Below are 57,671 nucleotides of genomic sequence, written 5' to 3' on the forward strand. Positions count from 1 at the left end.
ACAGGAAGCTGTTGTTGAGATTGACCACGCCGCCGCCGCCGATGCCGCCGAAGCCGCTGATAAACACTGCGTTCGTGACCGTTGCGTTGGTGAGAACGCCCCCGAGAAGAGTAACCGTGCCGTTGTTGACCCACGCCTGCGCCGCGTTGAGCGTCGCGCCGTTGACTACCGTGATCGAGCCATTCTGCGTCGGGGCGACGAGGAGCGCGAGCACGCCGCTATTGACGTTGACGCTGCCTTTGTTAGCGAGCACGCCGCTGATCGTGCCGCTACCATTGAGGATGACGTCACCGGAGTTGACCAACGTGTTACTGACTGCGCCCAGGAACGCGAACGTGCCGGTGTTGGTGACCGGACCGTTGAAGAAGGTGTTGGCGGTGACGCCTACCGTCGCGGCGTTACTCAAGCCGCCGTTGAAGGTCGCGCCGGTAATGGCGTTGGTCAGCACGCCGGTGCCGCTGAGCACCATCAAGCCGTTGGAGTAGGTGCCGCCGTTGAGGTCAAACAACCCGCCGTTAACGCTGGCCGTCTGTGCGATGGTCGCGCTGCCGCTTACCGTGTTCGTGCCGGATGTCTGGATGAAATTGTTGCTGATCGTGCCGCCGAAAACCATGCGACCGCGATTGACGACCAGCGAATTGATGAAGCCCGAACCGTTGATCGTGCCGGTGTTCGTGAGTGTGCCGCCACTGATCGCGCCGGTCGCCGCGTTGCTGAGGACACCGCCGTTGGTCCAGGCGGGAAGAACATTCAAAGCGCTGGCGTTGGCGACGATGGCCGTACCGTTGTTGACGGGAGCGAGGACGAGCGTCAATGTGCCGCCAGTGGCGGTCATCGTGCCGTTGTTCACGATGAGATTGGAAACGGTGCCGAACCCGCTGAAGCCTTTGCCGGAAAGGTTCGTGACGGCGCCACCCGTCAGAGTTCCGCCGTTGATCTGGAGCGAGCCGCCGTTGGCCCAATCGGGAATTACTGTCAGCTTGCTGGAAGCGACGTTGATCGTGCCGCTGTTGACCGGAGCGGCGGTGAGCGTCGCGTTGTTGTTCAGGTTGAAACTGCCACTGTTGACCAGCGTATTGCTGATGGCGCCCTGGTAGAACATCACCCCCGTGTTCGTGAGCGCGCCGTTGAAGAAAGTATCGGCCGTGACTGCGATGGTGGCGGCGTTGCTAACGCTTCCATTGACCGTCCCTCCCGCGCCGTTGTTCGTGAACACGCCGGTGCCGCTGACCACCAGCGAGCCGTTGGTCAGGGTCTTGCCGTTGAGGTTAAAGGTGCCGCCGTTGACGAGCGTGTTGCCCGTAATCGTCACCGTGTTGTTCAGCGTCACGGTCCCCGCGACGGCGTTGACGAAGCTGTTGCTGATCGCGCCCTGGAAGAAGAACGCCCCGGTGTTCGTGACCGGGCCGTTGAAGAACGTATCGGCGGTGATGCCCACGACGTCCGCATTGCTCAGGCCGCCGTTGAACGTAGCGCCCGCAACGGCATCGGTGAGCACGCCGGTGCCGCCGAGAATCATCAGCCCGTTGGAGTACGTGCCGCCATTGAGATCGAAGAGCCCACCGGTGACCGTTGCGATGCCGGTGATCGTGCCCTTGCCGCTGATCGTGTTGGTGCCGCTGGTTTGCTGGTAATTGTTGCTAATCGTGCCGCCGAGCACGACGCGGCCCTGGTTCACCAACAGCGTGTTGACCGTGCCGAAGTTGGTCACGGTACCGCTGGCCAGGTTTGTCAGGTTTCCGCCGGTGGTTGCCCCGCCGGCGGCGATGCTGATGGTGCCGTTGTTCGTCCATGCCGGCGTGACGCTCAGGATGCCGCTGCCGGCGACATTGACGATCGCGTTTTGGACCGGGCCGGTGGCCAGAACCAACGTCCCATTGACGGCGGTTATCGTGCCGAGGTTGACTACGAGGTTCGAGATTGTGCCGAAGCCGGTGAGATTGCCGTTGGACAGGTTGGTGATGGTGCCGCTGCGCAATGTGCCGCCGGTCATGGAGATCGTGCCGAAGTTGGTGACGATGGCGTTTCCGAGGCTCAAGCTGCCACCGCCAAACGTCAGCGTCGCTCCGCTGCCGGCGCCGATGGTGCCCGCATTGCCGAAGGTGTTCGCATTGGTGAACTGCAATTCCACGGCGCTGCTGGTGGCGAAGATGTTGCCGAGGTTGACGATTTGCGACGCGTCCTGGACGATGCCGCCGCCGGTGATGGTGCCGCCCGCGAGGTTGGTGATGGCGGCGGTGCCGAGGTTGAGGATGGCGTTGTTGCCCGCGGCGCCTGCCAGGCTGATCGTGCCGAAATTTGTCAACGCCCCGAGGCCCGTAGTCGTGAGCGTGCCGCCGGGGCCAATGAAGACCGTGCCGCCCTGCGCGAAGAGGTTGCTGATCGTCAGTGTGCCGGCGACCGCCTGGATGCTGCCGAGGTTGTAGACGAGCGCTGCATTGAGCGTGCCGTTGCCAACGTTGGTGATCACCTCACCGACCGCGTTGGTGAAGTTCGCAGCGCTCTGGTACGTGCCGCCGGCCAATGTGAGAGTGCCCTGATTGACGAACACGCTCGTATTGGTCAGCACGTTCTCCAAGCGGATCGTCGCATTCGTGTTGAACAACGAGCTGATCGAGCCGCCGCCGGCGAACGTCAACGTGGCCGGCCCGACGCCCGCTACAGCCCGATATGCACCCGCGCCGCTGACCGCGCCCAGCAGGCGCAGTTCTCCGTTGGTGGCAGTGAGCAGGCCGCTGCTGACGGTGGTGCCGCTGAGAGTACCAAAGCCTGAGATGCTGCCGGCGTTGGTAATCGCGCCCGCGAACAGATTGCCGCCGCTCATCACGATGGTGGCGGCGTTGGAGACGGAGCCGGCGCTCGCCGTCAGCGTGGCGGAGTTGGTGATGACGCCAAAGTTGAAGATGTTGGAGGTCACGGTAAGGGTCCCGTTGGTTGCGAGGATGAAGCCGCTTGCGCCGTTGATGACGCTATTGGAGATCAACCCTCCCGAAACCGAAACGATCAGGCCGGCGTTGGTGAGCGACGCTTGAACGAGGGCGCCACCAAAGAGATTGATCGTACCGCTGTTTGTGACAACCAGATCGCCCGCAAGCCCGAACTTGTTGGTGCCCCCGTTGCGGACGTTCATCGTGCCCAGCAGCACAGGGTTTTTCACCAGCACCAAGGTGCCGTTGGTCGTATCGAGTATGCCACTGGCGGTATTGACCAGCAGATTTGTCACCACGCCGCCGCCCGTGACCGCCAGGAAGCTACCCGCATTGGTGATAACACCGTTACCGCCGATTGAACCACCGCCGAGGATGATGGTACCGGTGTTGTCGAGGTGATTGGAGATAGCCAGGCCAGTGCCCACGGTCGTCAGCCCGAGAATCGTGCCGGCGTTGGTGCCATTGCGGAAAGAGGCGGACAAGCCATTGAGGTCCAGCGTACCGCCGCCAAACACGCTCAGGTTGGTCGCCACGAGTTGCTCGGTGCCGCCCGCATTGTTGACCACGCTGTCTACAAGCCGTACGAAGCCAGTCTCGCCGAGGCTGTCGCCAACTTGAAACGTGCCGAAGACATAGTTATTCGCGCCGAAGCCGGCCACGCTGGCGACTTCGGCGGTTTGAATAATCGAGCCACCGCCATTGAACGTGAACGTGCCCGTATCGGCCTGAAACCCCGCTTTGTTGGCGCTCAGTGTGATGTTGCTGAAGGCTCCGCCGATCCGGATTTCGCCATTGTTGAGGTCAAGAGAATCGGTGATGAAATTGTTGCGAACAGTGACCACAGTTGCGGTGCTGCCACCGGCCACGACCAGGTAGGGCGTGGCGCCCGAGCCGGAAACGATCAGGTTCGATACGGTTACGGTGGGTGCGTTGAGTGCCAGTGTGTTTTGTGGACCCGATGCGACTGCCGAACCACCGGACAAACTTAACGTGCCCAGCACCGTCAGATTGCTGTTCACGATCACCTGGTTGATGGCAGCGGCATTGCCAGAGTTGCCGGTGATCTGGAAATTGTTGGAAACCGTGGTCAGGGCATTCACGTTAATCGTGTTCTGGCCGACGCCTCCCAGGAAGGTAAAATTTGACCCGATCGTGGTCACGCCAAGAATGTTCAACACAGTGGTCTCTTTGTTGGCGGCGACGGGGGCCTCGGTCGTCGCGTCAAAAGTCAGATTGGACTTGATGGATGTCGTACCCGCGAAGTTAAGCGTGAGCGTGCCAGCCTTGCTGAAGGATAGCATGCCGTCCAAGGTCGCGTTCAGCGCGGAGAAGGAGTTGCTGAACGTCGCGGTCAGGGTGTACGTACTCACGTCGACGGTGGCTGCCAGCAGAAAGTTGCTCGACAATGTCACCGGGCCGTTGAAGGTGATCGAATCGTTCGGAGTGGCAATGGAGCGACTGTCCGTGTTGGTGATGGTCAGGTTCTGGACGGAAAGTGCGTTGCCGACAGCGTTCGTTAACGAGGCCGGCCCGGTTTTGTTGGTCAATATGATCGCCATATCGTCGGTTGTGCCGGGCACAGCCCCACCCGTCCAATTGCTGCCCACCGCCAGGTTATTGCTGGAGCCACTGACCTGGTTGACGCCGACGCCGGTCCAGAAGATCGTCGCGGAGAAACCCGATATCGCGGTGAACATCACGGCGAAAAGGAAAAGCGTCACGAACGCGACGGTAGCGCGCGGCGCGATGATAGACGCGTGGCGTTGTCGAGAATTAATCATGAACTACGTTATTGACCCAGGCTCCCTTTGATCCCGAGGTGTGCGAGTCGCCCGATCTGCTCACGTCTTGGTGAGCTAAACTGCTTCTCCAAATTGTGGAGCAGAGATTACCAAATTAGCGTATGCCCTTGCAAGCCTTATGTTTAATAACCTACAGGGCGATTGCCTGGGGTGACACCAGATAAATTTCTAGACATGAAGAGATGTCAATCGGTCTCTCCGAGAGCACCCCAAAAGCTCCCTTTCGGGGAAATGTAGGATTTCTCGGGAGAATTAACGACGCGCGCCTCACAGAGGCGCGGCTACACCCGGAACGGCCCACGCTCCGAAGGCTTTCTGAGCGCGGCTACACCCGGAGAAATCATTTGGGCAACAAAAAAGCCGCCCGACCAGTGGATCGGGCGGCTCTCGCTGTGAAATCTGTCTGATTACTACTTGCGGCGACGGATAGCCAGCAGTCCCAGCAAGCCCACGCCCACCAGAGCGTACGACGTCGGCTCCGGAACGTTGACTTCGGCACCCGAGTGAAGGATCAGATCGAGGGTAGTGGCGCTGGTGGAAAGGGCGCCAATGACCCGCCCTTCATAACCGGTGTTATCATCGGCGGTTCCGGGGATACCGTCAGGCCCCACGCTAACGCCTTGCGCCGAACCGGTTCCCAGTCCGTCGATTGTGATATTGCGGCTCACCGCGAGAACCGTCCCAAAGAAGAGCGAATTGTCACCACTGACGGTCACAGTCGTACCGCCGCCGGTAATGTTGAAAAGCACGTTGGCCGACGTAATGCCGCCCTGGAGTACGATAAAGCTCTTGGTGAAGCTGAAGTCGCCGCTGACGTTTAGGACGAGAGTGGAGTTCGCCGCGCCGGTGATCGTCAGGATCGCGCCGCTGTTTTCAAGGAAGCTCGTGGCGGAATAAACTCCCGCTGTCAACGTCATGTTGGCCGAATTCAGGTTGATGGCGCCCAGCGACGTGCCGGTCAAGCCGGCGTAAAACGCGGATCGGTCGACGGCATTCTGCACGGCGGGCGAAAGATTAAAAGTGCCCGTCCCAACGCTATCCGGGTTGTTGCCCGGGTTGGCTGGCGTACTTCCAAATACGGTGCCGGAAACCGTGAAGTTCTTGTTGACGATGTCATAGGATGCGGGCGTGACCGGGCCGTCCACATACAGGTTGCCCTGGATGAATCCTTTTTGAAAGGTGCCGTTGCCGCTGGCGGTGAGATTTGTCGTATCCGCGCCCACGGCCACATCACCGTAGACTTCGGCTGTGTTGAGGGTCGAAGAGTCTGCGGCACCGACGGACATCGTTGAGCCAAGCCCAAAGACCGCATAGTTACCGGCAGCGCCGAGATCGATTTGAGCGGAGGCACTGGAAGCAACAAGAACCATCGGCAGCACAAGTGCTGCGCTAACAAGAAGTCCGCGAACTGACGAAACTCGCATATACCAGCCCTTTCCCACGTTAACCGACATTCCCGACCAACATGCGCACGTCTTGGTGTGCCGCTCGCTTCTCCAAAATCGTAAAAGTTACTTCTTGCGACGACGGAGGCCCAGCAATCCCAGCAAGCCCACGCCCACCAGCGCGTACGATGACGGCTCGGGAACCACGACGCCCCCATTGGAAGTGATCTGCATGTCGGAGCTGTCGCCACCAAACAGATGGCCGTGAATCGTCACACTGTTGATAGTGATGGTGCCATTCGGATCCAAATAGGTAACAAATTGATCCGCATTGTTCGCGGCTGTCAGCAAGGTGTCGCCGGCCATGAGGTTTGCACCGTTGAATATGTTGATCAATACGTGGTCGGGTGTGATCCCACCGGAAAGCGTGATCGCGCCGCTAAAGTGGGTGTTTACGCCAGCGCCATAGTTCAGGACCACGAAATCACTCGCACTACCGCTGATCTGAAGCGTGGAGCCCGCAACGAAACTCATCGAGCTAATGGTGAAGACATCATTGCCGCTTCCATCGAGAGTGCCACTTGAGGCGTTGACAGTCTGGGTGGCATTGTTCCCAATGCTGATCGCCAGAGCTGTTCCGGCCTCGGCGCCCAGGGTGGCGGAGAGAGCGTTGAGGTTGATGAGATCCGTGTTCACTTGGGAAACGTTGGCGTTGGTCGAACCAGTATTGTGTCCCGTGCCACTGTTCGCCAAGCTGATCGCCCCTGCAAAATTCAGATTGCCGGCAACCGTCACTGCATTGTTCAAATGCACCGTCGCAGTACCATTGCTCAAGTTGCCAATGCCAACGTTGCCCTGAATCACAGGATCCAGGTTTGCGCTGGAATTAACAGTAAAATTATGATTACCGGCACCCTCGAACAACACGGCGTAATTGCTTGCATCGCCGAGGCTGAATCCAGCGTTCGCCCGGATCGGCAGAAAAACGAAAACGCAGACCACGGAAGCCGAAACTACAAGTCCACGGCGGAAAAAACTGAAGTGCTTAATATTCATAACTCGCATGCCTTCCACAATCAGACCCATTTAACAGCACCCTACGTTAAAATTCCCTAACTACTCACGTCGTGGTGAGAAAATCGCTTCTCCAAACAGGCGAAGGTTACCAGACCGCCTCATTTGGTTGCAAGCTTTATTTTGAAAGGATTTGGGGGCATAATTACGGGTCGGTACTTAGGGAATGTCCCTACCCCGTACTAGGAAAAAAATCTTGCCAAAAACCCGTGTCACAACGCGATGGAAATGAGAGGCTATTTTGTCGCAATACGTTACAGGTTATGGACTTGCTGTGTCCAGCAAACTGTCCAAAAGGTAGTGTCTCGATTTGGATGGCCACGCTCCATCCTGGCCACCCGGAATCGTTGAAGGCCACGGACGCGACGGAGCGCGTCCCTCCAGACTGACGGCCAAGCCGTAAACAACAAGGCCGCCCGACCAGCCGGTCGAGCGGCTCTCTTTGTGAAATCAAACTGATTACTTCTTGCGACGTACAGCGAGTAATCCTACCAAGCCCACGCCCACCAACGCGTAGGATGACGGCTCGGGGACGGTGACTGTTCCGCCGGAGACGATCTGCATGTCACTGGAGTCTCCACCGAAGACGTGACCCGTCAGATTTACACTGTTCATTGTGATCGTGCCATTCGGATCCAGAAATGTGCCGGATTGACTCACGCCGTTCGCGGCAAATTGCAGGGTGTCGCCGCCCGTAAGGTTCGCCCCGCCGATCAGGTTGAACAAGACCTGGTCGGGAGTGATTCCACCGGTGAGTTTGATGGCCCCGGAAAAATGGGAATTGAAGTTGAAGTTAAGAACCACGAACTGGCTCGCACTACCATTGACGATGAGCGTGGCTCCGTTAACGAAACTCATCGAGCCAACGGTGAACACGTCGTTGCCGCTTCCATCGAGAGTGCCGCTGGCGGCGTTGACAGTCTGGGTGGCATTGTTCGCAATGCTGATGTTCAGGGCTGTTCCGGCCTCGGCGCCCAGTGTGGCGGAGAGGGCATTGAGGTTGATGAGGTCCGTGTTCACCTGGGAAACATGCGCGTTGGTCGTGCCATTAATAACAGCGTTAGCGCTAATACTGATGTTCGATGAGAAATTAATGTTGCCATTAATTACCGCCGGATTGTTGAATTGTGCCGTCGGAAAACCGTTAGATAAGCTCCCAAGACCGATATCGCCGAAGATCGTGCTGCCGTTGACCGGACTGCTATTGATCTGCAAATTATGGGCGCCAGCTCCCTCGTAGAGCACTGCATAGTGAGAGGCATCGCCGAGAGAGAACCCGGCATCACATTTACCCGGTAGAAAAATCGAGGCGCACAACAAGACAACAAGTGCTGCAAAACCGCCCCGACAAAAAAAGTGCTCAATACCCATGTGCGAGTTACCTTTCTATAACCACACCGCGTTAACTGCGACCTACGCCACCATCTAGAACTCGCGTACTTCAGGGTATGAAGCACTCTCCCCAGATCGTGTGAAGGTTACCACTCGTCTGATGGACTTGCAAGCCATATTTTCAAAGGGACGCGTAGGATATAGAGGAAGGGGGACATGGGACTTCTTCCTACCCCCTAGAACAGAATTCTTGCCAGAAATACGCCTCCCCACGGATCGTACAGCGGGAAGCGTTCGTCGCCCAGAGCCAGTTGATGGTCGAAGACCTTGGGTACGTGAGGGATCGAACTACGGCCACGATCATCAGCGGAGTGGCCAGCCGTTGGCGAATTCAAGTGACGGTCATACCCAGACCCGGCCAAGCGGGGACTTCGGCTGGTCTATTCGTACAGGTACACGCCCGACGGGCCGGCTGACCCCGAATTGATCAAAAGGGACGAGCCCGAAAGCTTCACGGTGTAGCCGAGCAAGTTACCTTGGAGCGAAGCGTTCGACGAGCCCGACATGTTAATTCCGGAGTTCGGGGCGTAGATGATGCCAGTCCACGAAGAACCGCTGCCGGAAACGTTCAGCGCTATATGGCCGGGGGCCGACGCGTCGGAAATGGCAGAGTAGTAAAGCAGCCCCTGAGCGTACGGTGTCCAAGTGGAACTGCCGCTGCTGATGATAATGGAGCCCGTTGCCACAATCGTCACATTCGCGGTGACGGAGGGGGTGGCGAAATTCACATTCCCGGCCACATAATAGATGCCGGGATCCATTACGCCGCTGTGCACGTACGTTGACAGGCTGCTGTTGCCGACAATGCTATGATAATAAGTGGCTCCGGCCGCCACGGCTTGTGAGCCTCCGGGCGCGTAGTCGGCGATGTTGAACGTCACCGGATACGGCTGGCAAGAAGTATCCGTGGTGAACGAACTGGAAGGGGTTGTTGCTTTCCCCGCCAGCCCGGCTGGACTCACCCCTCCGCTTCCCGTCGAAATTGTCGAGTTTGAGATGGTGTTATTTGAGCCGGACATGTTGAGATCGCTGTTCGAACGGATGTCCCCTATAACCAGATAGGTGCCGCCACTCCAGTCGATGACCTTGCTGTTGCTGGGCTGGCCGCACTTGTTAGCAAAGATCGCCGGGATCCCTTTGGAGCATTTGGCGGCGCCAACAGCGGCCGGCTGGAACGCTGCAAAGCCAACAACCCTCCCGAAGTATGCCGGAGTCGTGCTTCTGGTGCTTACCTCCACCCCCGTTGCGTCCGAAGGAACGGATCCGTTCGGAAGCGTGCCACCGGTATGCGCGCCGCTGGCGGTTGTATAGTAGGCGGTCACCGTAATGGCGCTCAAGTGATTTGAATTGGAGTTCACATAGTTTTGGACCTCCGACCAGATCGCAGAGTCGGATCCGCTGGCGCACACGAGTCGGGCGCCTGCCAGGGCCGCCGCATCCGCGGCATTTTGTAGTTGCCGGCGTTGCGTATAGGCATGCCCGACGTCGATCGCCAGGGCCGCGAATCCAATAAGAGCCACCAACGCGATAACGACCAGCACCAGCACCTGGCCCGAGCGATCTGCGGCCCGGCTGTGGCGAGGGTTCACCACACACCCGTCCCTTCTGAAAGGGTGCAAACTCATGAAGACGGGCGACAGTGTGAGCCTCCGGAGCAGGCTCATGACTGCCTCTCAATCCGCATGGTGGAACTGTTGGTAATGGAATGTGACCCGAACAATGGCATAAACGACGGTATCGTGTACTGGAGTGTCACCGTGATTCGGCTGTCCGCATTGGTGTTGCCGTCGGGACGCGTTATATCGATATGAACCTGCGAATTGTTCGCGAAGGAGAGGTGTTTCACGACGTTGGTCTTAATCAGGCTGTCATCGCTGGGGTGTATCGAACCGTATCGAGCGCCATCGCGGGCGGCATTGTTCAGGTCATTGATTGCGAAATAGATGAACCCGATTTGAAATACACTGAGCGTCAGGAGGATCACAATCGACGCGACCAGGCCGAACTCCACGAGCACCGCCCCGCGTTGGGATCGCTGACCGTCGGGTCTCCTTTTGTGGCGCGTCTCAGTTATGTTTCTCACAAGCTCCTTCGCGGGATCAGCCCAGGTTAAAAGATGACCATCGTGCAGTCGCGAGTAAACGTGACTACGTTTGTGCCGACAATGCCGTTTGCCTGCAACAGAGGGAGCAAGATCGGTGAAAAGCTGAACGCTATCCTAACCGTGATCGGAGCACCCGAGGTGGTCCCCAAAGACGTGGTGACGGTGATCTTGTTCGAATCGATCGTTACACCCGAACCAACAGCTTCTTCCAGGACACGGGCCTTTATTCCACTGACATCGGTTGGCTGAGTTGCGCCATATCGCGCCCCTTGTCGCGCGGCGTTTTCGATGACGTCAACTTTGCTGAATGCACTCCCAAAAGTGAGGGCCCCGCCGATCAAAACAACGCAAAGAGGCAGGCTGAGCGCCATCTCGACCAACGCGGAACCATTTGACCGATCTCGCCTTTGTGGCGGTGTCACACACTTTTTCCATGGGGAAGCCGATGGGCTGAAGGCACTTAGGCCAACGAGAGAAATGGCATGGCGGAGTGTCTCAGACACAACCGTCAAGAATAAAGCTACAGCCGAGCAGTCCATAGGAGCATAACCAGCATCCTCCGCGCCAAAACGCCCCGAAATATGGCCCCAGGTGAGCGTGTTGTAGAGCGCTCCCGGTTATCGTGTCCGATGAGCGGTTACACGGCCAACCGTAGCCGTTTCGTGAGGTCGGCGATCTGCCCATAAACAAAAGAGCCACCCGACCCGTAGATCGAGTGGCACTCGTTGTGAAAGTAAACTGATTATTTTTTGCGCCGACGGATGACGAGCAAGCCGACCAAGCCCGCACCCACCAACGCCATGCTGCTGGGTTCGGGAACGAGAGTTCCCGGCAGGTTTGGCTCACTTAGTGCCGTGCCGTACTGGAAGTTCACGTTGGTGATGGCGCCCAGGCTGCCGCTCCAGCCGCTGAGGACAAAGACCATGGAAGGCTGTATGTATGTCTTACTGCCCAACCCGCCCAGATCCGAACCGGCATAGCCCGTCGACAGTATCCCATAAGCCGAGCCATCCAGCATGTCACCGGGGCTGGCGAAATTCCCGACATCAAAATTATTATTGTAGCCCGAGCTAGCGATGCCCGCGGTCGCCCCACTTGGGTTATGAGGACCGCTCGCATACTTCCATTCCTCTCCAAGAACGCTTGGACCCGGGGCCAGGGAAGACGTTGTTCCGATCCATTCGACGCTTCCCGCGCCAGCCGTGGCAGAGACTGGCGTCAAACCGTCAGCGCCGGAAAAGAAAAGGCCGGTTAATACATGGGCCTGATCGGGCGTGTCTCCCGTGTACGTGTTCACGAGGGTTATTGTCAACAGGCTTCCACTGTTGGAAAATGTCGCAATCGCACTCAGCATCTGGACTGCATTCGAGCCGCCGAATGTTATGGTGGCTTTCGCCGGGATCGCTGCGAAAACGCAGGCGGCCAATGTCAAAGCGATGAAGAATCTGAGAAAGGAAACCTGAATGTGTGTGGAAGTTGTCCTTGTCCTCATAAGTGTACTTGCCATCGTCTTCCCTTTGTTAATTGCGACTCCCTACGGCGGCCACATCACGGTAGGCACGCTGCTGCTCCAGGCTGAGGAAGTGTAACAGATCACATAGTTCGCCTGCAAGCCTTGTTTTACAAGGGATGCATAGGATGCGTGGTAGTTTGTGATATCGGAAAAGTTCCTATCTAAAATTATTACTTAGACCCAAAAATCCGTGGCAAAATAAACTACTTTGGCGGCAGGGTGGAGATAGCCACATGCGCCGCGGCGGATCGCTGTAATAAGTTACAGGTTATAGCTGTGCTGCTTGGTCATCAGCGAGGTTACCAGTGGGTCGGCAGTGTTGATGTGATGGTTGGTCGTCTAACCGCGGGCAAAAACCCGCGACTACAGGGACAACGGAAGCCGTTTCGTGGGGTCGACGGCCAGCCAGCAGAGGGCGGCCAGGACGTAACAGGCGGCGACGGTCATTAATGACAGGTTCCACGCGCCGTGGCGTTGGAGCCATTCGCCGATCACCAGCGGACTGATCGCACCGCCGAGATTCCCGAGCATGTTCATCATGCCGCTGACCACGCCGGAGTGGATGCCGCCGATTTCAAGGCAGACGGCCCAGCCCGGAGCGACGGCCAAGGCCGCGAGCAGTGCAGCCAGCGCGAGCAGCCATGCGGCGGCGATGGGGTTGGACGTGTACACGGCGGCGAACATCGTGATTGCGGCCAGGGGCAGGCCGACGATGCCCGGTAGGCGTCGGCCGATCTTCAGACCGAGACGGCGGACGAGCACGTCGCTGACGAGACCGCCGCAGAGGACGCCGGTGGCGATGCCAATCAGCGGGAGTGATGATAGCCAGCCCGCGTGTTGTAGATCAAATCCGCGCGCGCGCATCAGGTACGTTGGCAACCATGTGAGGAAAAAGTACCAGCCATAGATCACGCCGAAATACATAAAGCACACGGCCCAGACGCTGGGGTTGGCCAACAGACTCCGCCACGGCACGCGCTCGTGAGGCGTCGGCGGCTGACAGCCGATCGCCCGCAGTTCCGCTTCGTTCACCGCGGCGTGGCGGTGCGGATCGTCACGGAACCACCAGTACCACGCGAGCGCCCAGACCATACCCACACAGCCGAAGATGGGGAAGGTGTGCCGCCAGTGCATTCGATTCAGCATCCAAACGACCAGCGGCTGAGTGATTGCGCCGCCGAGCGCGCCGGTCATTACCGCCAAGCCGAACGCACGTCCATGTTCGCGGGCGGGAAGCCAGCGCGCGAACGCCCGGGCCATGGAGGGAAAACAGCCCGCTTCACCGACGCCAAACAGCATACGAATCAGGAACAGGGAGACGAATCCCGTCGCCAAACCTGTCACGGCGGTCATTACAGACCACCAAACTACGATGCGCGTCAGCATCAGCCGCGGGCCGAATCGATCCGCCAGCCATCCGCTCGGTATCTCCATCAGCGCATAGGCGAACGTGAAGGCGCTGAAGACGCGACCCATCTGCGCGTCGTTGAGGCCCAGGTCGGTCTTCATGGCGGGCGCAGCGGTGGAAATGCAAACGCGGTCGAGATAGGCGATGGCGGTGAGTACCAGCATGAAACCCAGCACGCCGTAGCGGATGCGAGTGGGATGAGGCGAATCGTTGCGGGGGCGATCCACGGGCCTGTTTATAGCGTGCCTCGTGCGTATTGGGCGACGTTTATTTGCATGAGGCGCAAAATGGCGTAAATTTATTGTAGATAGGAGGCAGACATGAAAGCGATCAGGGTAGTGGTTTTGGCGGTGACGTTTGGAGTTCCCTGGCTTATGTCGCACGATGTTAGGGCGGCGGATGTCTCGGTCGGGGTTGAAATCAATTCGCCCAACGACTTTTACGAGCCATTATCGGCGCAAGGCTATTGGGTGGAAGTTGGGTCGTACGGGCGATGCTGGCATCCCTATGCTGTCGATGTGTCGTGGCGTCCCTACTGCGAAGGTACATGGGTGTGGACGGACGACGGCTGGTATTGGCAGAGCGATGAACCGTGGGGTTGGGCGTGCTACCATTACGGACGCTGGTGGAATGATCCGTACTACGGTTGGGTTTGGGTGCCTGACACTGTGTGGGGGCCGTCGTGGGTTTGCTTCCGCGAGGGCGGTGGCTACTGCGGTTGGGCGCCATTGCCGCCGGGAGTTGCTTTCGGCTTCAGCGGCGAGCTGGTGATTGGCGCCATACCATCGCCCTGGTTCGTGTTCGTCGGCGAACGCCATTTCGGCGAGCGTATCCGGGCGCGGACTGTGATTATCAACAACACGACGATCATTAACCAGACGAGGATCAACACGACGATCCGGAAGGTAAATAACCGGGTGGTCAATGAAGGCCCGCGCGTGCAGGACCTGCAGCGGGTGAACCACGAGCGGATCCAGACTTCAACCGTCCAGGCAATGCGCCAACGCGAGAAGATCCCTCCCGCTGTCCACCGTACGGCGCCGCAACAGCCGGGGATTCAGCGCCAGAATGAACGGCCTGGCGAGCGGCCCGCCACCGAACCGCAGCGCGAAAATCAGCGGAACAATCCGCCGGAGATAATTCGCGGGACGCAGCCAGGGGAGAGACCGCAGCGTAATGAGCCACCTCCGGCGGAGCGACAACAACGGAACCAGACGCTGCCAGCAGAGAGACCAACACGCAATGAGCCGCCTCCTGTTGAACGGCAACAACGGACTGAGCCGCCGCCAGCGGAGAGACCGCAGGGCAACGGTCCGCCAGTCGAGCGGCGGGGTCCCCCCGAACAGCGCCCGAGCGAACCGCCTCATGGCGAGAAGGTAGCTCCACCACCTGCTCCGCACGAAAAACCTCCGCCTCAAGAACAGCGGGGCGAGCAGCACCAAGAGCCCGGTCCGGAAAGGGGCAACGAACAGCCGGACAAAGGGCGTTAGCCGACTCGAAATCCTGGAATGGCAGACATGGCAATGAGTGGTGCTCATTGCCATGTCTGCTGTAGTTGATGATTTTTCTTGCCGACGCGCGGTTGCGCCCTACGATGCGCGGCGAAGGCAATCTTACGACCGCTGAAGCCATGCCACATCTATTTGAACCATTTACATTGCGCGGGTTGACACTCAAACATCGCATCGTCGTCTCACCGATGTGCATGTATTCGAGCCGGGATGGATTCGCCAACGATTGGCATCTTGTGCATTTGGGGAGTCGCGCCTGCGGCGGGGCGGCGCTGGTGTTTACCGAGGCGACATCAGTGGAGGCCGAAGGGCGCATTTCACCCGACGATCTGGGGTTGTGGAAGGACGAGCACATTGAGTTTCTGAGGCGCATCACGACGTTCATTAAGTCGCAAAGCAGCGCGCCGGGCATTCAATTGGCGCACGCGGGTCGCAAGGCCAGCACGCTTTCGCCGCAGGAAGGGAAGCGCGGCATCGTCTCGAAAGAAAATGGCGGCTGGATGCCGCTCGCGCCAAGCCCGATTCCTTTCAATCCCGGCGATCCCTCGCCGGAGGAACTGACCGTCGAAGGTATCCAGCGGATCGTGCGGAAGTTTCGGGAGGCCGCTGCGCGAGCGTTAGCCGCCGGGTTCGAAGTCGTCGAAATGCATTCGGCGCATGGTTATCTACTCAACGAATTCCTCTCGCCACTCGCGAACCATCGAAAGGATGCGTACGGCGGTTCCTTTGACAATCGTACCCGAATCGTGCGGGAAGTCACGGCGGCGGTTCGTGAGGTGTGGCCGGAGAGCAAGCCGCTTTTCCTGCGCATCTCCGCGACCGACTGGAAAGAGCCGGAAGGTTGGACCATTGAGCAGTCGGTGGAATTGGCGAAGATGGTGAGAGGGCTGGGCGTGGACTTGATTGATTGTTCTTCTGGCGGACTGGTACCTGACGCCAAGATTCCCGCTGCGCCCGGTTACCAAATCCCCTTCGCCGAGAGAATTCGTCGCGAAGCCGGTATCGCCACCGGGGCGGTCGGGCTCATTACCACGACTGCCCAAGCTGATGAGATTATTCGCGCTGGCAAAGCGGATCTGGTCCTGATGGCGCGCGGATTCCTGCGCGATCCGTATTTCCCGTTACGTGCCGCCGCCGAGCTTGGCCATGACATAGAGTGGCCAAAACAGTATTTGCGGGCGAAGGGAAAGTAACGCGAAGTTTGAATGCGCAACGCGTCCTCACTGGTTGGGGGGGAGTACCCAACCAGTGAAGCCTCTCTGGCTGATGGCCAGGAGAGGTGCGAGACGTGCTTGAACCAGGACGGAATTATTACTTGCGTGATCGAAAGCGCAATCGGCGGCAGCCAATTCCGAAGGCGGCAGCGACTATTCCGAATCCGACGAGGGCAATCGAAGAGGGTTCAGGAACGGCGGTGACCTGTTGCGCGAGTAAGCTCGTGCTATCTCCTCCCTCGATACTTTGACTATAGAGGAACGTGGTCAGTTCCGGGTAATAGCCGAAAACTGAATCGTTTCCCGCCAATTCGTTCGACGTGACGGTGCTGGTGAAACTGAATTGCAGTTGGCCGTTCGGGTTCAATGGCGCGGTCGTCGTCGTATAGCGGACGGAATAGCCGCCATAATAGCCAGTCTCCACGAAGGTATCCCATCCGGTCGGGGCCGTCTCAGCCGTGGGACTGACGCTCATGAAATCGAGGCCCGGGATCCAGCTAAACCAGAGCGTTTCGATCGGGCTGGTCGAGGTGGAGTGATTGTTCAACGTGAGCGTATAATTGAATGCACCCCCGCCCGCATCCTGGCTGCTGATGGTGACCGCAGCATCAATGGTCGCACGGGCATCGCGCGTCGTGACGCATATGAGCAGCCCAACCACGCAAATTGAGATGACAGATGACCTGAATACGTGTGCCATAATGCCCCCTTTTGAGGTCGTAGCCCCCCACTTCCTCATCGAATCCTGTTCCAAGATTAAACCGAAAAACATACCCTATTGGTAGTGAGAGGAACGGGCGGAAGATTTGTTCCGGGGGTGGGCTATACAGCGGTAGGCGGGCCGCTCACCCTACAATTTCAAGGGAAAGTCATCACTCCTCATCTGCTCTTAGCTTGGCGATGACGTTTAGGTCTTCCAGCGTAGTGGTATCGCCTTTGACTTCGCCGCCGGCGGCGATTTCTTTCAGGAGGCGGCGCATGATTTTGCCGCTGCGGGTTTTGGGGAGGGCGTCGGTGAAACGGATATCGTCGGGCTTGGCGATGGGGCCGATTTGGGTGGCGACGTGGGCGCGGAGTTCTTCCTTGAGCGAGGGCGAGACGTTGACGTCGCTGCGGGCGGTGACGAAGGCGACGAGGGCCTGGCCTTTCAGCGCGTCGGGGCGGCCGACGACGGCGGCCTCGGCGACTTTCGGGTGCGAGACGAGGGCGCTTTCGACCTCGGCGGTGCCGATGCGGTGGCCGGCGACGTTGAGTACGTCGTCGATGCGACCGACGATCCAGAAATAACCGTCCTTGTCGCGGCGGCAACCGTCGCCGGTGAAATAGACGTGCGGAATCTCACTCCAGTATTGGCGCTGAAAGCGTTCGGGGTCGCCGTAGATGGTGCGGAGCATCGACGGCCAGGGACGGCGGATCACCAAGTAGCCGCCCACGTTTGCAGGAAGTTCCTTGCCTTCCTTGTTGACCACGGCGGCATCGACGCCGAAGAAGGGCAGGGTGCCGCTGCCGGGTTTCGTGGGGATCGCGCCGGGCAACGGCGTGATCATGATCGAGCCGGTTTCCGTCTGCCACCAGGTATCGACGATGGGACAGCGTTTTTTCCCGATGACGTTGTGGTACCACATCCACGCCTCGGGATTGATCGGTTCGCCGACGGTGCCGAGGAGGCGGAGGGAACTGAGGTCGTGTTTGTTCGGCCACTGATCGCCCCAGCGCATGAAGGCGCGGATGGCGGTTGGCGCGGTGTAGAGGATGGTGACTTTGTATTTGTCGATGATGCGCCAGAAACGGTCCGGCTCGGGCCAATTCGGCGCGCCCTCGTACATGAGGGTCGTCGCGCCGTTGGCGAGCGCGCCGTAAATCGAGTAGCTGTGGCCGGTGACCCAGCCGATGTCGGCGGTGCACCAGTACGTGTCCTGTTCCTTCAAATCGAAGACGTACTTTGTGCTGAGATACACGCCGAGGAGATAGCCAGCGGTGCTATGCAGCACGCCCTTGGGTTTGCCGGTGCTGCCGCTGGTGTAGAGGATATACAACGGATGTTCGCTATCGAGTTTTTCAGCGGGGCAATTCGCATCGACGTGCTGCAATTCGTCATGCCACCAAACATCGCGGCCCTCCCGCATCGTGACCTCGGAATTGGTGCGGCGGAGGACGATGACCTTGGCGATGGACGGGCATTGTTGCAGCGCGTCATCGACGTTTTTCTTCAGCACGACGGTTGTGCCGCGCCGATAACCGCCATCGGCAGTGATGACCATCTTCGCGCCGCAATCGTGGATGCGGTCGATGAGTGCCTGCGCGCTGAATCCGCCGAAAACGACCGAGTGCGTCGCGCCAATGCGAGCGCAGGCGAGCATGGCGATGGCGGCTTCGGGAACCATCGGCATGTAGATGATGATGCGGTCGCCTTTGACGATGCCATTGCGTTTGAGCACGTTGGCAAAGCGGCAGACTTCGCGGTGCAACCCGACGTAGGTGAGCACGCGCTCTTCGCCGGCTTTGCCGGTCGTGGCCGGTTCGCCTTCCCAGATGATCGCGGCCTTGTTGCGGCGCGGGCCATCGAGATGGCGGTCGAGGCAGTTGTAGGAGAGATTGATCTGTCCGCCGACAAACCATTTCGCAAACGGCTCGTCCCATTCGAGCAATTTCTTCCACGGCTTGAACCAGTGGAGTTCCTTGGACATGCGCGACCAGAATTTCTGTGGGGACTTAATCGATTCGGCGTAGAGTTTGCGATACTGCGCGAGCGATTTGATGTGGGCCTGCTTGACGAACGCGGCGGACGGCTTGAATTTGCGCCCCGCTTTTTGCAACGACGTGATGTCGGTCTGTGCCATGAGATCAATCTCCTGAAAGCGTTCCCGTTGCCGGCACCGCATAGTAGCGGCGGAGGACGTTTGCGGTCAAGAGAGGCGAGGGGAACCTAACGCGCAACCTCAAGCAATGGAATTGACAAGCGCTCAAATCTTGTACCGGGCAAACACATAACACGATACCAACGCCCACGTGAGCGCGGCCATGCCAATGATGCGCATCTCGAAATCGCTCACTGCCTCAAGTCCTCGAATCCTCCGCAATGACTCTCGTCCCCAAAAACACCTGTAGAAAATCGTAGCTCCGAAGATGGCACCGCCAATGGACAGTATGCTATCGCTTTTTCCGCTCTCCCGATACAGGAACTGTACAACTGCTCCGGCAAGTCCGACACCGGTGAGAATGATGCTGACCGGGGATACTTTCATCGCATTCCGGCTATCCATGTTGTTAGCACAAACTCAGTTTGTCATGTCGCTGCTATTACCGGCAAGGGACAAACTGGCGGGTATGCCCCATGCCCGAGCGGGGCCGGTACCCGCTTTCCGCTCGGTCCGGTAAAGCTTCATTTGGAGGGTCAGGCGCCGTCATGACCGCTTCGGCCGAACGGACGCGACGGAGCGCGTCCCTCCAAAACGGAAATTCGCACGCTCCTTGAGGTCTTGGCGAATTCCCGCGTGCAACCACTCGGCGGATTGGGTAATCTAATTGTGATGGCGCATCACGATACCGAGAACGACGAGACGATGGTGGCGCGGAAACGGGGCGCGAAGGAGATCTTCGTGCGCGTGTTCGGCTACGTGAAGCGTTATCCCGGATTTGCGGTCGGCACGATGGGGTGCGCCATTGCGACGACGCTGGCCAGCCTCGCGTTTCCCAAGCTGACGCAGATTGTGATCGACGACGTGATTGGCAAGGGGCGGTCGGATTTGTTGCCGCTCGTGGCGGGGGCGGTGCTGGCGGCGTTTTTCCTCAAGGGCGCCTTCAACGTCCTGCGGATCAATCTCAACAACCATTTCGAGCAGCGTGTGATCTACGACATGCGCCGCGACCTGTATGACAAGTTGCAACGGTTGTCGGTGAATTATTACGACCAGCGGGCTACGGGCGATTTGATGACGCGGGTCATTGACGACGTGAATGCCGTCGAGCGCGTGTTGATCGACGGCATTGAACAGGGCACGGTGTCGGTCTTGAGCATCGTCGGCGTGGGCGCGCTGTTGTTTTCATTTAATGCGCGGCTGGCGATGTGGGCGCTCACGCCGATCCCGATCCTGGTGGCGGGGGCGCTGGCGTACACCCTGACGGCGCACGGCCGGTATCGTTTGGTGCGCCGGGCCACGTCGGCCTTGAATTCCTTGTTGCACGATAATCTGCAGGGCATCCGGCAAATCAAAGGGTTCGGGCGCGAGCCGCACGAGCTGGGCCGGTTTGCGCAGCGGGCAAGTGAACTGCGGATGGCAACGCTGCGGGTGATGCGGGCATGGTCGTTCTACAGCCCGACGATGGAGTTTTCCGCGGAGTTGGGACGGGTGATCGTGATTTTGGTGGGTGGTTACGCGGTGATCGGCGGTGGGATGTCGCTGGGCCGGTTGGTTGGGTTCCTAAGTTGCCTGTGGATGTTCTACGAGCCGGTGCGTTCGTTGCACGGGCTCAACCAGATGTTTCAAGCGGGCCGAGCGGCGGGCGAGCGGGTGTTCGATATTCTCGATGCGCCTGTGGAGATTGGCGAAAAGCCGGGTGCCAGCGTGTTGGGTGATCGCGTACGTGGGGAAGTGGAGTATCGGGATGTCGGATTCGAGTATCGCGCGGATTTGCCGGTGCTGGGTGGCGTCAATATTCATGCGCGGCCCGGGGAGACGATTGCATTGGTGGGACCGACGGGCGCGGGGAAGAGCACGATCGTGAACCTGTTGCCGCGCTTCTACGACGTGACGCACGGGCAAATCCTGGTTGACGGACACGATATCCGTGACGTGACGCTCGAATCGTTGCGGGAGCAGATCGGCATCGTGTCGCAGGAGGCGTTTCTCTTTAATGGAACGATCCGCGAGAACATTCTTTATGGTCGCCTCGACGCCAGTGAGGCCGAGATGATGGACGCGGCGAAGGCGGCGAACTGTCACGAGTTCATCATGCGGTTGCCGGAAAAGTACGATTCACGCGTCGGCGAACGCGGCGTGAAACTCAGCGTGGGCGAGAAACAGCGCGTGAGCATTGCGCGGGCGCTGTTGAAAGACCCGCCGATTTTGATTTTGGACGAAGCGACCGCGAGCGTGGACACGGCGACGGAGAAACTGATCCAGGAAGCACTGGAGCGGCTGATGGCGCAACGCACAAGTTTTGTCATCGCGCATAGGTTGTCGACGGTACGCAACGCCGACCAGATCCTCGTGCTGAAAGCGGGACACGTTATCGAGCGCGGGACGCACGAGGAATTGATGGCGGCGGACGGTTTGTACGCGAATCTTTGCCGTGTCCAGTCCACAGCGGTGACGATCGAGGAGCGGTTGGATGAGTTGGAAGTGGACGCGGCGGCGGGGTGAGAGATCAGGCGGAAAAGGGAGGTGGAGGGAGCACCGGCTGGGCGATATGCGGCGGTGTTGTGTTCGCTGCAATCGACCTGCGCACGCCACGTTTCTGGTGCAAAAAATCCGTCCGATCGGTTCGGTCTTTTTTGCTAGGGCACCAGCCGCGCGCGGTAGTAGCGGGAGGGGACATTGGTTGCACCGCCCGTGTCGAGATAGTTGGTCGCCGTGCCGGCGGTTGTGTTATTCGTCACCACGAAAATGTCGGTAAACCCGTTTGTGCTGTAGCCGCCACTTCCATCGCCCGCAGTCGCTTGCAGGGTGTTGGTTTGGCCCGGGCCCGTGAGCCAACTGACGAGGATATCGTTTCCTTGACGGGTCACGGACATTATGCGAAACGCGTTCGGGTCCAGAATGACGCTTCCCGCGATCAAGGCACCGCCGTTATGGACGAGGGACGCACAAGTGTTCGTCATCACCAAAATGTCCGTCTGGATCGTCCCCCCATTGAGAACCAACCGCCCGCGCCGCACTTCGAGCACCGCGTCATGCGTTGCGTTTGTCACCACCACGCTGCCGCTGTCCACCTGGAGCAGATTATCGCAATTCGCCGAGGCGAGCCCCACGACCAGACTGGTGGCCGAGACCGACCCGGCCGCGACCACAATCGAATTGCTCGATCCAGAGTACCCCAGATATAGCGCATTGTTCTGCCACAGAGCGCCATCCGTGACGCGTACTGTATTGGAGCTACCGCTGTGACCCACATGGGCCTCGGTATTGATTATTTGAGCGCCGTTACTAATCACCAAACTATTCGCCGAAGCAAGAAGCAAGGTCCCACTGTTCCAGATCGAACCGGTTCCGGTGGCGACAATTCTGGCGCGGTCGAATTCTGCTCCCGACGGGGTGATCGCCTGGCCGCCGTTGCTGATGACGAGGCTATTGGGCGAACCAAAGATGAAGGTGGTCAGGTTCCGGTTGCTCCAGACCGAACCGGGGTCGGTCACCAGGATGCTATTGTTGCTGCTCAAACTGTAACCCACGAAGCAGTTGAAGCTGTTCACGAGACCGCCGTGGCTGATGACCAGGGTGTTACTAGAACCAAAATTACCCACGTACAAATCCTGTTGGTTGCTCCACACCGACCCCGAGCCGGTTACGAGAGCGCTGGTATTGCTGCTTCCAAAGTAATACCCCAGGTAACCAAAGGAATCCGTCACCTGTCCGCCATTGCTGATCACGAGGCTGCTGCCGACTCCGTTGAAAGTCACCTGTCCATGGTTGATCCAAAGGGAACCGGGCCCTCGCACCCATGCGCTGTTATTGCTTGAAGTGACGGTACCGCCGCCCAAACTTGCGTTGTGATTGATCAATTGTCCGCCGTTCTCGACCACCACGCGATTGGCGGCGAAGTAGTAGCCAATCGTCAAATCCTGTCCATTGCTCAGGACAGAACCGGTGCCCGTGACCAGAACGGTATTGCTGCCGATGGTGGGTAGGACGCCGTTGCCGACGATACAGAAGCCGCTATTGATTACCTGGCCGCCGTTGCTAATCACCAGGCTGTTACGCGCGCCGCTGTTGCCCGCATACAGGAGACTATTGCTCCACACCGAACCGTTGTCGGTCACGAGGGCAAAGTTATTGCTATTCCCATTGCCAGGCCCCAGTTCGCCCCCACCGTTGACCAGTACTCCACCACCTTCAATGAGCAACACATCACCAATGCCACCGATATTGTAATAGAAATTGTCCGACCAATTGCTGGTCACGCCGCTGATGATGTTGGTTTGGAAGTTGGCGGAGTACTGGGCATTGGAGAGGCGGGGAATAAGAAGAATCCCAGCGATCAATCCTACAATTAAAGAGGTACGGTTCATGGACTGCTGTACAACGGTCTCCGCCTCACCGGTGAAACCTTGTCGAACCAACACCGATGATAGCCCTGCAACCCAGCGGATACAAGCCAATTATCCATTGGATCCTACGGCGCCAGCGGGCACATGGCCGGTTGACGGCGGCCCAAGCATTGCCATCTTCGTGAAAACCATCCGCCCGGGAAACTTGCGCTGTCGTCGGCCACGCGGCCTGGCATCTTCTCGACAGCGGGGGAGGTGCACAGGAAAGCGTCCTGTACTCAAATCGGTTTATGATCCGTTGCGAAGGCCCATCTCCAAGACAAGATTGTTGTGGTGGAGATAACGCGAAAGGAGATGTCACGAGTCGACGATTGGATTGCTACAAGCAGACGCCGGAGCTGGCGAAGAAGTTGTTTGAGTTGAGCCAGGTTTCGAAGAAGGGGGCGGAAGAACACCTAAACGTTCAACACTCAACATTCAACGCGTAGCGCACAACTTCGCAGGTGTGGGAAGATGAACGATCTGGGATCGTGCCTGCCGCTACAAGGGGACAGTCTGCGGAATCGAGGTAGAGTACCCACCCCCTTATCCCCTCCGGGGAGGGGATCATACTGAATCAGCGCCTCGACACAGCGAGGCGGGTGCCCGTGTATCGTAAATTGATAATTGTGCTGGACATGAGGCATTGGGGCTGGTATGATGAAGATGTGAACTGCTATTTTGTGAGGGTGTCCGCTGTTGCAACTCGTGGTATAGCGCGACGCGTCAGCCTTTGGCCAAAGCTACGGATGGGGAGGGGAAAACATAAAAACCATGTTTCTGCGAAACGAACCCAATTTTTTGCGAAGGCGGTTTTGATGCAACAGCGCCTGTAGTAGGAGTTTACGACGTATGTTCTTTGAAAACTTCGGTGGGTTCGTTTTCCAAAACGAACCCAATTTGAAGGGGTAATGAGGTCGTGCAGATCGGGAAGTGAGCCCGATTCAGGAAAAGAAGCCAACGGAAAAGTAGCGGCGGCAGAGCCCCTGCTATGTTCTGAGCCCGAAGAAATCGGAGCGGGCTGGAGGAAGAAACGTCAGGCGGTTGCGGGAACGGGGACGTTGCTCGGGCTTGTGACGGCGGATTCTTCCAGGCCGAGGCGATTCATCACGGCGGGGCGGAGGTCGGAGACGAGACGCGCGCTGTCGATGAACGCATCGGCGCGGTTCGGCGTCTGGCCCGGACTTCCAACGGCGATGACGGGGACGGATTTGGTCGCGGGATTTGTCTTGAGCTGTTGGAGCAGGGTGAGCGCGTTCGGCACGCGGGCGTCGAGGACGATGATCTCGGGGTTGCCGCGCTCGGCGGCGCCGACGATCTCGTCGAGAAGGGTGACGACAGAACAGAGCAATTGTGGATGAGCCAGCGCGCTGACGATGGGCTCGGCGAGCGTGAGGCTATTCGTGCAGACGAGGGCCTTCTTGAGGCCGCAGGTGACGCGAACCTGACGGGCGATGTCCTCCAGGGCTGAGAAACCCTTCGTGAAAAACTGGCGCGCGCCGAGCGCGAGTGCATGCTGGATATCGTCGCTCGAAGCACGGTTGGAAAGGACGAAAGCCGGAATGCCGCGCAGGGCGGGATCGGCGCGAAGGTGGGTGAGCACCTCGAAGCCGTCCATGTTGGGCATCATCGTGTCGAGCAGGATCACCGCCGGGTGGATATTCGCCGCGCATTGGAGACCTTGATGACCGTCGTTGGCGAGAGTGACGTTGAAGCCTTCGCGGCGGAATTTCTCGGAGAAAATCCGCTGCAGATGTGGGTTGTCCTCAATCAGCAACAGATTCGTCACGACGCGTTGACCTCCAACAAATCCGCGACTGTTTCCAGGACCTGATGGATTTTGAACTCACCCTTGCTGATGAAGGCATAGTCATGCTTTTGGATTTCCACAGACTGGCATTCGTGGAGCATGGCGCCGGAGATGATCAGCACGCCCATGCTTTTCAGCCGGGGCTGTTGGGTGATGTAGCGCATGACTCCCCAGCCATCGGTGTCGGGAAGATTCAAATCGAGCAGCAGCAAGTCGGGCGTGGCCGTTTGCAGTTTCGCAATGGCTTCGTTACCCGTGGCGGCCTCGGAAAGCTGATAGCCTTCCTCGCTCAGCGCGCACTTGAGGACGTCGCGGAAACTTTCCTCGTCGTCCACGATGAGCACGTTCTTTTTGGACGTGGGAGTAGCGGCGCGGACGCTGCGCAATACGTCGCCCGGGTTCAGCGCAGAAGCGACGGTCAGCGGCGTGCCGACGACGTGGGCGGCGTCGTTGGAAAGGAAAATGGTGGGGATGTCCTTGGTCTCGGGCTTGGTCTTCAGCTCCTGGAAGACGGACCAGAGTTCCGAGGACGAGTCGTGCGCATCCAGCATAATCACCAGGGGATGGAGCTTGACGGCCAGCGTCACGGCCTCTTCGCCGTCGCGCGCGGTGCGAACGTTATACTCGTGCGAGCCGAGCCCGGCAGCGAGGATGCGCGCGATGTCTGGACGTTCACTGACGACGAGGACAAGGCGTCGGCTGTCTCCGTCGACATCCGTTGCGACGGTGTTGGCCCCGGCGAGACGGGTGCGCAAGCGTTGGATGCCTTCGATCTCTTCGAAGTTTTGGGGGATGGAGATGGTGACGGTTGTGCCCTTGCCGGGTGCGCTCTTGATGTCGACGCGACCCGCGAGGAGTTCGACCAGTTGTTTGGTGATGTAGAGGCCGAGGCCCGTGCCCTCATGGGAACGGGTGGCGGGGCCATCGAGGTGATAAAATTTCTCAAAGAGGTGATCGAGCCTGTCGATGGGAATTCCGACGCCGGTATCCTGCACGCTGAGGGCGAGACGGGGAGAACCGGAGGCTGTGGCGGGACCGGGGTTTGGGTCCTCACAAATCGCGATCGTGACCTTTCCGTGTTCGGTGAACTTGATGGCGTTGCCGACCAGGTTGATGAGGATTTGTTTGAGCTTGCCGCGGTCGGTACGGATGACGGCATTTTCGATCAAGACGGTTACATTGATTTCCAGGCGCTTGCCGTCGGCGAGGGGCTTGAGTTGGCCGATCAGTTCACTGACGAGACCGCGCAAATCGAAGGACTCCAGGATCAGGTCGGTGCGGCCACTTTCGATGCGCGCGAGATCCAGGAGATTATTGACGAGGCTGAGGAGATCCTGGGCGTTCTCGCGGATGTAGCGGACGGACTCTTCCTGCTCGTTGGTCATCTGGCCATAGACGGTATCGAGCAGCAGTTCGGCATAACCAATGATGGCGTGAACTGGAGTGCGGAGTTCATGGCTGACATTGGCGAGAAACTCGGCTTTGAGGCGGTTGACGTTTTCCAGAGAGCGGACCTGCTCCTGCGTTACGTCTTTCGATTTACGTTTTGCAGTGCTCACAAGGTTGCTGTTCCACGCGCGATTGCGGCGATGCGACTGTGCCTGCAGGGGAGGGCAGACACCAACGCGGTCGTCCGCTTCGCGCGACTACGCCGTGGTTGTACTGCTGGCAACGTGGTGATCCAGTTCTTCCTGCAAGCAGACAGCGCCTTCAAAAAGTTCCGTGAACCCGCCGATAGCGGCGGCGATCTGAGGCGACTTCTCGAGACAGAGCTGGCTGAGCTTGGCGCATTGGGCCGGGTTGCGCTGGGTCAGCTCGGCCATGGCCATGATGACAGCCACGTTGTTGTTGATGGCGTGACGGACGGTGCGCAGGTTCTGGTACAGCGCTTCCATCTGCGTGTGCAGTTGTTCCAACTGCTTGTCGCTGTGCTTCGCGACGCCCTGGTCAAATTCTGTTGCGGTCGTTTCCATTTGTTCCCTTTTCCCCTGATTACATTGTTTGCTTCGTATGGCCTCTGCCACGACAACCCTCTTTTAAGCAGGTGATATGCCACGCATTTCCGAGGAATTCCCTAGGATAACCCCGAATTCGCTGCTACAATGAAAACTTTCGGATTATTCGAAATTCGGCGGTTTTGGCCATGTCCAAAGACTCTATCATTATAGCTGGTGCGCGCGAGCACAACCTCAAGAACATACACCTGACTCTCCCCCGTGAGAAGCTCATCGTGGTCACAGGGTTGAGTGGCTCGGGCAAGTCCAGTCTCGCTTTTGACACGATTTACGCCGAAGGGCAGCGCAAGTACGTGGAAAGCCTCTCGGCCTATGCCCGCAATTTTCTCGAGCAACTGCAGAAGCCGGACGTTGATTACATCGAAGGCCTTTCTCCCGCCATCGCCATCGAACAGCACTTTGGCGGCAACAATCCGCGCTCGACCATCGCCACCACCACCGAGATTTATGAGTATCTGCGGCTGTTGTTTGCGAACATCGGCAAGCCGCATTGCTATCACTGTGGGCGACCGATCACGACGCAGACATCGAGCCAGATTGTGGAGCAGATTCTCAATTTGGGGGAGGGTTCGCAACTCATGCTGCTGGCGCCGCTCGTGCGCGGTCGCAAAGGTGAGTTTCGCGACGTGATCGCCCGCATCAAGCGCGAGGGGTTCGTGCGTGCCCGCGTTGATGGCGAAATTCTTGACGTCACCGAAGGTGTCAAACTCGACAAGCGGCGCAATCACAGCATCGAGTTGGTGGTGGACCGGCTGATCGCCTCCGTGAAAACGCGGGCACGATTGGCGGATTCCGTCGAGACCACGCTGAAGTGGGGAACAGGTTTGTTGCAGGTACTCTACCGCACGCCGACCACGCCCGTGACCATGCCGTGGTCCGAGCGGCTCTTCAGCAACCAGAACGCCTGTCCCGAATGTGGTATCAGTTACGGCGAGTTCACGCCGCGGCATTTTTCGTTCAATTCGCCCGACGGCGCATGCAAGACCTGCCACGGCCTCGGCACGAAGCTGTTCTTTGATCCCGACCTGATCGTTCCCGACCGCACCAAATCGGTCGCGGGTGGCGCGATCGCGGCGTGGCGTCGCGGCGGGCGGCGGCTGATGATTTATTATAAGATGCTGCTGCGCGGTCTCTCCAAGCACTACAACATCGACCTCGAACTACCATACAAGGATCTGCCGGAGAAGGTGCAGAAGGAATTGTTGCACGGCTCAGGCGACGCCGAGATTGAATTCACCCATTGGCGCAAGGGCGCGTGGCGCAAGATGACGAAGGTCTTCGAGGGTGTCATCCCGAATCTGGAACGTCTCTACGAGGAGACGGACAGCGAGTTCACGAAGGTGCGCTTGCAGCATTTCATGGTCGCGATGCAGTGTCCCGACTGCAAGGGGGCGCGCTTGCGGCCTGAAAGCCTGGCGGTCACGGTCGGCGACAAGTCGATCATCGACTTCACGCGACTGAGCATCAAGGACGCCCTCGGGTTCCTGGCATCCCTGGCGTTGACGGAATTTGAAGAGCAGGTGGCAGGTGAGATCATCAAGGAAGTGCGGTCGCGGTTGACGTTCCTCAAGAACGTCGGGTTGGCATATCTCACACTCGACCGCCAGAGCGACACGCTTTCGGGTGGGGAAGCGCAGCGCATTCGGTTGGCGACGCAGGTGGGTGCGGGCCTCGTCGGCGTGTTGTACGTGCTCGACGAACCCAGCATCGGGTTGCATCAGCGCGACAACCATCGCCTGCTCGACACGCTCAAGGGATTGCGCGATCTCGGCAACACCGTGATTGTCGTCGAACACGACGAGGACACGATTCGCGCAGCGGATTACATTGTCGATCTCGGGCCCGGCGCGGGATTGCACGGCGGCTACCTTGTCGCGGCGGGTCCAATCCAGACGATCCTCGACAACCCGAAATCGCTGACAGGGCGGTACCTGCGCGGCGAATTGCAGATTCCCGTGCCAAAAACGAGACACGCCCCGAAGAAAGGCTGGCTCATCGTTAAGGGCGCGAATGAAAACAATCTCAAGAAAATCGATGTGCGGTTCCCGCTCGGGTTGCTCACGTGCGTGACGGGGGTGAGTGGTTCGGGTAAGAGCACGCTGGTGGATGATATCCTGCGCAAGGCACTCTTTCGAAAATTCTATCGAGCGAAGGACCGTCCCGGCGCGCACGAGGCGATCCTGGGCCTGGAAGAGCTCGACAAGGTGATTGTCATCGACCAGTCGCCAATCGGCCGCACGCCGCGGTCGAATCCCGCAACGTACACAGGCTCATTCAACCACATCCGCACGCTGTTCGCGCAATTGCCGAATGCGAAGGTGCGTGGGTACGGTCCTGGTCGGTTCAGCTTCAATGTGAAAGGCGGGCGCTGCGAAGCGTGCCAGGGTGATGGGATCATCAAGATCGAGATGCACTTTCTACCGGACGTGTATGTGACCTGTGAGCAGTGCGGCGGCAAACGTTACAGCCGCGAGACGCTGGAGATCACTTACAAGGGGCGCAACATCGCAGATGTCCTCGATATGACGGTAGACGAAGCGGAGGTCTTCTTCCGCCCGGTGCCGAAGATTCGCGATATTCTCCAGACGCTGCAGGAAGTCGGGCTCGGTTATCTCAAGATCGGCCAGCAAGCCACGACGCTCAGTGGCGGCGAAGCCCAGCGCGTCAAGCTTTCCACGGAGTTGGCCAAGCGCGCCACGGGGCGGACATTGTATATTCTGGATGAACCGACCACCGGCCTGCATTTCGCCGACATCGCCAAACTGCTGGAAGTGCTCAACAAACTCCGCGACGCCGGCAACACGGTGCTGGTCATTGAACACAACCTCGACGTCATCAAGTCTGCTGATTGGGTCATCGACCTTGGCCCCGAAGGCGGCGACGCCGGTGGCCGCATCATTGCCGAAGGCCCGCCTGAGAAAGTCGCTGACAATAAGAAGTCTTACACCGGGCAGTTTCTAAAGCACATGCTGGCGCGGGAGGTTGTGCCCATTTAAGGAGACATTAAGAATGCGATTTGGTTGGCGGTTCCTCATGGTGATGATGATGGCGGCGCACCTGGCTTGGGGTGATTCTGCGATTCAGGCCCCGCGCATTACTTTCAAGGTTATGGCGCAGAATGCACCGGCGGGGTCGAAGTTGTTTATCGTGGGGAGTGACGAGAAACTGGGTGGGTGGAACCCGGGTGCGGTGGCTTTGGAGAAACAGGATGATGGGAGTTGGACGGGGACGTACAGTTTTCCGGCGGGAAGCCAGCTCGAATACAAGATCACGCGGGGGAATTGGGAAACCGAAGCGGTCAGCGCGGACGGCAGCGTGCCGGGGAATTATACGCTGAACGTTCAGAGCAACGAGACGGTGACCATCGTTGTGGCGAACTGGCGCGACATCCTGCACAAGGACATCGTTCGCAAAGTCGAGGGACAGATTACCGGGGTGGTGAAATACCACCGCCAAATGGAGGGTGAGGGGATCAAGCCGCGAGACGTGATTGTTTGGTTGCCTCCCAGCTACGAGAAAAGTCCCGAGAAGCATTATCCCGTGCTTTACGTGCACGACGGGCAAAACATTTTTGACCCGGCAACTTCGTTTACGGGCGTGGACTGGCAAATTGATGAGACGGCGGACCGGCTGATTCGTGAGGGCAAGCTGCAAGAAATTCTCGTCGTCGGCATTTACAATACGGCCGATCGTGGGATGGAGTATTCCAACACTCCGACCGGCCGGGCGTACATGCGGTTCGTCGTCGAGAAGCTGAAGCCGTTCATCGACAAAGAGTATCGGACGCTGCCGGACCGCGAGCACACGGCGGTGATGGGCTCGTCGATGGGCGGGCTGATCTCGTTTTTGATGGTGTGGAATTATCCGCAAGTGTTCTCACGAGCAGCGTGCTTGTCGCCCGCATTTGTTTACCGAGAAATCAACGCCCCATCGTTGGTCGAGAATTACACCGGTGCGAACAAGAAAATCCGCATTTACATCGACGGCGGCGGCGTGGGATTGGACGCTCAGTTGCAGCCCGGCTGCGACGCGATGTTGCGGGCGCTGCAAGCCAATGGGTTCAAGATGGGGGGAAATTTGGAATGGTATCGCGACCCCGAGGCGGAACACAACGAGCGAGCCTGGTCGAAACGCGTCTGGCGTCCACTACTATTCATGTACGGCAAGTAGAGCAGGTTTCCTGGCGACGACATCAAAACTTGCCGCGCGGTGAACAATCTGCCAATAATTGCGTCTGATGGGGTGGATGAGAAGATTGCGGCTCATAGCAGCGTTGTTGTTTGTTGGCGGCGCGGTGAATCGCGTCACCGGTGCGACGCCGGATGAGAAGCGGCTCTACCGCGTCGCGGAGGCGGCATTTAAGGACGGGCTAAACGATCTGGCCGAGCGTCAGTTTGCGGAGTATCTGAAGCAATTCCCTGACTCGGAGAGGGCGGATGAGGTTGTGCTCGACCTGGCGCAGGCGCAGTTGAACCAGAGGAAATGGTCGGATGCGGTAAAGACACTGCAGGATGCGCTCGCCAAGTGGCCGACCGAGAAACGACCGGACAGTTTTCGGTTCTGGCTCGCCGAAGCGTTGGTGCGCGGCGAACGGTACGGCGAGGCGGAGCAGCGTTACGCAGAGGTCATCGAGAAATACCCGCGCAGCGCGTATCGACCGCAGGCATTCTATGGGCTCGCGTTCGCGCGGTTCAAACTGGGCCGGTTCGGCAGCGCGATGGAAGCACTGGATCAGCTCGACAAGGTCGGCCCGAAAACGGATTTGGCGCAAGAAGCGGAACTCTTGCGCGGCCAGACTCTCCTGGCCATTCAGAAGTTTGAACAAGCGGACGTTGTCCTCAGCGATGTTGTTGGCAAGTATCCAAACACACGGGCGGCATTCCGCGCCAGCATCTGGCTGGGTGATTCACTCTTGGGCCGTAGCAGGTTCGATGAGGCAGTGAAGCGTTATGCGGCGGTCATCGACGCCTACAAATCCAGTCCGAACAAACCTGCCACCAGCCAGCTGGCTGCGGAGGCCTGGCGTGGTGAAGGCTGGGTGTACTGGCGACAGGAGAAATTCGACAATGCGGCGGAGGCCTTTGCGCAGGCCCTCGCACTCGCGCAGGACCCGCCCTTGAAGCGCGAAGTGATGCTCAAATTGGGTGAAGCCTACGTTCGCAGCGGCAAGCTGGCGGAGGGCGTGGAGAAGTTGAAGGGATATTTGCAGTCGACTCCGGCTGACCCGCTCGCCGACGAGATCCAGATGACCATTGGTGACCTGTTCTTCAGCAGCAACGATTTCACCAACGCGCTGCCCGAGTACGTGAGCTTGATCGAAAAGTATCCACAGAGTGCGTTGCAGGCAAAAGCGAATTTCAGCGCGGGCTGGTGCGCATGGAAGCTCAACAAAATCGCCGATGCCCTTCCGTATTTTCGACGAGCGGCGACCCTCGCGAAGGATCCCACGATTGCGGCGGAGGCCCTTTTCAAGGCGGGCGACGCCGAGTTCGCGCTCGGCCTGTTTGTGGACGCCATCACGGATTATCAGCGGCTCATCAGCACGTACCCCGAAACGAAGCTGATCGACCGCGCCATGTTCCAACTTGGTCAGGCGTACCAGCGCACGCACAACGCTGAAGCGGCAGTGCACGTTTTCGAGTCGCTCGTCCAGCAATATCCGCAGGGCGACCACGCGGCGGAGTCGCAGTTCAACGTAGGGGTCATCCTGAGCGGGACGGGGAAGGAGGCCGAGGCGCGCGCGGCTTACGCGGCGGTGGAGAAGAAATACCCACAAAACGAATGGGCCACGAAAGCCAGCCTGGCGATCGGCGAGTCGTTCTATCATGAGGGCAAGTATGATGAGGCGGCGGCGGAATTCGAGAAGCTGATGGCCGTGGCGCCGAATTCGGAACTTGGCCAGCGCGCGTTTTACAATCGCGGCTGGTGTTACGCGCAGAAGGGGCAGGCCGATAAGACACTCACCGACTTTGGCGAGTTTACGAAGAAGTTCCCCGAGTCGTTGCTCGCTCCCGACGCGCAGTTTTGGATTGCCGACCACTACCTGAAGCAAAAGGACTATATCAAGGCACAGGAGCAGTTTCAGTTGCTGGTGAAGAATTATGCGACCAGCAAGCTGGCGGACACCGCGCAGTACATGGCCGCGCGCGCGGCTTATCTGCGGCAGGACTACACGCCGGCCATCGAGCTTTACGAAGCCCTGTTGAAGAATTTCCCGGAGTCAGGGTGGCGCTGTGACGCGCGCTTTGGGGAAGGGGACGCCTTGAGTGAGAAGAACCAGTTCGGCGATGCGCTGCTCGTGTTCGATTCACTCACCAAGGATTTCCCTGATTGCTATCTGGTGGCGGAAGCGATCGGGCGCAAGGGCGACATGCAATTTACGCTGGGTCGTTTTGACGACGCGATAACGAGTTACCGCAAGGCGTTGGATACCGCGCGGGAAGGGGATCCCACGTTGCGCGATCAACTTTATTACGGAATTGGTCGCTCCTACGAAATGGCGAAGAAGCTCGACGAAGCATACGAGTGGTATAGCAAGGCGGTGTACGAACAGGCCGCGGCCCCGGATCCGAACACCCCCCCGGAACGCTTTTGGATGTGCAAAGCGGGGTACGCCGCCGGCACCATCAAAGAACGGCGTGAGCAGTGGCGCGAAGCAATCATCCTTTATCAAAAACTTGCGAATCTGTGTCCCGACATGAAAACCTTGCTCGAAGAAAAGATTCGCAAGTTGCGCGTCGAGCATTTGATTCTGTTCTGAGTACAAAAAGTGCTTGGCTTATCGGTGAAAAGGGGCCATCTGTAAGGTACGGAAGAGGAGGCAGTATATGCTGACAGTCATGACAAAAGGCGGACCGTTGATGTGGTTCATTCTCATCAGCGCGATTCTGGCGATCGCGGTGTTTTTCGAACGGCTCTTCCATTATCATCGCGCGCAGATCCACACGAACGATTTTGTGAACGGCATCCTGAATTCTCTCAAGCGCGGAAATATCAGCGAAGCCATCGGCACTTGCAAGGAAACCGCCGGCCCCGTCGCCCAGGTCGTCATGGCCGCGGTGGTCAACCACGATCGGTCCCGCGAGGAGATTCGCGAAGCCGTTCAGGACACCGCCCGTACCGAGGTGACACGGCTGGAGCATAATTTGCCAATCCTGGTGACCCTCGCGCAAATCACGCCGTTGCTGGGTTTTCTCGGCACGGTGTGGGGGATGATCCAGGTGTTCAAGGTGATCGAGAATACTCAGGCGACGACGGCGGGACAATTGGCCGGGGGCGTGTGGCAGGCGTTGCTGACCACGGCAGGAGGGTTGGTGGTAGCGATTCCCAGCTATATCGCCTACAACTATCTGGTTAGCCGCGTTCAAAACCTGGTCCTCGACATGGAGCGGGCGGCCAATGAAACCGTGCAGTACCTGGCGCGGAAAGAGGACGGTGGCGAACAGTCGAGCAAAGTGGTGGCGCTGCGATGACGTTCCGGACCCATTGCCAGATTTCGAAAGGGTTGGTCGATGCCGCCCCGCTGGTGAATGTTGTGTTCCTGCTGCTCCTTTTCTTTGTCCTCAACTCCTCATTCGTTATGGTGCCGGGTGTCCCTGTCGACTTATCTCCGTCTGGAATGGGTTTGAGGGCCGTGTTCCCATCGCTCGTTGTCACCGCGGCACGCGATGACTTGCTGTTCTTCAACGATCAACCCATTACCATGGACAAGCTGGAACAGACGCTTCGGGATGCGATCCAGCAGGGTCGCGGTCATGATTTGATCATTAAGGCCGATCAGCAGGTTTCTCAAGGAACCGAGATGCAGATCATGGAGGCAGCAACTCGGGCCGGTATCACGACCGTGAACATGGCAGCCCGACCCGAGGCAGCAGCGGCGGGCACTTCAAACTGAGTTGCCATGCGGAGCACCCCCAAGCTGTCCTTTGCCCAAGGACAATTGCTCCTTTGGATCCTGGCCGGCTCCCTGGTGGCCTTCGGTGCGATGTTCGTGTTTTTTCGTGTTTCCGGCGTTTCGCTCGCCACGGCTCCGCGTGAATCGTCGCGTGTCCTGCTAATGCCCGCGGCGAAACAGAACCCATTTTCTTCCAGCGATCCGCGATACGTCATCGCCGACCTGTTCGATCCAAGCCTGATGACCCTGCCCAGCGCCCACGGGTTTTCCCGGGGGATGTGGCGCCAAAAGATAGAAGCCGCGCAGCGTAGTCTTGGCTGGAGTGAACAACCTGCTTTCCTTGCTGACAGGCCGATGGACGCACTGCGTTCCTTGTTGGAGCCGACCACGGTGGACACCGCCGTGCTCTCCGCTGCCGAGAAGACACCCGCGTTTTCGGAAGAGTCGAATGACAACGAACCGACCGAACCGCCCGTATCAATCAATCAATCCGTCCTCCGGGTCCTTAGCGCGCTGGAGGATCGTGGGGTCACCTACGCGCCGTCGTTGCCGACAGTCAACAGCCCCGGACCGGTTCGCCCAACACAGGTTCGTGTCGGGGTGGGAGCGAATGGGCTGGTCCTCTACGCTTTGCTGGACCGCTCATGTGGTGACGAAGCCGTGGACGGCCAGGCACTGGCGCTGGCGCGGCAGATCCGGTTCGAGGCGGAGCGTGACAGCAGCTCAACCTCACTGGCTTGGGGCGTCTTGCGGTTTTTGTGGGCCAGGCAGGAGGCTACGAGCACGAATACCGAGAGTTCCATAGCGCAACATTGAAGTGCCCGCGCCGCGGCCAGTTTTTTTTCCGGTCCTCCACATACTTGGGGGTTGTCTTGGCCCTCGCCGGTCAGTATGAATGTGGCGGCGAGTGGAGGCGGCTTCGAGCTTTATTGGCGCCATCCAACACAAGGACAATCTAGCGGTCGTTTGGAAATCACGGAGGTTTTCCACCATGGGCATGTGGATTGGTCGAAATCGTAAGGCCCGCGTCACATACGGATTCGATGACATTGCGCTGGTGCCAGGCGCTGTCACCATCAACCCCAACGAAGTCGACACGAGTTTTCAACTCGGTTCGCATAAGATCCACGTGCCAATTCTGGCGAGTGCGATGGACGGGGTTGTGGACGTGCGTTTTGCCGTCGAAATGGGCAAGCTCGGGGGAGTTGCCGTGCTCAACCTGGAAGGTGTGCAGACGCGCTACAAGAACCCCGACGAGGTTCTCGACAAGATCGTCAACGTCAGCAAGGAAGAAGCGACGCATCTCTTGCAGCGTATCTACACCGAACCGATTCAGGAAGAGCTCATTGCCGCCCGCGTGAAAGAAATCAAGGATGCCGGCGTACTGTGCGCCGTCAGCTCGATTCCGCAGCGCGCCGAGCGTTTCGGGGCCATCGCACAGGAGGCGGGGGCGGACATTTTCGTGGTGCAATCCACCGTCTCCACCGTGCGACATCTCTCCAGTGAGTACAAGACGCTCGACCTTGCGGCCTTCTGTAAGACGCTACTCATTCCCGTTGTCATTGGCAATTGCGTGACCTACAGCGTGACGCTGGAATTGATGCAATGCGGGATGGCGGGTGTTCTCATCGGCATCGGTCCTGGCTCGGCCTGCACGACGCGAGGTGTGCTCGGCCTCGGTGTGCCGCAGGTCACAGCGACCGTTGATTGTGCGGCGGCGCGCGATCAATACTTCAAACAGACGGGCCAATACGTGCCCATCATCACGGACGGTGGGATGAGCAAGGGCGGCGACATCTGCAAGGCGTTCGCCTGCGGCGCGGACGCCGTGATGATTGGCAGTGCTTTCGCGCGCACGAAGGAGGCGCCGGGGCGCGGATTTCATTGGGGAATGGCCACACCGCACGCCAATCTTCCTCGGGGGACGCGCATTCGAGTCGGCGTGACGGGCACACTGAAACAAATCCTCTTCGGCCCCGCGGAACTCGACGATGGTTCCCAAAATCTGGTGGGCGCGCTGGCGACCTGCATGGGGAACGTTGGCGCGCGCACCGTGCGCGAATTTCAGGAGACGGAAATCATCATCGCGCCCGCGATCAAGACCGAGGGCAAGGTCTTCCAGACCGTGCAGGGTGTTGGCATGGGCAGCAAGTAGCCCCATGTCCCGTCTCGCAAAACCTCAAAAGAAGAATACGAGGTCCCGGCTGGCGATCCCCGAAAACATTGTCATTCTCGATTTTGGGTCGCAGTACACGCAGGTGATTGCCAGGCGAATTCGCGAATGCCAGGTCTTCTCGCAGATCCTGCGCTTTGACACCCCGGCGGCGAAACTCCGGGCACTAAGACCGCGCGGACTCATCCTGAGCGGAGGTCCTGCCAGCGTCTATGGCGAGGCCGCGCCGCACTGCGACCCGGCGATTTGGAACCTAGGTGTTCCCGTGCTTGGCATCTGCTACGGGATGCAGTTGATGGCGCACCAACTCGGCGGACGCGTCGAGAAGGGCGACAAGCGTGAATACGGGCAGGCGGAGGTCGAGATCACAAGGGATTCGCCGTTGTTCGCGAAGATGGATCCCCGCCAAAAGGTTTGGATGAGTCACGGCGACAAACTGACGAAAGTGCCAGACGGTTTCCTGTCCGTCGCCCGTAGCCAGAATTCGCCGTATGCCGCCGTCGCCAATTCGCGACGCCGGCTTTTCGGCATACAGTTTCACCCCGAGGTCCACCACACGCCAAACGGGAAGCAGATCATTTCAAACTTCGTGCATGGTGTCTGCGGTTGTGCACGTAATTGGACCATGAAGTCGTTTATCGAGCACGCGATTGAGGAGATTCGCGAAGCGGTGGGCGCCGACCGGGTGATTCTCGGTCTGTCGGGTGGCGTGGACTCCAGCGTGGCGGCGGCACTCATTCACAAGGCCATCGGCGACCAGCTTACCTGTGTGTTCGTCAACAATGGTTTGTTGCGCAAGTCGGAGGCGGAAGGCGTGCAGCGGGTCTTCGGTAAGAACCTGCGCATGCGGCTGCAGTATGTGGACGCCACGGGGGTGTTTCTGCGCAAGCTGCGCGGCGTGACTGACCCCGAACGCAAACGCAAGATCATCGGTCGCGCCTTTGTGGAGGTGTTTCAGAAAGCCACGAAGAAAGCCGGGGCGTCGCGCTTTCTCGCGCAAGGCACGACATACCCTGACGTGATCGAGAGCATTTCCATCGCCGGCAATCCCGCTGCGATGATCAAGTCGCACCACAATGTGGGCGGCCTGCCGAAGAACATGAGATTTGAGCTGCTCGAACCACTACGCGCGCTCTTCAAGGACGAAGTGCGCGAGGTCGGCGCGCAACTCGGCCTGCCCCGCGAGATCGTCTGGCGGCAACCGTTTCCCGGCCCTGGCCTGGCTGTGCGCATTCTTGGGGCTGTGAGCCCGGAACGATTACGGATTCTGCGGGAAGCCGACTGGGTCGTCATCGATGAGGTGAAAAAAGCGGATCTATACTACAAGGTGTGGCAGACATTTGCGGTGTTGTTACCCGTAAAGACCGTCGGCGTGATGGGCGACGAGCGCACGTATGACAACGTCATCGCCATCCGTGCCGTGGAAAGTGTGGATGGCATGACCGCGGACTGGGTGCGTTTGCCGTATGATCTCTTGGCGCGGCTTTCCACGCGCATTATCAACGAAGTCAAAGGCGTCAACCGTGTCTGCCTCGATATCTCCAGCAAACCTCCCAGCACGATCGAGTGGGAGTAGGGTAACAGGTCGTACGTTGACGGTTTGCTTTTACGGCGGCGTTTAGTAACATGCCGCCGCAAATCGCATGAAAATCCTGCGTTACAATCAGCCTGATTTCGACCGCGCCGCCGTCGAGGCGTGTGCGGCATCGAGCCTCTTCGACCCCCAAATCGAAGAGCGCGTACGTGCCATCATCGACGATGTGCGCGCTCGCGGCGATGAGGCGCTGGTGGATTTGACAGAGCGCTTCGATCAGGTACGGCTGAAACCGTCCGAGTTTCGCATCGCAGGCAAATCTTCGAAACCCGGGCCCGAATTGGCGCGGGCGATTGCCGCTACGCACAAGAACGTTGCGGCCTTCGCCAAACGGTCGCTACGTAAGGGCTGGTCGATGCGTAATTCGCAGGGCGGACGCGTCGGGGAAAAGTTTGACGCACTGCGGCGCGTGGGCATTTATGTGCCGGGCGGTACAGCGCCACTGGTGTCGACTGTTTTGATGACTGCCACACTGGCGAAGGTGGCGGGCTGCCCGGAGATTGTGGTCTGTTCGCCTCCACCGATCAATCCCGGTTTGCTATATGCCGCCCACATTGCGGGTGCGACAGAGATTTATCAACTAGGCGGCGCGCAGGCCATCGCCGCGATGGCGCTGGGGACGCAGTCCATCAAACGTGTCGTCAAGATTTTCGGTCCGGGGAATGCCTACGTCACCGCCGCGAAGAAACTCCTCTTTGGACGCGTGGGGATCGATTTGCTTTCAGGGCCGAGTGAGTTGCTTGTTGTCGCGGATAACACCGCCGAACCCGCGTTCATTGCCGCCGACCTGCTTGCGCAAGCGGAGCACGGGAGTGGTTATGAACGTGTGTGGCTCGTGACGACATCCGAGAAGGTTCTGGAGGCGACGCGCGCGGAGATTGAGAAGCAGATCGGCGGACTGGAGCGAGGCGAGTTCGTACGGCGCGCACTTGAGAATGGCGGGGTTTGCGTATTGGTAAAGGATATGACGCAGGCCATCGCCATTACCAATCAGTTTGCGCCGGAGCACTGCGAGTTGATGGTGAAGAATGCTCCGAAGGTGTTGCGCGCTATCAAAACCGCCGGCGCCATCTTTCTCGGTCCGTGGACGCCAACGGTAGTGGGAGATTACCTGGCAGGGCCAAGCCACGAACTACCGACCGGTGGCGCTGGCGCAGCCTTTGCGGGATTGACAGTGGATCAGTTTCAACGGCGCACGAGTGTGATCGAATGTTCTCGCACGGCGCTGGCCAAATCCTTGCCGGCGCTGGAAGCATTCGGTGAAGTGGAAGGATTGGACGCACACGTCGCTTCGGCGCGGGTCAGGTTCCGATGAGCTACATCCGTCGGCAGGTTGAGCGGATGAGCGGGTATGTGCCTGGGGAACAGCCGAAGGTCGCAGGCCTCATCAAGCTTAATACGAATGAGAATCCGTATCCGCCATCGCCGAAAGTCCTGGAAACACTGCGCGGGGCGATTGATGGAAAGTTGCGGCTGTATCCCGACCCGACCTCCGCCGCATTGCGCGCGAAGCTCAGCAAGATTCACGGGTTTGACCCCGAGCAGATCATCATCGGCAACGGTTGCGACGACATTCTCGACCTTTGTGTGCGCGCCTTCTGTGGCGAATGCGAGAAGTTGGCGTACTTCTGGCCCAGTTATTCACTGTATCCGGTGCTCGCGAACATCCAGGGCGCGACGCAGGTCGAGTTGCCGCTCGATGAGAATTTTCAGATTCAGGTACACGCGCCATTATTGTCGAAGCTTGCGGGGGTAAAGCTCGTATTCATCACGCAACCGAACGCGCCCAGCGGCGTGTGGCTGCAGCGCGTGCAGTTGCAGCGGGTGATCGAGGAGACGAAGGGTGTCGTGGTAATCGATGAAGCCTATGTGGACTTCGCGTCGGAAAACTGTCTCGATCTCGTGAGTGAGTACGACAATGTGATCGTGGCGCGGACATTTTCGAAGGCGTTTTCGTTTGCCGGTATGCGCGTCGGTTGGGCGGTCGGTCCGCGCGAGTTAATCGCTGCGCTCAACAAAGTGAAGGACAGCTACAACGTGAGCCGCTTGAGCCAGCTTGGCGCGGAGGCGACACTGGAAGAGTGGGTTTACTTCCAGCAGAACGTGAAGAAGATTTGTACGACGCGGGAGCGGACAAGCGCTGCGCTCGCCAAACTCAGTTTCTTTGTTTATTCTTCACAAACGAACTTTGTATTCGCCAAGCCGCCACTGCCATTGACCGCAAAGCAGTGGTTTGACGGGCTGCGAGCGAAAAGGATTCTCGTGCGCTGGTGGGACATTGATCGCATCCGCGATTTTGCGCGAGTCACCATCGGCACGGATGAAGAAATGGACAAGTTTCTGGCAGCAACGAAGGAGGTCTGTGAAGAAGCGAAGCGCTAAGGTTGTACGCAATACGGCAGAGACGCGGATTTCGTTGACGCTCACGATTGACGGGAGCGGCAAGTCGAAGATTTCGACCGGCATTCCGTTCTTCGACCACATGTTCACGCTGCTGGCGAAACACTCGTTGTGTGATTTGACGGTTACCGCGAATGGCGACGTGGATGTGGACGCGCATCACACCGTCGAGGATATCGGCATTGCCCTTGGGCAGGCATTTGTGCAGGCACTCGGAGACAAACGCGGGATTCGACGCTACGGTTGGTCGTTGGTACCGATGGACGAGACACTGGCGCAGGCGCGCATCGCTCTGGATTTTAGTAATCGACCATTTCTCGTGTTTGAGGCGAAGAACTGGGGTCGCATCGCGAATGTGTCGCTCGGGCGGAGGAAAGAATTTCGCGTCGGTTTGGTGAAGGAATTCCTACAGGGTTTCGCCAACGAGGCGCGCTGCAACTTGCACGTCGATGTGTTGCGCGGCGACGAACCGCATCACGTTGTGGAAGCCATTTTCAAGGCACTGGCAAAGGCGCTCGATCTGGCCTGTCAGCGCGACCCGCGCGTCAAAGGCGTGCCGAGCACGAAGGGGAAACTATGACGGTTAGTCTTCAACACGAGCTTATCGTTTTACCGGAAAAGCTTCGTGGTGCAATTGATGAAGAGTTGCGAGCTTCAGGGATTGAAGTGGAAGATTATGACGATCCTAAGTTGCGAAGCCGTCGTCATCAAGGCGATTTTCTTTTGTTGTGTAAGCGTAATGATGCCGCGGTTGAGTTGTGGGGCGTTGGTAAAGACGAGGTGCCGCAGAGCTTGGGAAATCTCATGGGAGTTACATTTTGGGACCATGGGGGTTTTTTACGTCAGCTGCTCCATCGTCGTGCCGATTTGCAGCTTCAGCGCGATATTGCTGGCATCCTGTATCGCTTGAAAACATCCGCCGAGAATTAATATAGCACCGCTATAGAAATTTTTGTGTCCGGCTGGTGGAGCGGCCCCACGTGCGAGGTAATGGCAGCGGAGCAGCTCGCGTTACTTCCTCCAACGGTTTCCATTCGTCCTCGTAAGTCAGATCGTCAAGTACGCCCTCAGGGATGTTGTCTACTTTGATTTCCATCTCGCGTTGCGAGAGGAATGGGCACTTGGCTTTGTCTGCGACAAGATAGGGAGCCTCTTTTTCGAGTAGCAAGCGTGTACCCGTCTTCACGCAACGTCTGCCGTAAAGCGCCTCGACTTGTTCCAACGCATGGTGCAATTCACGACGCTTGTATTCCACATCGTGATTGAAGAGATTGGGCTCCAATTCCAACGGCTGCAGGTTCCAGAAGTTGATGCAGACCTGGCGAATCGGCTGTTCTTCGTGCGCGGTAAGTTCATGGAATAGGCGCTCCACCTGTGGATTGATGAGGCGCGGTTCGAATTGCGCGGTGGGAAATTTTACGGTGGCGCCCCGGCCTTCGTGGTCTTTGAAGCGCACGTATAAACCCATTTCACGGGCCTTGAGGTTCTCGCGAAAGAATGTGGTCATGACTTTCTCCGTCTGGTCGAGCAGAAACAGCAGGGCGGTTTCATAGTCCGGCTCGTCATAGGGCAAGGTCGTGGCGCTGCCGATGCAGGTGCGGGGTTTATTAGATAATGACAACCGTTCGCGGAACTGGCCGCTGGAGAGCAACCACAATTCGAGGCCAAGGAATCCGTAGCGTTTTTCCAACAATCCCAACGGTAGTGCGGCGATGTCGCCGAGTGTCCAGATCCCCAGCGCCCGCAGGGAGCGCGCCCGTCGGGTCGCGATGCCCATTAGTTTCTGGATGGGAATATCGCGGAGAAATTCGCGTTCCTCGTCCTCTCTTACTTCGTGGAAATTGTCGGGTTTACAACGTTCGGTCGCCAATTTGGCCAACCAGCGCGAGGAACCGAGTCCCATCGATACCGGGACGCCGACTTCCTCGAGCAATTCGCGCCGCATACGGATGATTAATTCTGCCGGGGTGCGACACCGAAACACGCTGGGCGAATCGGTGAAGTCCAGATATCCTTCGTCGATGGAGCTGGGCACGAGCAGGGGAGTGTAGTGACGCACCCGTCGAAAAATTTCCAGCGAAAGACGGCGATACTCATCGTACTGTGGAGGCACCAGTACACCGTCCGGGCATTTGTGCTTCGCTTCGAAACACGCCATGCCTGTTTTGATGCCATAGTCCTTGGCGAGATAGTTGGCCGCAATGACAATGCCATTGCCACGTCGCCCGCCACCAACGAATAAGGGCTTCTTCTTCAGCTTTGGATCAAGTGCTATCTCGCAAGAAGCGAAGAACGAATCGCCGTCAATATGAAGAATTCGTTGGTTTCGCAGCGGCATACCACACAAATGTGTGGTATTGGGCGGAAGCTGTCAAGCCAGCGATTCCCGCTTGGCTAATCTTGATTTCCGAACTACAACTCTCGCGACCAATCCCATGCAGATCCAAACGCATATTATGTCGGGCTGGTGTCTGGGAAATTATGCAAAACTTACGCCGCGCGAGCGGTTCTGTTGCATGCTGGCGGCGAGCTGGGCGGATCTAGATGGCTTGGGTGTTTTTGCGGGACAGGAGGCATATTGGGAATATCACCACAAGCTCTGTCACAATCTTCCGTTTGGACTGGTATTGTCGCTCGGCCTCATGTTGTTTTCCGGGCGGCGGTGGAGAGCATTTTTCGCTTACCTAGGGCTGTTTCATCTCCATCTCGTAATGGATTATTTTGGATCGGGTCCAGATTGGGGCTTCTATTATCTGTGGCCATTTTCAAATTGGTATGTGGAGAATCCACACGCGTGGGAATTTCAATCGTGGCAAAACTTCCTGGCCGCTTCTGGGTTCTTCGTGTGGGTGTTATGGATAGCGGTACGTGACGGTCGTACGCCGTTGGAAGTTATTATGCCATCTCTTGATCGCCAGTTGGTGCAGTGGTTGCGCCAACGGTTCGGCTGGCAGCCAAGTTAACCGCTTTCGTCTAATCTGACAGATTGCCGTGCATGGTCTGCGAATGCGGTTTGGCGCCGGCATTGTCCACCATCAGATGGAACGTGGTGCCGGCGTGGTAGGCGAAGCGATGGGAGAGAATGGACTCGATGCGTTCCGCCAATGGGCCGGTCAATTCTTCGACTTCGTCGGAACGGATGCGGACGGTGGGGTTGAGGCCGTGCTTGGGGGGAAGTTGATCGGCAAGCAGGTCGGCTTGCGCGAGGGTTGCGTCGCCGGACGTTTGGTCGGCATGATAACGGCGCACGTCAAAGTTAAGCGGGGTGTCGGATGGATAATTGGCGAAGGTCGCGGCACGCGCGCGCGTGCAATGTGGCGCGTCGTCGAACTGGACTAGGCAGTGGAGTGGGGTGGGAAGGTAAAGATCGGAGACAATCTTTGCGTCACCCCAAACGAATTGCTTGTTGCGCTCGGCTTCGATGTTGAAACGCTGCCGCATCAGGGATGCGACAGCGTCGAGCACGGCTTCCTTCGTGATCTTCACAATGACTTCAAGCAATCATCGAGCATGGCGTGCAACTGCCCGACAGTCTCGACGGTTTCATCGCCCATGTGCGCGAGGCGGAAGCTCTTGCCCTTGATCGGGCCGTAGCCGCCGTCGATAAGGACTTTGTATTTGTCCTTGAGCGCTTTCTGTAGCTTGGCGACGTCGATGTTCTTGTTGTTTTTGACGCAGGTTAACGTGACGGATTCGTAGCCGGCTTTCGGGAACAGCTCGAAGCCATTCGACTTGGCCCAGTCGCGCGTCTTCTGCGCCATCTTGAGGTGGCGCGCGTAGCGGTTTTCGAGCCCTTCCTTCTCGAACTGATCGAGCTTGAAGTTCAATCCGTAGATGTGCGAGATGCTTGGGGTTGATGGCGTCATGTTCTTGTCATGGTTCGCCTTGAATTCGAGGAAGTCAAAATAGTATCCGCGTCCAGGAATCGTTTCCGCCCGCTTCAACGCGCGGTCGCTTACGGCAAATACGACCAGTCCCGGCGGCATCGCCCACGCCTTCTGCACGCCGGCGAGGAGCACATCGATGCCCAGCGCATCGGTGTCAATCTTCAGGGCGGTCATCGAACTCACACAGTCCACGACGAACATCACGTCGGGGTATTTCTTCACGACCTGCGCGATCTCCGGGAGAGGGCTCATCACGCCGGTGGAGGTCTCGTTGTGCACGAGCGTAATGGCGTCGAACTGTCCGGTCTTCAGCTTCGCCTCGACCTGTTCCGGCAGGATCGGTTGACCCCATTCGACCTTGAGAGTTTCGGCTTGTTTGCCGCAGCGTTGACTCACATCGAGCCATTTATCGGAGAACGCGCCGCAGGAACAGTTCAGCACTTTCTTGGCGACGAGATTGCGAACCGACGCCTCCATCACGCCCCACGCGGACGACGTGGAAAGGAAGACGGGATTCTTCGTGTAGAGTACCCGCTGCAATTTCGGCTGGATGGCGGCGTACAGATCCTGAAACCCACTGCCCCGATGACCGATCATCGGCTGGCTCATTGCCTGGAAGGTCTCATCGCTAACCTCCACGGGGCCAGGGATAAACAACTTTACGTGCGACTTGGTCATGGGCATTTTCCTCTCTTTTCTCGTGACAAACGGGGCAAGCCAATGAGTATAATGTTTCGCAGCAAATCTCAACCCTTTATTGCGAGCGAGAGGCCAGCCAATGCCAAAGACCCTGAATGTCGGGATGATCGGCTACAAATTCATGGGCAGCGCCCATTCCAACGCGTGGCTGAAAGCGGATAAGTTCTTCGATCTCAAAGCGCATCCCGTCATGAAGGTGATCTGCGGGCGCGACCGCACCGGTGTGATGAATGCGTGCCGCCGCTGGGGCTGGAGCCAATTTGTGACCGATTGGCGCGAGGTCGTCGAGGATTCGACCATAGATATTGTCGACATCAACACCCCCAACGACACGCATGCGGAGATCGCCATTGCCGCCGCGAAAGCCGGCAAAGCGATCCTCTGTGAAAAACCTCTCGCGATGGATGTGAAGCAGGCCAAACAGATGGTTGACGCGGTGAAGAAAGCCGGAGTCGTCAACATGGTTTGCCACAACTACCGACGGATCCCCGCCATCGTTCTGGCAAAGAAGATGATTGCTGCGGGTGAGCTTGGCAGGATTTATCACTATCGCGCCCGCTACGCACAGGATTGGATCGTTGATCCGAATTTCCCCCTGGTCTGGCGGCTGCAGAGCAAGATCGCCGGGTCGGGCACACATGGTGACATCAATGCCCACATTATTGATCTCGGTCGCTACCTTGTCGGTGAGTTCGGCGAGGTGTGCGGCCAGATGGAAACCTTTATTAAGGAACGCCCGCTGCCGGGGGAGTCGAGCAAGAAGGGCAAGGTCACCGTCGATGACGCGGTCATGTTCATCGGGCGTTTTGAGAACGGCGCGCTGGCCAACCTCGAAGCCACACGATTCGCGCTCGGTCGCAAGAACGGCATCCAAATTGAAATCAACGGCAGCAAAGGCTCGCTCGTTTTCGATTTCGAGGACATGAACCGGTTGAAGTATTACAACGAGGCCGACCCGGACGACCGCCGCGGTTTTCGTGACATCCTGGTCACACAAGGCGGGGGAGTACATCCCTACGTTGGCAATTGGTGGCCGCCGGGACATATCATCGGCTACGAGCACACGTTCGTCCACACCATCGCCGATTTTATCAACGCGGTCGCAGACAAGCGTTCCGTTCAGCCGACTTTCGAGGACGGTCTCGCGGACCAAATCGTCCTTGATGCCGTCGAAAAATCCGCTAAGACGCGCAAGTGGGTTACCATCGGAAAGTGACCAAATGACTTGGATCGAAATATTCGGGGTCTTTACCAAGCCGCTGTTTCAATTGGGGCAGACGTGGGTCTCCCTCGCGACGATCGTGGAGTTCGTCATCGTTGTAGCGGTCGTTATGTTGGTGTCGAGGTTGGTGCGACGCCTTTTACGCACGCGGGTGCTGGCGCACACGAAGCTGGATCCCGGCCAGCAATACGCGTTCGCGCGGATCGTCAGCTACATCGTACTGGTGCTGGGCTTAGTCATCGGCCTGGAAACAGTAGTGGGTGTGAACCTCAGTTCGCTGGCGGTCATTGCGGGCGCCCTGGGTGTTGGAATCGGCTTCGGGCTTCAGAACATCGTCAGCAACTTCGTCAGCGGATTGATTATCCTTGCCGAGCGGCCGATCCAGATTGGCGATCGTGTGGATGTTGGTAACAACACGGTGGGGAAGGTGGAGCGCATTGGCGCCCGCGCTACACAGGTATTAACCAATGACAATATCATGGTCATCGTCCCGAATTCGGAGTTCGTCTCCAACCGTGTTATCAACTGGACACATGTCGATCCGCGCGTCCGCTTTCGCATCAACGTCGGGGTCAGCTACGGCAGCGATCCGCACGTGGTGGAGAAAATTCTCCTTGAGGTTGCCGGGGCCAATCCGAACGTGCTCAAGAACCCTGCACCCGGGGTGGTCTTCAAGGAATTTGGCGAAAGCGCGCTCAACTTCGAACTGCGGGTGTGGTCGTCGGACATGACGCACCGGCCGGGCTCACTGGAGAGCCAGTTGAACTTCGCCATCTGGGACAAGTTCAAGGAGCGAGGCATTGAGATTCCGTTCCCCCAGCGCGAACTTCATCTCAAGGAGCCCATCCGCGTCGAAGTCAAGTCGGGATAGACCCGCAGTGGCTGTTGGGCTGGCAGGCAGACATTCGGAAGTGACGGACCACAAAGAAGGAGCGCAGCCGCGGGTCATTTCACCGAGTCGTGAACGAGGCATTTGTTGTTTGTTTCATTGCCTCTCCCTTACGGCTGCGCCCTGAATTAAGACAACGATCAAAAAAACGATCTCACGCGAGAAGCACCAATTTCCTGGATCACAGCTCACTCTCCCTGTCGTGTCACTCCCCAGTATCGACCAAGTCCGGGGCAATTGCAAGTGATGGACGCTTTGTGCCCAGCAGAACCGCCGCGTCTCCCGTAATTATTGTTTTGCACACCTTGCGCAGAAGCGAACAGATTAGGTGCAGTGCGACGTGCATCTCCAAGAAAGGTGCAGTGTCGTAACGTATTCGCTGATAAGCGTCTGCATATATTCAGACCGATGGTCGGAGGGAATACGGCCTGTTTTCTGCTAAACAGGAACCTGTAGCAAGCCTTCAAGGAGGGGGGCGAAATGAAGGAGCGATTAGAAAACAGAAACCCACTCGCTGAGTTGATTCGATCCCAGCGGGAGGAGATTGAGAATTATCGTTGGATCGAAAGCGAAAAGGCAGGCCGGGACATCGGCTGGAAGCGCGCGAGCGAGGAATGGAAGCAGAAGTATTTCGTGGCTTGGAAGCGCGCTCTCCGCGAGCAGGGCATCCTGCATCCCTTGTTTGAAATCCTGTGGTCCCAGCAGCAGGAAATCGAAAGTTACAAATGGATCGAAAGCGAGAAACGAGGCCATGATATTGGCTGGATGCGTGCCGTGACGGAGTGGCAGGACCGGCATTATGGTGAATGGAAGACCCATGTGATGCACGGCAGTCCTGACGACTCGGCGAATGTGAAAGGAATGGTGTCCCCAGCGGCGTTCAGAAAACCCAAGCGCGCCTTCTCGGAGGAACATCGTCAGAAACTCGCGTCGGCCATGCAGGCCTGGCACGGGAAGAGGAAATCCAAGGGCGGGGGCCGGGTGTAAAACTGCTGCTCGAACAAACGAACGATAACGGGCACCCGTACATAGGCAGGGGCGCCCGCTTTACCTTCTGTTAAGGTGGCTGCTTCCGGATTTAGGCTTGGCCGCCGAAGCTCACATAGTCGTCGAGGTCGAGGAGGTCAAACCAGCCGCTGATGTCCTCCCGTGTCTTGCTGAGCTTTGCGAGCAAACCCGTGAAGAACTCGCGTGTTTCCACGTCGTTCGCGCCGCGCTGTTCCGCGAACGCGCTCCACTGTGCAATTTGCCAAGGTTGCGGCGTCGTGGTCGAGTTGGCTTCGATCCACGCGAGGATTTCACTGTCGCTCTTGCCGAGCGCCAACTGCCTTTTCAGGGCGTCGGCTTTGATACCGGCAAATTCCAAGAGGCGTTGATCGAGCGGACAGGCGAAATGGTATTCGCCGTTCTTGCCAGTCAGTGTCGCGCGACCCTTGTCGAGGCAACGGGGTAGGGTGGCGTACCCGCCAAGTCGCACACGCGGACTGCGCGGTGGATGTTGGGTGAGATCCGGCGCATGGATTTTTTTCAATTTCATGTTTTGCTTTCCTGTTTTGCATGGGATGAGTGCTGGTAGCGATTGGTTTCAGAAAGAAAAAGAGCGCCCCGAAACGGGACGCTCTCTTCGTGAACTTACGTTCGGCTGTCGAATTAACGACGGCTGAACTCGCGCTTGCCGCCGCGACCGCCGCCGCCACCACCACCGAAGTCGCCACGAGGACGCTCTTCACGGGGTTTGGCTTCGTTGACGGTCAACGCGCGACCGTCCAATTCCTTGCCGTTGAAATCGGTAATGGCCTTGGTGGCCTCTTCCTGCGTGCCCATCTGGACGAACGCAAATCCGCGGGACTTGCCCGTGAACTTGTCCATGATGAGTTCGCAGCTGCTGACGTTGCCGGCCTGTTTGAACAGGTCGAGGATGTCGCCTTCAGTGGTATTGAACGATAGGTTGCCTACGAATAGCTTGGTAGCCATTGGTTTGTTTATTCTTTCTGCTGCGGACGGTGGTCTCAGTGACTGTTCCCGTTTTCGGGTTTCGGACTGTCACCGAGCTACGAGGCCTGACTGACAATCTACCAATCTCACTGCGGACTGCATCTATCTGCTAGCGACCTCGACAGTACAGCAAAGCGCAGGAATATCAACAACTAGTTGCGACTTTTTTAGAATCGTGGAATTCGTCCGCCGTAACGTCTTGCGGTTGTGTGGTTAGTCTCTCCATTTACGAGTGTCGCGAAGCGGGCAGCCAGCCGAGATGTTCAAAGCGCAGGTACAACTCGCGGCAAGCCCAGGCATCCGTAGCGGCGTATAGTTGCTGTTTCGGCGACAAGGTCGGCTGCGACCAGTTCGACGTTTGTGGGCCTTTCGTGATGCGACCGCCGAGAAATAGTCCGGTTAGGTTGCGCAGGCCCGTTTGTGCCATTCCGCGGTGCTTCGCAATCTCGCCGAGATCAACCATGTTCGCGGGCTTGAATGGAAATACCTTTTGCAGTTCGGAGAGATCACGTGCCAGCGCCACTCCCGCCTTGATGATCTGCGCGTTTCCGAACACTTCCGCCAGCGCGTGCGAGAAATCCAGCCGAGCGAGCTGAAAGAGGTGCACGGTGTGTCCGGTCGCGATCTGCACGAGGCTGGGAGCGTGGAATTGGCCCTTGCGAAATGTCGGTCGTGTTTCCGTGTCGAACCCCACCACGTGCTCGCAGCGGATCTCCTGCAAGGCGCGGTGCAGGTCTTTTTCGGTTTGGATGAAATGGATCGCGCCACGGTACCGCACAATCGGGAGCTGCATCAATTCCTCGTGCGGAATCGTGCGGCGCGTGGTCGGCGTCGTTGTGGATTCGTGCTGGTCCATGGCTGGACGGAATGCCCCGTCAACCACCATCTTACTTCATCAGCTGGACAAGTGTCTCGCCCATTTCGGCGGGAGTCCTGGCAACGGCGATGCCGCAGGTTTCGAGGGCCTTGATTTTGTCGGCGGCGGAACCGCTGCCACCGCTGATGATGGCGCCGGCGTGGCCCATGCGACGGCCTTTCGGCGCGGTTGCGCCGGCAATGAACGCGGCGACGGGTTTGGTGAAGTTGTCCTTGATCCAGAGCGCCGCTTCTTCCTCGGCGTTGCCGCCGATCTCGCCGATGACGATGACGGCTTCCGTCTGCGGGTCGGTCTCAAACATTTCCAGCAGGTCGATGAAATCGAGTCCCTTGACGGGATCGCCGCCAATGCCGATGCAGGTGGACTGGCCGATGCCACGTGAGCTGAGTTGCCAGACTGCTTCGTACGTGAGCGTGCCGCTGCGGGAGATCACGCCGACCGGGCCGGTTTTGTGGATGTAACCGGGCATGATGCCGATTTTGCAGGCCCCCGGGGTGATGACGCCGGGGCAATTCGGGCCAATAAGTTTCACGTCCGTGCCTTGCAGCGCGCGTTTCACACGCACCATATCGATCACAGGAATGCCCTCCGTAATCGCAATGATCAACGGGATGCCCGCGTCCGCGGCCTCGAGGATCGCATCGGCCGCGAACGGCGCGGGCACGAAGATGCAGGAGACATTTGCGGCCGTCTCGCGCACGGCCTCGCTGACGGTGTTGAAGACGGGGATCTTTTGCGAGTCAAGTTCAATAGCTTCGCCACCGCGGCCCGGCGTGACGCCGCCAACGAGTTTCGTCCCGTACTTGAGACATTGCTCAGCGTGGAATTTGCCCGCAGTGCCGGTGATGCCCTGGACGATCAGCCGCGTGTTCTGGTCGACCAGGATACTCATGGGCGCACCGTGGCGTGCTTCTCATGCACGATGGCCATCAGGCCGCCGATGCGGAAGCTGGAGTTCTTCCATTGGAAAGTCTCGACGGACGTGTCATGCAACGCTTCCTCGTATTCCTGCAGGAACCCGTCGACTTCGTTGTCGGGGATATCGACCAGCAACGGATGCTGGACGTTTTCGTAGTAGAGATAGAGTTTCATGTTCAATTACTTCGCGGCATCGACGATCTTCTGCGCGGCGTCGGCCATCGAGTCCGCGGGAATGATGGCGAGGCCGCTTTCTTTCAAAATCTTTTTACCCAATTCGACGTTGGTGCCTTCGAGGCGGACGACCAGCGGCACGCTGACATTCACCTGCTTGACGGCGGTGAGGATGCCATTGGCGATCACGTCGCATTTCATGATACCGCCGAAGATATTCACGAGGATGCCCTTCACATTTTTGTCGGAGACGAGGATCTTAAAGGCCTCGGTGACCTGTTCGGTGGTCGCCCCGCCGCCGACGTCGAGAAAGTTGGCGGGCGAACCGCCGTAGTACTTGATGATATCCATCGTGGCCATGGCGAGGCCTGCGCCGTTGACCATGCAGGCGATATTGCCGTCAAGGCCGATGTAATTGAGGCCGAACTTGCTCGCCTCGACTTCGCGCACGTCTTCCTCATGGATGTCACGCATGGCGAGAATGTCCTTGTGACGGAAGAGGGCGTTGTCGTCGAAGTTCATCTTCGCATCGAGCGCCAACACCCGGTCGTGCTGGTCGATGATCAGCGGGTTGATCTCGATGAGGGAAGCATCGGTTTCCATGAACGCACGGTAGAGGCCCAGGATGAGATTCACGGTGGGCTGCAAATAGTTCCCGCCAAGGCCCAGCGCATAGGCGATCTTGCGCGCCTGATAGGGTTGCATGCCGACCGCGGGATCGACGGGTTCTTTGAGGATCTTTTCCGGTGACTTTGCGGCGACGGCCTCGATGTCCATGCCGCCTTCGGTGCTGGCGAGGAAAGACGGACGCGCGATTGTGCGGTCGATTAAAATACTCAGGTAAAGTTCGCGTTTGGGCGCGCTGCCCGCTTCCACGAGCACTTTGCGCACTTCTTTGCCCCGCGGACCGGTTTGATGCGTGACGAGAACCTTGCCGATGAGTTCGCGCGTGGCCTTGAGCACTTCCTCGGGCGTTTTGACGACCTTAATGCCGCCAGCCTTGCCGCGACCGCCGGCATGGATTTGCGATTTGACTGCAAAGACGTCCGTCTTCAGGGACCCCGCAATCTTCTCGGCCTCTTCGCGCGTAAAGGCCACCGCGCCTTCCGGCACGGGGACACCGAAGCGACGAAGGATTTCCTTGGCTTGGTATTCGTGAATATTCATGAAGGTATCGGCCCCGGCTCAGCGCTGGTCGATGGGCACGACCTTAAGCCCTTCCGGGCCCGTGTATTCGCTGAGCGGACGAATGAGGCGATTGTCGGCGAGTTGCTCGAGTACGTGCGCCGTCCAGCCGGCCATGCGCGCGATGGCGAAGATCGGCGTGAACAGATCGGTCGGGATGCCGAGGCTGTAATAGACCGTGGCGGAGTAGAAATCGACGTTGGCGTTGAGGTTTTTTTCCTGTTTCATGATCGAAGCGATGCGCTCGCTCATGCGCAGCCATTTTGGTTCGCCGACTTTCGCGGAAAGCTTCTCCGCCAGGCGCTTCAAGTGCGGCGCGCGTGGGTCGAGCGTCTTGTAGACGCGATGACCGATGCCCATGATACGCTTCTTGTTGGCGAGCGCGCTGCGAACATAGTCGTCCACGCGGCTCTCGTCGCCGATCTCCTGGAGCATGTGAATCACGCCTTCGTTCGCGCCGCCATGCAAGGGGCCTTTCAGCGTGCCGATGGCGCTCGTGATTGCGGAATACATGTCCGAAAGCGTGGCGATGGTCACGCGCGCGGAAAAAGTCGAGGCATTGAACGCGTGCTCGGCGTGCAACACAAACGCCATGTCCATCGTCTCGGCGGCTTCATCATTCGGCGCCTCGCCATTGAGCATGTAAAGAAAGTTGGCGGCGGAATTCAGTTTTGGCGACGGCGGCACTGTGTCCTTGCCCGAGCGGATGCGATGGAATTTTGCGATGATTACGGGGACCTGCGCTACCAACTGCACGGCCTTGCGGCGGTTCGCCTGTGGCGTATTGAGGTCGGCTTCGGGGTCAAGGGTGCCGAGCATGGAGACCGCCGTGCGCAGGACGTGCATGGGTGGCGCGTTCTTGGGAACCAGGTGCAGCAGATCGACGACCGCCTTTGGCAGCGGCCGGGCGGCGATCAGTTCGCTTTCCAACTGCTCCAACTCCTTGCGATTGGGCAAGCGGCCTTCCCAGAGAAGATGAATGACTTCCTCGAAGCAAACCTTGCCCGCCAGCTCGTTGATGTCGTAACCGTAGTAAATGAGCTGGCCGATATCCCCGCGGACGTCGCCGATGCGGGTTTGGGCCACTGCAATTCCTTCAAGACCTTTTGAGACAACGGGCATGTTTTTTCCTCGTCCAGTGCGATTGAACCGACCCTACGGAAGGCGCCACAAACTGACAGTCGAACATCTTGCGCCGCACAGTTAATCTATGGATGCTCGCCCGCAGCGTCAAGGAAAAGTCGAATTCATTGGGCCGCGCGGCAAGTCCATTTCGCTTGAAATCGCGCGACGTTTCATGCGATTTTGCTCGGACAAGGGGGCTCTTTTTGCGTTTGCCAAGCAGATTACTTCCATCGATCGTTCTGGTTCTCGGGTTGGTCTTCGCGGGGACCGCGCCGGCCCAGCCGACGACGCTGAAGGCCTATCGCTACGGCGCCACGTATTACGTCGCGGTCAACGATGTGGCGAACTACTACGGACTCGGGCCCGACGCGCGTGGCGCGGTTAATCGCGCCGAATATAGAACGAGTTCCGCACAACTCGAGTTGGAAGCCGATAGCCGAGACATCCTGCTCAATGGCGTGAAGCACTGGCTCTCGGCGCCGGTCCTGGCGATGCGCGGCAAGTTATGGATTGCCGAAATTGATGTATTGAAGACCCTTGACCCCGTGCTGCAACCCGGGCGGTTGCAAAAACCCGGTGCGTCAGTCCGCACGATTGTGCTCGATCCGGGGCACGGCGGCGGCGACCGCGGGACACGCGGGCGGTCGAGTTTTGAGAAAGTGATGACGCTGGATGTGGCGAAGCGCGTGGAACGGGACCTTGCCGGTAGCGGCTTGCGGGTGTTCCTGACACGAACGACGGACACGACCGTCGCCCTGGAGGACCGCGTGCAGTTTGCGCAAGCGAAGGGGGCCGACTTGTATATCAGCATCCATTTCAATTCGGGAGGCGGCTCGGCGGAGGGGATTGAAACCTATTGCACGCCGCCTGCTGGGGCGAGTTCGACCGCGAGTTTTAGCGGAAACCGTGTCGACCGCGATACCGGCGGGAGAGATAGCACCGCCGTAGCGAACAATCGGTTTGACGACCAGAACGTGTGGCTGGCGCATTGCGTGCAGAAATCGCTGTTGCAGGCCAAGCGGGCGATGGATCGCGGCGTTCGGCGCGCGCGGTTCTACGTGTTGCGATACGCGACGTGCCCGTCGATTTTGATTGAGGCCGGATTTCTGTCGAACCCTGCCGAGGAGCAGCGCATACTGCGAAGCGATTACCGTGAGCTGCTGGCGAAAAACATCGCGGATGGTATCTTGACGTACAAGAAAGCATTGGAAAGACCCTAGGAGTTGTTGACGGATCGAACTGAATCAAATGAAGACGATCACTTTAGCTGTCTGCCTGGCAATCTTCGCTACTGCTTGTAACTACAGCCACGTTGGGAGCCCGAGCACGACGTTCAACCGGGGGACGCCGCCACTGGGCGAGGCCGTGAATGAAGCGCAAAGCGGCCCGCTGGTTTTGAAGATCAGTCGCCATGTTGATACAATCGTTCGAGGGCCCGACCCCGAAGAAGACCAACTTCTTGTCCTTACGGTCCGCAACTTTCGACCCGGCCAGAGGCTCAAGATACCTTCGGAAAGCGTGACGCCCGAATTCACGGCCACCCGCTTCGAGGCAGGTTCGCGGGGTGAAAGTTACGTTGGCTACCTGATTGTCAGGAAGGTCACCACGAATAAAGTGGACGCAACTCTCCGCTTGGACGTCACGGCCCGCACCGCCTCCGCGTCCTACACGCAAACCGCCAAATTCCATGGCAATTACAATTTCGTTTACCTGGCGCCCGATAACGATTCCGCGCCATGAAAGAGCTGGTAGTTACGACCAGCCGGCACACCGAGTTCGTGGAGATCACGGAACGAGTGCAGACGGCTGTTGATGAGACCGGAGTGAAAGAGGGGACGTGCGTCTGTTTCGTACCGCATACGACGGCGGCGATTACGATCAACGAGAATGCTGATCCAGACGTTGTGACGGACATGATCTATGCACTCGACCAAGCAGTGCCGTGGAAGGATCCGCACTATCGGCACGGCGAAGGCAACACGGCGGCGCATGTGAAGGCGAGCATGATGGGACAGAGCGTGCACGTGTTCGTGCGCGGCGGCAAGTTGCAATTCGGCACATGGCAGGGGATTTACCTGTGCGAGTTCGACGGCCCGCGCTCGCGTAAGGTATGGGTGTCGGTCAATGGATAACTGCTCCGATGTAACCGCAATGGTCTCGACGGCGAAAACGCTTCGACGAGTTGTCCTGATTGGACTGTTAAGCCTAACGGCGACAGGAGCACACGCCGGACTCTGGACCTCGGCTTATTACGCCGGCTGGATGCAAAGCTACCTGCCGGCGCAACAGGTCGATTTCACGGCGATGACCCACGTCATCCATTTTTCAGTGGTACCCAGGATCGACGGGAGCCTGGACAGCGATATCAATGCCGTCACGTTGGCAAATTCCACGGACGTGGTCACGCGCGCGCATGCTGCCGGCGTCAAGGTGCTGATTTCCGTGGGTGGAGAGAACAGCGCTGTCGGTTTTCGGGGAGCCACCAGCGCGGCGAACCGGGCGCGTTTCGTCACGAACCTCGTGAACTTCGTCACCTCGCGGAGATATGATGGTGTCGATTTGGATTGGGAACCGTTGGACGCGCCCGATGCCGGGGCATACTCCAATCTCGTCAACGACCTCCATGTCGCATTGAATGCAATTTCTCCTCGCCCGCTTTTGACGGCGGCCGTGGGGTCTGAGCCAGCACTGTTGGCTTCCCTGCAGAGTCGGTTCGATCAGATCAACCTGATGACCTACAGCTTTTCGGGAACTTATCCCGGTTGGGTGACGTGGTTTAACGCGCCCATCTACGATGGCGGCTATAGGTTTGCGAGCACGGGGCAGTTGGTACCGTCTGCGGATGGAGTTGTTAGCAACTTTCTGTCTCATGGTGTTGCCCCGGGCAAACTCGGGATCGGCATTTGTTTCTACGGTAATGTGTGGAGTGGGGGAAAAGGCACGTCCACCGGGGGCGCGGCGCTCCCGCGACAATCCTGGACGACGGCGCCCACGGTGACGACCGCCGCCTACTCAGAGATCATGTCAAAGTACTTTCAACCGCGATTGTATTTCTGGGACACGAATGCGCAATCGGCGTACCTCAGCATCGACCAACCCGGTTCTGCTGACGATAAGTTTATCTCGTATGATGACCCAACGTCGTGCCGTGCCAAAGTTGCGTACGCCAAACAGAAGGGCCTGGGAGGGCTGATTATCTGGGAGTTGGGCGGAGGTTATCGCGCCGACCAACCCA

49 protein-coding genes (1 of these 49 running past the window's edge) are annotated in these 57,671 nt (G+C 58.4%); 23 read left to right on the forward strand and 26 right to left on the reverse strand.

The window, feature by feature from the left end:
* From VNL17_03820 to VNL17_03860, 9 genes are all read right to left on the reverse strand, one after another.
* On the reverse strand, positions 1-4,711 hold a 4,711-nt coding region (locus VNL17_03820), incomplete at its 3' end, for a hypothetical protein (GenBank protein HXI83200.1).
* 431 nt (positions 4,712-5,142) lie between these two features.
* Positions 5,143-6,156: a PEP-CTERM sorting domain-containing protein gene (locus VNL17_03825; GenBank protein ID HXI83201.1), complete on the reverse strand. Its 1,014-nt coding sequence runs from the start codon at positions 6,154-6,156 to the stop codon at positions 5,143-5,145.
* An 87-nt stretch (positions 6,157-6,243) separates the two neighbouring features.
* Positions 6,244-7,173 (reverse strand): PEP-CTERM sorting domain-containing protein, encoded by a 930-nt coding sequence (locus VNL17_03830; protein ID HXI83202.1) that lies wholly within the window; start codon positions 7,171-7,173, stop codon positions 6,244-6,246.
* A gap of 477 nt (positions 7,174-7,650) precedes the next feature.
* Positions 7,651-8,562 carry a PEP-CTERM sorting domain-containing protein gene (locus tag VNL17_03835; protein HXI83203.1) on the reverse strand — a complete coding sequence of 304 codons (912 nt, stop codon included), beginning with the start codon at positions 8,560-8,562 and terminating at the stop codon, positions 7,651-7,653.
* Between the two features lie 401 nt (positions 8,563-8,963).
* The gene (locus VNL17_03840; protein ID HXI83204.1) at positions 8,964-10,172 is read right to left on the reverse strand and encodes a pilus assembly protein TadG-related protein; all 1,209 of its coding nucleotides are present in this window, start codon (positions 10,170-10,172) and stop codon (positions 8,964-8,966) included.
* A 71-nt stretch (positions 10,173-10,243) separates the two neighbouring features.
* A complete protein-coding gene (locus tag VNL17_03845) occupies positions 10,244-10,666 on the reverse strand; it encodes a TadE family protein (protein ID HXI83205.1) in 423 nt (140 codons plus the stop codon).
* Positions 10,667-10,692: 26 nt separating this feature from the next.
* On the reverse strand, positions 10,693-11,109 hold the full coding sequence (locus VNL17_03850) for a TadE/TadG family type IV pilus assembly protein (protein HXI83206.1): 417 nt from the start codon (positions 11,107-11,109) through the stop codon (positions 10,693-10,695).
* Positions 11,110-11,429: 320 nt separating this feature from the next.
* Complete coding sequence (locus VNL17_03855) at positions 11,430-12,194, reverse strand: PEP-CTERM sorting domain-containing protein (protein HXI83207.1); 765 nt, start codon at positions 12,192-12,194, stop codon at positions 11,430-11,432.
* Between the two features lie 369 nt (positions 12,195-12,563).
* Complete coding sequence (locus VNL17_03860) at positions 12,564-13,835, reverse strand: MFS transporter (protein HXI83208.1); 1,272 nt, start codon at positions 13,833-13,835, stop codon at positions 12,564-12,566.
* 93 nt (positions 13,836-13,928) lie between these two features.
* Here VNL17_03860 and VNL17_03865 point away from each other — a divergent pair, with 93 nt between their 5' ends.
* A complete protein-coding gene (locus VNL17_03865; GenBank protein HXI83209.1) occupies positions 13,929-15,098 on the forward strand; it encodes a DUF6600 domain-containing protein in 1,170 nt (389 codons plus the stop codon).
* Between the two features lie 140 nt (positions 15,099-15,238).
* Positions 15,239-16,312, forward strand: coding sequence for an NADH:flavin oxidoreductase/NADH oxidase (locus VNL17_03870; GenBank protein HXI83210.1), 1,074 nt, complete (start codon positions 15,239-15,241; stop codon positions 16,310-16,312).
* Between the two features lie 118 nt (positions 16,313-16,430).
* Here VNL17_03870 and VNL17_03875 read toward each other — a convergent pair whose 3' ends face one another.
* The 3 genes from VNL17_03875 to VNL17_03885 all read right to left on the reverse strand — a co-directional run bounded on the left by VNL17_03875 (position 16,431) and on the right by VNL17_03885 (position 19,578).
* Positions 16,431-17,033, reverse strand: a complete 603-nt coding sequence (locus VNL17_03875; protein ID HXI83211.1) for a PEP-CTERM sorting domain-containing protein — start codon at positions 17,031-17,033, stop codon at positions 16,431-16,433.
* Between the two features lie 172 nt (positions 17,034-17,205).
* The gene (acs, locus tag VNL17_03880; GenBank protein HXI83212.1) at positions 17,206-19,173 is read right to left on the reverse strand and encodes an acetate--CoA ligase; all 1,968 of its coding nucleotides are present in this window, start codon (positions 19,171-19,173) and stop codon (positions 17,206-17,208) included.
* Positions 19,174-19,296: 123 nt separating this feature from the next.
* Positions 19,297-19,578 (reverse strand): hypothetical protein, encoded by a 282-nt coding sequence (locus tag VNL17_03885; GenBank protein HXI83213.1) that lies wholly within the window; start codon positions 19,576-19,578, stop codon positions 19,297-19,299.
* Positions 19,579-19,827: 249 nt separating this feature from the next.
* Between VNL17_03885 and VNL17_03890 the strand changes: the two genes are divergently transcribed.
* Positions 19,828-21,696, forward strand: a complete 1,869-nt coding sequence (locus VNL17_03890; protein HXI83214.1) for an ABC transporter ATP-binding protein — start codon at positions 19,828-19,830, stop codon at positions 21,694-21,696.
* Positions 21,697-21,830: 134 nt separating this feature from the next.
* Here VNL17_03890 and VNL17_03895 read toward each other — a convergent pair whose 3' ends face one another.
* The 4 genes from VNL17_03895 to VNL17_03910 all read right to left on the reverse strand — a co-directional run bounded on the left by VNL17_03895 (position 21,831) and on the right by VNL17_03910 (position 27,362).
* Positions 21,831-23,561 (reverse strand): hypothetical protein, encoded by a 1,731-nt coding sequence (locus VNL17_03895; protein HXI83215.1) that lies wholly within the window; start codon positions 23,559-23,561, stop codon positions 21,831-21,833.
* Between the two features lie 1,054 nt (positions 23,562-24,615).
* Complete coding sequence (locus tag VNL17_03900; protein HXI83216.1) at positions 24,616-25,368, reverse strand: response regulator; 753 nt, start codon at positions 25,366-25,368, stop codon at positions 24,616-24,618.
* Positions 25,365-26,948, reverse strand: a complete 1,584-nt coding sequence (locus VNL17_03905; GenBank protein HXI83217.1) for an ATP-binding protein — start codon at positions 26,946-26,948, stop codon at positions 25,365-25,367. The genes VNL17_03900 and VNL17_03905 overlap by 4 nt, the downstream gene beginning before the upstream one ends.
* A gap of 87 nt (positions 26,949-27,035) precedes the next feature.
* On the reverse strand, positions 27,036-27,362 hold the full coding sequence (locus tag VNL17_03910) for a hypothetical protein (GenBank protein ID HXI83218.1): 327 nt from the start codon (positions 27,360-27,362) through the stop codon (positions 27,036-27,038).
* 170 nt (positions 27,363-27,532) lie between these two features.
* Between VNL17_03910 and uvrA the strand changes: the two genes are divergently transcribed.
* The 12 genes from uvrA (at position 27,533) to VNL17_03970 (ending at position 42,395) form a co-directional block, all read left to right on the forward strand.
* Positions 27,533-30,400 carry an excinuclease ABC subunit UvrA gene (gene uvrA / locus VNL17_03915; protein HXI83219.1) on the forward strand — a complete coding sequence of 956 codons (2,868 nt, stop codon included), beginning with the start codon at positions 27,533-27,535 and terminating at the stop codon, positions 30,398-30,400.
* Positions 30,401-30,413: 13 nt separating this feature from the next.
* A complete protein-coding gene (locus VNL17_03920; GenBank protein ID HXI83220.1) occupies positions 30,414-31,574 on the forward strand; it encodes an alpha/beta hydrolase-fold protein in 1,161 nt (386 codons plus the stop codon).
* A gap of 76 nt (positions 31,575-31,650) precedes the next feature.
* The gene (locus VNL17_03925) at positions 31,651-34,164 is read left to right on the forward strand and encodes a tetratricopeptide repeat protein (protein HXI83221.1); all 2,514 of its coding nucleotides are present in this window, start codon (positions 31,651-31,653) and stop codon (positions 34,162-34,164) included.
* Positions 34,165-34,231: 67 nt separating this feature from the next.
* The gene (locus VNL17_03930; GenBank protein HXI83222.1) at positions 34,232-34,876 is read left to right on the forward strand and encodes a MotA/TolQ/ExbB proton channel family protein; all 645 of its coding nucleotides are present in this window, start codon (positions 34,232-34,234) and stop codon (positions 34,874-34,876) included.
* Positions 34,873-35,298 carry a biopolymer transporter ExbD gene (locus VNL17_03935; GenBank protein HXI83223.1) on the forward strand — a complete coding sequence of 142 codons (426 nt, stop codon included), beginning with the start codon at positions 34,873-34,875 and terminating at the stop codon, positions 35,296-35,298. The genes VNL17_03930 and VNL17_03935 overlap by 4 nt, the downstream gene beginning before the upstream one ends.
* A 6-nt stretch (positions 35,299-35,304) precedes the next feature.
* A complete protein-coding gene (locus tag VNL17_03940) occupies positions 35,305-36,114 on the forward strand; it encodes a hypothetical protein (GenBank protein HXI83224.1) in 810 nt (269 codons plus the stop codon).
* Positions 36,115-36,289: 175 nt separating this feature from the next.
* Entirely contained in the window at positions 36,290-37,453 is a 1,164-nt protein-coding gene (locus VNL17_03945; GenBank protein HXI83225.1) for a GuaB3 family IMP dehydrogenase-related protein, read from the forward strand.
* A gap of 4 nt (positions 37,454-37,457) precedes the next feature.
* Positions 37,458-39,047, forward strand: coding sequence for a glutamine-hydrolyzing GMP synthase (gene guaA / locus VNL17_03950; GenBank protein ID HXI83226.1), 1,590 nt, complete (start codon positions 37,458-37,460; stop codon positions 39,045-39,047).
* A 67-nt stretch (positions 39,048-39,114) separates the two neighbouring features.
* Positions 39,115-40,380 (forward strand): histidinol dehydrogenase, encoded by a 1,266-nt coding sequence (gene hisD, locus VNL17_03955; GenBank protein HXI83227.1) that lies wholly within the window; start codon positions 39,115-39,117, stop codon positions 40,378-40,380.
* Entirely contained in the window at positions 40,377-41,447 is a 1,071-nt protein-coding gene (hisC, locus tag VNL17_03960) for a histidinol-phosphate transaminase (protein HXI83228.1), read from the forward strand. Before hisD ends, hisC begins: the two co-directional genes overlap by 4 nt.
* A complete protein-coding gene (hisB, locus tag VNL17_03965) occupies positions 41,386-42,045 on the forward strand; it encodes an imidazoleglycerol-phosphate dehydratase HisB (protein HXI83229.1) in 660 nt (219 codons plus the stop codon). The genes hisC and hisB overlap by 62 nt, the downstream gene beginning before the upstream one ends.
* Positions 42,042-42,395 carry a hypothetical protein gene (locus VNL17_03970; GenBank protein HXI83230.1) on the forward strand — a complete coding sequence of 118 codons (354 nt, stop codon included), beginning with the start codon at positions 42,042-42,044 and terminating at the stop codon, positions 42,393-42,395. The genes hisB and VNL17_03970 overlap by 4 nt, the downstream gene beginning before the upstream one ends.
* A gap of 10 nt (positions 42,396-42,405) precedes the next feature.
* Here the strand turns inward: VNL17_03970 and VNL17_03975 are convergent, their stop codons facing one another.
* Positions 42,406-43,803, reverse strand: a complete 1,398-nt coding sequence (locus tag VNL17_03975) for a DNA polymerase IV (GenBank protein HXI83231.1) — start codon at positions 43,801-43,803, stop codon at positions 42,406-42,408.
* A gap of 97 nt (positions 43,804-43,900) precedes the next feature.
* Between VNL17_03975 and VNL17_03980 the strand changes: the two genes are divergently transcribed.
* A complete protein-coding gene (locus VNL17_03980) occupies positions 43,901-44,428 on the forward strand; it encodes a metal-dependent hydrolase (GenBank protein HXI83232.1) in 528 nt (175 codons plus the stop codon).
* A 10-nt stretch (positions 44,429-44,438) separates the two neighbouring features.
* Here VNL17_03980 and VNL17_03985 read toward each other — a convergent pair whose 3' ends face one another.
* The gene (locus VNL17_03985; GenBank protein HXI83233.1) at positions 44,439-44,951 is read right to left on the reverse strand and encodes a hypothetical protein; all 513 of its coding nucleotides are present in this window, start codon (positions 44,949-44,951) and stop codon (positions 44,439-44,441) included.
* Positions 44,948-46,030, reverse strand: a complete 1,083-nt coding sequence (locus VNL17_03990; protein ID HXI83234.1) for an alanine--glyoxylate aminotransferase family protein — start codon at positions 46,028-46,030, stop codon at positions 44,948-44,950. The genes VNL17_03985 and VNL17_03990 overlap by 4 nt, the downstream gene beginning before the upstream one ends.
* A gap of 100 nt (positions 46,031-46,130) precedes the next feature.
* Between VNL17_03990 and VNL17_03995 the strand changes: the two genes are divergently transcribed.
* The 3 genes from VNL17_03995 (at position 46,131) to VNL17_04005 (ending at position 49,149) form a co-directional block, all read left to right on the forward strand.
* The gene (locus VNL17_03995) at positions 46,131-47,267 is read left to right on the forward strand and encodes a Gfo/Idh/MocA family oxidoreductase (protein ID HXI83235.1); all 1,137 of its coding nucleotides are present in this window, start codon (positions 46,131-46,133) and stop codon (positions 47,265-47,267) included.
* A gap of 4 nt (positions 47,268-47,271) precedes the next feature.
* Entirely contained in the window at positions 47,272-48,144 is an 873-nt protein-coding gene (locus tag VNL17_04000; GenBank protein ID HXI83236.1) for a mechanosensitive ion channel domain-containing protein, read from the forward strand.
* A 498-nt stretch (positions 48,145-48,642) separates the two neighbouring features.
* Positions 48,643-49,149 carry a hypothetical protein gene (locus tag VNL17_04005; GenBank protein HXI83237.1) on the forward strand — a complete coding sequence of 169 codons (507 nt, stop codon included), beginning with the start codon at positions 48,643-48,645 and terminating at the stop codon, positions 49,147-49,149.
* 91 nt (positions 49,150-49,240) lie between these two features.
* Here the strand turns inward: VNL17_04005 and VNL17_04010 are convergent, their stop codons facing one another.
* From VNL17_04010 to VNL17_04040, 7 genes are all read right to left on the reverse strand, one after another.
* Positions 49,241-49,699: a DUF5069 domain-containing protein gene (locus tag VNL17_04010; GenBank protein ID HXI83238.1), complete on the reverse strand. Its 459-nt coding sequence runs from the start codon at positions 49,697-49,699 to the stop codon at positions 49,241-49,243.
* A gap of 113 nt (positions 49,700-49,812) precedes the next feature.
* Positions 49,813-50,136: an RNA-binding protein gene (locus VNL17_04015; GenBank protein HXI83239.1), complete on the reverse strand. Its 324-nt coding sequence runs from the start codon at positions 50,134-50,136 to the stop codon at positions 49,813-49,815.
* A 247-nt stretch (positions 50,137-50,383) separates the two neighbouring features.
* On the reverse strand, positions 50,384-51,013 hold the full coding sequence (locus VNL17_04020) for a 3'-5' exonuclease (protein HXI83240.1): 630 nt from the start codon (positions 51,011-51,013) through the stop codon (positions 50,384-50,386).
* Positions 51,014-51,044: 31 nt separating this feature from the next.
* The gene (gene sucD / locus VNL17_04025; GenBank protein HXI83241.1) at positions 51,045-51,926 is read right to left on the reverse strand and encodes a succinate--CoA ligase subunit alpha; all 882 of its coding nucleotides are present in this window, start codon (positions 51,924-51,926) and stop codon (positions 51,045-51,047) included.
* Positions 51,923-52,126 carry a hypothetical protein gene (locus tag VNL17_04030; protein ID HXI83242.1) on the reverse strand — a complete coding sequence of 68 codons (204 nt, stop codon included), beginning with the start codon at positions 52,124-52,126 and terminating at the stop codon, positions 51,923-51,925. The genes sucD and VNL17_04030 overlap by 4 nt, the downstream gene beginning before the upstream one ends.
* Before the next feature lie 6 nt (positions 52,127-52,132).
* Positions 52,133-53,293, reverse strand: coding sequence for an ADP-forming succinate--CoA ligase subunit beta (gene sucC, locus VNL17_04035; protein HXI83243.1), 1,161 nt, complete (start codon positions 53,291-53,293; stop codon positions 52,133-52,135).
* An 18-nt stretch (positions 53,294-53,311) separates the two neighbouring features.
* Positions 53,312-54,433, reverse strand: coding sequence for a citrate synthase (locus tag VNL17_04040; GenBank protein HXI83244.1), 1,122 nt, complete (start codon positions 54,431-54,433; stop codon positions 53,312-53,314).
* 212 nt (positions 54,434-54,645) lie between these two features.
* Between VNL17_04040 and VNL17_04045 the strand changes: the two genes are divergently transcribed.
* The 4 genes in view from VNL17_04045 to VNL17_04060 are tightly spaced (at most 28 nt apart) and all read left to right on the forward strand, a layout consistent with a single transcriptional unit that may run on beyond the window.
* Positions 54,646-55,656 carry an N-acetylmuramoyl-L-alanine amidase gene (locus VNL17_04045; protein ID HXI83245.1) on the forward strand — a complete coding sequence of 337 codons (1,011 nt, stop codon included), beginning with the start codon at positions 54,646-54,648 and terminating at the stop codon, positions 55,654-55,656.
* Positions 55,657-55,684: 28 nt separating this feature from the next.
* Positions 55,685-56,176, forward strand: a complete 492-nt coding sequence (locus VNL17_04050; protein HXI83246.1) for a hypothetical protein — start codon at positions 55,685-55,687, stop codon at positions 56,174-56,176.
* Positions 56,173-56,568, forward strand: a complete 396-nt coding sequence (locus VNL17_04055) for a secondary thiamine-phosphate synthase enzyme YjbQ (protein ID HXI83247.1) — start codon at positions 56,173-56,175, stop codon at positions 56,566-56,568. The genes VNL17_04050 and VNL17_04055 overlap by 4 nt, the downstream gene beginning before the upstream one ends.
* Positions 56,561-57,671: the 5' portion of a glycoside hydrolase family 18 protein gene (locus tag VNL17_04060; protein HXI83248.1), read on the forward strand. Its footprint extends 50 nt past the window's final position; only the first 1,111 of its 1,161 coding nucleotides appear in the window; it begins with the start codon at positions 56,561-56,563; its stop codon lies beyond the right edge, outside the window. Before VNL17_04055 ends, VNL17_04060 begins: the two co-directional genes overlap by 8 nt.

The sequence above is a fragment of the Verrucomicrobiia bacterium genome, assembly GCA_035577545.1.
In the GTDB taxonomy this organism is placed as follows: domain Bacteria; phylum Verrucomicrobiota; class Verrucomicrobiia; order Palsa-1439; family Palsa-1439; genus Palsa-1439.

What these genes read in the sequence shown, in the direction of transcription:
- VNL17_04005 (HXI83237.1), top strand. Translation starts at nt 48,643, where the DNA reads ATGAAGGAGCGATTAGAAAACAGAAACCCACTCGCTGAGTTGATTCGA.
- VNL17_03945 (HXI83225.1), top strand. Translation starts at nt 36,290, where the DNA reads ATGGGCATGTGGATTGGTCGAAATCGTAAGGCCCGCGTCACATACGGA.
- VNL17_03990 (HXI83234.1), bottom strand. Translation starts at nt 46,030, where the DNA reads ATGACCAAGTCGCACGTAAAGTTGTTTATCCCTGGCCCCGTGGAGGTT.
- VNL17_03870 (HXI83210.1), top strand. Translation starts at nt 15,239, where the DNA reads ATGCCACATCTATTTGAACCATTTACATTGCGCGGGTTGACACTCAAA.
- VNL17_03935 (HXI83223.1), top strand. Translation starts at nt 34,873, where the DNA reads ATGACGTTCCGGACCCATTGCCAGATTTCGAAAGGGTTGGTCGATGCC.
- guaA (HXI83226.1), top strand. Translation starts at nt 37,458, where the DNA reads ATGTCCCGTCTCGCAAAACCTCAAAAGAAGAATACGAGGTCCCGGCTG.
- VNL17_04030 (HXI83242.1), bottom strand. Translation starts at nt 52,126, where the DNA reads ATGAAACTCTATCTCTACTACGAAAACGTCCAGCATCCGTTGCTGGTC.
- uvrA (HXI83219.1), top strand. Translation starts at nt 27,533, where the DNA reads ATGTCCAAAGACTCTATCATTATAGCTGGTGCGCGCGAGCACAACCTC.
- hisB (HXI83229.1), top strand. Translation starts at nt 41,386, where the DNA reads ATGAAGAAATGGACAAGTTTCTGGCAGCAACGAAGGAGGTCTGTGAAG.
- VNL17_04000 (HXI83236.1), top strand. Translation starts at nt 47,272, where the DNA reads ATGACTTGGATCGAAATATTCGGGGTCTTTACCAAGCCGCTGTTTCAA.
- VNL17_03970 (HXI83230.1), top strand. Translation starts at nt 42,042, where the DNA reads ATGACGGTTAGTCTTCAACACGAGCTTATCGTTTTACCGGAAAAGCTT.
- hisD (HXI83227.1), top strand. Translation starts at nt 39,115, where the DNA reads ATGAAAATCCTGCGTTACAATCAGCCTGATTTCGACCGCGCCGCCGTC.
- VNL17_03830 (HXI83202.1), bottom strand. Translation starts at nt 7,173, where the DNA reads ATGAATATTAAGCACTTCAGTTTTTTCCGCCGTGGACTTGTAGTTTCG.
- VNL17_03865 (HXI83209.1), top strand. Translation starts at nt 13,929, where the DNA reads ATGAAAGCGATCAGGGTAGTGGTTTTGGCGGTGACGTTTGGAGTTCCC.
- VNL17_03875 (HXI83211.1), bottom strand. Translation starts at nt 17,033, where the DNA reads ATGGCACACGTATTCAGGTCATCTGTCATCTCAATTTGCGTGGTTGGG.
- VNL17_03895 (HXI83215.1), bottom strand. Translation starts at nt 23,561, where the DNA reads ATGAACCGTACCTCTTTAATTGTAGGATTGATCGCTGGGATTCTTCTT.
- VNL17_03885 (HXI83213.1), bottom strand. Translation starts at nt 19,578, where the DNA reads ATGAAAGTATCCCCGGTCAGCATCATTCTCACCGGTGTCGGACTTGCC.
- VNL17_03995 (HXI83235.1), top strand. Translation starts at nt 46,131, where the DNA reads ATGCCAAAGACCCTGAATGTCGGGATGATCGGCTACAAATTCATGGGC.
- VNL17_03835 (HXI83203.1), bottom strand. Translation starts at nt 8,562, where the DNA reads ATGGGTATTGAGCACTTTTTTTGTCGGGGCGGTTTTGCAGCACTTGTT.
- VNL17_04040 (HXI83244.1), bottom strand. Translation starts at nt 54,433, where the DNA reads ATGCCCGTTGTCTCAAAAGGTCTTGAAGGAATTGCAGTGGCCCAAACC.
- sucD (HXI83241.1), bottom strand. Translation starts at nt 51,926, where the DNA reads ATGAGTATCCTGGTCGACCAGAACACGCGGCTGATCGTCCAGGGCATC.
- VNL17_04020 (HXI83240.1), bottom strand. Translation starts at nt 51,013, where the DNA reads ATGGACCAGCACGAATCCACAACGACGCCGACCACGCGCCGCACGATT.
- VNL17_03930 (HXI83222.1), top strand. Translation starts at nt 34,232, where the DNA reads ATGCTGACAGTCATGACAAAAGGCGGACCGTTGATGTGGTTCATTCTC.
- VNL17_03920 (HXI83220.1), top strand. Translation starts at nt 30,414, where the DNA reads ATGCGATTTGGTTGGCGGTTCCTCATGGTGATGATGATGGCGGCGCAC.
- acs (HXI83212.1), bottom strand. Translation starts at nt 19,173, where the DNA reads ATGGCACAGACCGACATCACGTCGTTGCAAAAAGCGGGGCGCAAATTC.
- VNL17_03855 (HXI83207.1), bottom strand. Translation starts at nt 12,194, where the DNA reads ATGGCAAGTACACTTATGAGGACAAGGACAACTTCCACACACATTCAG.
- VNL17_03975 (HXI83231.1), bottom strand. Translation starts at nt 43,803, where the DNA reads ATGCCGCTGCGAAACCAACGAATTCTTCATATTGACGGCGATTCGTTC.
- VNL17_03910 (HXI83218.1), bottom strand. Translation starts at nt 27,362, where the DNA reads ATGGAAACGACCGCAACAGAATTTGACCAGGGCGTCGCGAAGCACAGC.
- hisC (HXI83228.1), top strand. Translation starts at nt 40,377, where the DNA reads ATGAGCTACATCCGTCGGCAGGTTGAGCGGATGAGCGGGTATGTGCCT.
- VNL17_03980 (HXI83232.1), top strand. Translation starts at nt 43,901, where the DNA reads ATGCAGATCCAAACGCATATTATGTCGGGCTGGTGTCTGGGAAATTAT.
- VNL17_03940 (HXI83224.1), top strand. Translation starts at nt 35,305, where the DNA reads ATGCGGAGCACCCCCAAGCTGTCCTTTGCCCAAGGACAATTGCTCCTT.
- sucC (HXI83243.1), bottom strand. Translation starts at nt 53,293, where the DNA reads ATGAATATTCACGAATACCAAGCCAAGGAAATCCTTCGTCGCTTCGGT.
- VNL17_03925 (HXI83221.1), top strand. Translation starts at nt 31,651, where the DNA reads ATGAGAAGATTGCGGCTCATAGCAGCGTTGTTGTTTGTTGGCGGCGCG.
- VNL17_04010 (HXI83238.1), bottom strand. Translation starts at nt 49,699, where the DNA reads ATGAAATTGAAAAAAATCCATGCGCCGGATCTCACCCAACATCCACCG.
- VNL17_03825 (HXI83201.1), bottom strand. Translation starts at nt 6,156, where the DNA reads ATGCGAGTTTCGTCAGTTCGCGGACTTCTTGTTAGCGCAGCACTTGTG.
- VNL17_04015 (HXI83239.1), bottom strand. Translation starts at nt 50,136, where the DNA reads ATGGCTACCAAGCTATTCGTAGGCAACCTATCGTTCAATACCACTGAA.
- VNL17_04050 (HXI83246.1), top strand. Translation starts at nt 55,685, where the DNA reads ATGAAGACGATCACTTTAGCTGTCTGCCTGGCAATCTTCGCTACTGCT.
- VNL17_04055 (HXI83247.1), top strand. Translation starts at nt 56,173, where the DNA reads ATGAAAGAGCTGGTAGTTACGACCAGCCGGCACACCGAGTTCGTGGAG.